This is a genomic window from Pseudochryseolinea flava, from assembly GCF_003286915.1.
In the GTDB taxonomy this organism is placed as follows: Bacteria; Bacteroidota; Bacteroidia; order Cytophagales; family Cyclobacteriaceae; genus Ohtaekwangia; species Ohtaekwangia flava.
On the sequence record NZ_QMFY01000001.1, the window covers coordinates 1,095,761 to 1,153,431 of the forward strand.

The 57,671-nt window shown below is 43.2% G+C and carries 49 protein-coding genes (2 of these 49 running past the window's edge); 22 read left to right on the forward strand and 27 right to left on the reverse strand.

The annotated features are described in order from the left end of the window. The 10 genes from DQQ10_RS04890 to DQQ10_RS04935 form a co-directional block, all read right to left on the reverse strand. Positions 1-1,203 carry the 5' portion of an ABC transporter permease gene (locus DQQ10_RS04890; protein WP_112745641.1) on the reverse strand. 99 nt of this gene lie to the left of the window's left edge, so the window shows 1,203 of its 1,302 coding nt (coding positions 1-1,203); it begins with the start codon at positions 1,201-1,203; its stop codon lies beyond the left edge, outside the window. After that, on the reverse strand, positions 1,196-2,107 hold the full coding sequence (locus DQQ10_RS04895) for an ABC transporter ATP-binding protein (RefSeq protein ID WP_112745642.1): 912 nt from the start codon (positions 2,105-2,107) through the stop codon (positions 1,196-1,198). The genes DQQ10_RS04890 and DQQ10_RS04895 overlap by 8 nt, the downstream gene beginning before the upstream one ends. A gap of 76 nt (positions 2,108-2,183) precedes the next feature. Further along, entirely contained in the window at positions 2,184-3,146 is a 963-nt protein-coding gene (locus DQQ10_RS04900) for a DUF4097 family beta strand repeat-containing protein (protein WP_165823795.1), read from the reverse strand. 71 nt (positions 3,147-3,217) lie between these two features. Next, entirely contained in the window at positions 3,218-4,339 is a 1,122-nt protein-coding gene (gene dnaJ, locus DQQ10_RS04905) for a molecular chaperone DnaJ (protein WP_112745644.1), read from the reverse strand. A 26-nt stretch (positions 4,340-4,365) separates the two neighbouring features. Further along, positions 4,366-4,929 carry a nucleotide exchange factor GrpE gene (locus DQQ10_RS04910; RefSeq protein WP_112745645.1) on the reverse strand — a complete coding sequence of 188 codons (564 nt, stop codon included), beginning with the start codon at positions 4,927-4,929 and terminating at the stop codon, positions 4,366-4,368. Positions 4,930-5,040: 111 nt separating this feature from the next. After that, positions 5,041-6,033 (reverse strand): GTPase ObgE, encoded by a 993-nt coding sequence (obgE, locus tag DQQ10_RS04915; RefSeq protein WP_112745646.1) that lies wholly within the window; start codon positions 6,031-6,033, stop codon positions 5,041-5,043. Between the two features lie 11 nt (positions 6,034-6,044). Beyond that, positions 6,045-6,629, reverse strand: a complete 585-nt coding sequence (locus tag DQQ10_RS04920; RefSeq protein ID WP_112745647.1) for an adenylate kinase — start codon at positions 6,627-6,629, stop codon at positions 6,045-6,047. 73 nt (positions 6,630-6,702) lie between these two features. Next, positions 6,703-7,230, reverse strand: coding sequence for a hypoxanthine phosphoribosyltransferase (hpt, locus tag DQQ10_RS04925; protein ID WP_112745648.1), 528 nt, complete (start codon positions 7,228-7,230; stop codon positions 6,703-6,705). Positions 7,231-7,320: 90 nt separating this feature from the next. Continuing rightward, the gene (locus tag DQQ10_RS04930; protein WP_112745649.1) at positions 7,321-7,902 is read right to left on the reverse strand and encodes a DUF1287 domain-containing protein; all 582 of its coding nucleotides are present in this window, start codon (positions 7,900-7,902) and stop codon (positions 7,321-7,323) included. Between the two features lie 46 nt (positions 7,903-7,948). Beyond that, positions 7,949-8,860 (reverse strand): M20/M25/M40 family metallo-hydrolase, encoded by a 912-nt coding sequence (locus DQQ10_RS04935; protein WP_112745779.1) that lies wholly within the window; start codon positions 8,858-8,860, stop codon positions 7,949-7,951. An 82-nt stretch (positions 8,861-8,942) separates the two neighbouring features. On the opposite strand from DQQ10_RS04935, the gene upp reads away from it, so the two are divergent. Together upp and DQQ10_RS04945 are read left to right on the forward strand one after the other, a co-directional pair. Next, the gene (upp, locus tag DQQ10_RS04940; protein WP_112745650.1) at positions 8,943-9,587 is read left to right on the forward strand and encodes a uracil phosphoribosyltransferase; all 645 of its coding nucleotides are present in this window, start codon (positions 8,943-8,945) and stop codon (positions 9,585-9,587) included. A 55-nt stretch (positions 9,588-9,642) separates the two neighbouring features. Continuing rightward, entirely contained in the window at positions 9,643-10,137 is a 495-nt protein-coding gene (locus DQQ10_RS04945; protein WP_112745651.1) for a hypothetical protein, read from the forward strand. Positions 10,138-10,150: 13 nt separating this feature from the next. Here DQQ10_RS04945 and DQQ10_RS04950 read toward each other — a convergent pair whose 3' ends face one another. Together DQQ10_RS04950 and DQQ10_RS04955 are read right to left on the reverse strand one after the other, a co-directional pair. Next, positions 10,151-11,206 (reverse strand): glycosyltransferase family 9 protein, encoded by a 1,056-nt coding sequence (locus DQQ10_RS04950; protein ID WP_133259532.1) that lies wholly within the window; start codon positions 11,204-11,206, stop codon positions 10,151-10,153. A 5-nt stretch (positions 11,207-11,211) separates the two neighbouring features. Continuing rightward, on the reverse strand, positions 11,212-11,820 hold the full coding sequence (locus DQQ10_RS04955; protein WP_112745653.1) for a DUF4254 domain-containing protein: 609 nt from the start codon (positions 11,818-11,820) through the stop codon (positions 11,212-11,214). A gap of 85 nt (positions 11,821-11,905) precedes the next feature. Here DQQ10_RS04955 and DQQ10_RS04960 point away from each other — a divergent pair, with 85 nt between their 5' ends. From DQQ10_RS04960 to DQQ10_RS04975, 4 genes are all read left to right on the forward strand, one after another. Next, positions 11,906-12,499, forward strand: coding sequence for a hypothetical protein (locus DQQ10_RS04960; RefSeq protein WP_112745654.1), 594 nt, complete (start codon positions 11,906-11,908; stop codon positions 12,497-12,499). Between the two features lie 95 nt (positions 12,500-12,594). Further along, positions 12,595-13,170: an RNA polymerase sigma-70 factor gene (locus DQQ10_RS04965; RefSeq protein ID WP_112745655.1), complete on the forward strand. Its 576-nt coding sequence runs from the start codon at positions 12,595-12,597 to the stop codon at positions 13,168-13,170. A 9-nt stretch (positions 13,171-13,179) separates the two neighbouring features. Then, the gene (locus tag DQQ10_RS04970; RefSeq protein ID WP_112745656.1) at positions 13,180-14,178 is read left to right on the forward strand and encodes a FecR family protein; all 999 of its coding nucleotides are present in this window, start codon (positions 13,180-13,182) and stop codon (positions 14,176-14,178) included. Then, positions 14,144-16,036 (forward strand): STN and carboxypeptidase regulatory-like domain-containing protein, encoded by a 1,893-nt coding sequence (locus DQQ10_RS04975; RefSeq protein ID WP_133259533.1) that lies wholly within the window; start codon positions 14,144-14,146, stop codon positions 16,034-16,036. Before DQQ10_RS04970 ends, DQQ10_RS04975 begins: the two co-directional genes overlap by 35 nt. On the opposite strand, the gene DQQ10_RS04980 is transcribed toward DQQ10_RS04975, so the two are convergent. The 8 genes from DQQ10_RS04980 to DQQ10_RS05015 form a co-directional block, all read right to left on the reverse strand. Further along, complete coding sequence (locus tag DQQ10_RS04980; protein WP_112745658.1) at positions 16,033-16,722, reverse strand: alpha/beta fold hydrolase; 690 nt, start codon at positions 16,720-16,722, stop codon at positions 16,033-16,035. The genes DQQ10_RS04975 and DQQ10_RS04980 overlap by 4 nt on opposite strands. A 22-nt stretch (positions 16,723-16,744) precedes the next feature. Continuing rightward, a complete protein-coding gene (locus DQQ10_RS04985; protein WP_112745659.1) occupies positions 16,745-17,854 on the reverse strand; it encodes a fatty acid desaturase family protein in 1,110 nt (369 codons plus the stop codon). Between the two features lie 139 nt (positions 17,855-17,993). Next, positions 17,994-18,653 carry a phosphatidylserine decarboxylase family protein gene (locus DQQ10_RS04990; protein WP_112745660.1) on the reverse strand — a complete coding sequence of 220 codons (660 nt, stop codon included), beginning with the start codon at positions 18,651-18,653 and terminating at the stop codon, positions 17,994-17,996. An 84-nt stretch (positions 18,654-18,737) separates the two neighbouring features. Continuing rightward, complete coding sequence (locus DQQ10_RS04995) at positions 18,738-20,012, reverse strand: Glu/Leu/Phe/Val family dehydrogenase (RefSeq protein ID WP_112745661.1); 1,275 nt, start codon at positions 20,010-20,012, stop codon at positions 18,738-18,740. 173 nt (positions 20,013-20,185) lie between these two features. Beyond that, positions 20,186-20,611, reverse strand: a complete 426-nt coding sequence (locus DQQ10_RS05000) for a DoxX family protein (protein WP_112745662.1) — start codon at positions 20,609-20,611, stop codon at positions 20,186-20,188. A 12-nt stretch (positions 20,612-20,623) separates the two neighbouring features. After that, positions 20,624-22,390, reverse strand: a complete 1,767-nt coding sequence (locus DQQ10_RS05005) for a GAF domain-containing protein (protein WP_112745663.1) — start codon at positions 22,388-22,390, stop codon at positions 20,624-20,626. Between the two features lie 132 nt (positions 22,391-22,522). After that, on the reverse strand, positions 22,523-23,308 hold the full coding sequence (locus DQQ10_RS05010) for a sulfite exporter TauE/SafE family protein (protein ID WP_112745664.1): 786 nt from the start codon (positions 23,306-23,308) through the stop codon (positions 22,523-22,525). Between the two features lie 97 nt (positions 23,309-23,405). Further along, positions 23,406-24,086 (reverse strand): septal ring lytic transglycosylase RlpA family protein, encoded by a 681-nt coding sequence (locus tag DQQ10_RS05015; RefSeq protein ID WP_112745780.1) that lies wholly within the window; start codon positions 24,084-24,086, stop codon positions 23,406-23,408. Between the two features lie 181 nt (positions 24,087-24,267). Here DQQ10_RS05015 and guaB point away from each other — a divergent pair, with 181 nt between their 5' ends. The 10 genes from guaB to DQQ10_RS05065 all read left to right on the forward strand — a co-directional run bounded on the left by guaB (position 24,268) and on the right by DQQ10_RS05065 (position 37,054). Then, the gene (gene guaB, locus DQQ10_RS05020; protein ID WP_112745665.1) at positions 24,268-25,740 is read left to right on the forward strand and encodes an IMP dehydrogenase; all 1,473 of its coding nucleotides are present in this window, start codon (positions 24,268-24,270) and stop codon (positions 25,738-25,740) included. A gap of 271 nt (positions 25,741-26,011) precedes the next feature. Then, positions 26,012-28,909, forward strand: a complete 2,898-nt coding sequence (locus DQQ10_RS05025; RefSeq protein ID WP_112745666.1) for a T9SS type A sorting domain-containing protein — start codon at positions 26,012-26,014, stop codon at positions 28,907-28,909. 72 nt (positions 28,910-28,981) lie between these two features. Continuing rightward, a complete protein-coding gene (locus DQQ10_RS28280; protein WP_112745667.1) occupies positions 28,982-30,745 on the forward strand; it encodes a SpoIIE family protein phosphatase in 1,764 nt (587 codons plus the stop codon). Between the two features lie 22 nt (positions 30,746-30,767). Beyond that, a complete protein-coding gene (locus tag DQQ10_RS28285; protein WP_262511760.1) occupies positions 30,768-31,043 on the forward strand; it encodes a PP2C family protein-serine/threonine phosphatase in 276 nt (91 codons plus the stop codon). A 55-nt stretch (positions 31,044-31,098) separates the two neighbouring features. Then, positions 31,099-31,437: an STAS domain-containing protein gene (locus DQQ10_RS05040; RefSeq protein WP_112745669.1), complete on the forward strand. Its 339-nt coding sequence runs from the start codon at positions 31,099-31,101 to the stop codon at positions 31,435-31,437. Then, on the forward strand, positions 31,434-31,853 hold the full coding sequence (locus DQQ10_RS05045) for an ATP-binding protein (RefSeq protein WP_112745670.1): 420 nt from the start codon (positions 31,434-31,436) through the stop codon (positions 31,851-31,853). The genes DQQ10_RS05040 and DQQ10_RS05045 overlap by 4 nt, the downstream gene beginning before the upstream one ends. 26 nt (positions 31,854-31,879) lie before the next feature. Then, complete coding sequence (locus DQQ10_RS05050; protein WP_112745671.1) at positions 31,880-33,844, forward strand: peptidylprolyl isomerase; 1,965 nt, start codon at positions 31,880-31,882, stop codon at positions 33,842-33,844. Next, positions 33,801-34,727, forward strand: a complete 927-nt coding sequence (locus DQQ10_RS05055) for a peptidyl-prolyl cis-trans isomerase (RefSeq protein ID WP_245970280.1) — start codon at positions 33,801-33,803, stop codon at positions 34,725-34,727. The genes DQQ10_RS05050 and DQQ10_RS05055 overlap by 44 nt, the downstream gene beginning before the upstream one ends. Positions 34,728-34,738: 11 nt before the next feature. Continuing rightward, the gene (locus DQQ10_RS05060) at positions 34,739-36,082 is read left to right on the forward strand and encodes a peptidylprolyl isomerase (protein ID WP_112745782.1); all 1,344 of its coding nucleotides are present in this window, start codon (positions 34,739-34,741) and stop codon (positions 36,080-36,082) included. A 3-nt stretch (positions 36,083-36,085) separates the two neighbouring features. Continuing rightward, complete coding sequence (locus tag DQQ10_RS05065; RefSeq protein WP_112745672.1) at positions 36,086-37,054, forward strand: AAA family ATPase; 969 nt, start codon at positions 36,086-36,088, stop codon at positions 37,052-37,054. Between the two features lie 2 nt (positions 37,055-37,056). Here DQQ10_RS05065 and DQQ10_RS05070 read toward each other — a convergent pair whose 3' ends face one another. Together DQQ10_RS05070 and DQQ10_RS05075 are read right to left on the reverse strand one after the other, a co-directional pair. Continuing rightward, on the reverse strand, positions 37,057-37,785 hold the full coding sequence (locus DQQ10_RS05070) for a response regulator transcription factor (protein WP_245970281.1): 729 nt from the start codon (positions 37,783-37,785) through the stop codon (positions 37,057-37,059). Positions 37,786-37,796: 11 nt separating this feature from the next. Beyond that, on the reverse strand, positions 37,797-39,062 hold the full coding sequence (locus DQQ10_RS05075) for a sensor histidine kinase (protein ID WP_112745673.1): 1,266 nt from the start codon (positions 39,060-39,062) through the stop codon (positions 37,797-37,799). Between the two features lie 154 nt (positions 39,063-39,216). Between DQQ10_RS05075 and DQQ10_RS05080 the strand changes: the two genes are divergently transcribed. Then, the gene (locus tag DQQ10_RS05080; RefSeq protein ID WP_112745674.1) at positions 39,217-39,633 is read left to right on the forward strand and encodes a DUF1573 domain-containing protein; all 417 of its coding nucleotides are present in this window, start codon (positions 39,217-39,219) and stop codon (positions 39,631-39,633) included. A gap of 172 nt (positions 39,634-39,805) precedes the next feature. Beyond that, the gene (locus tag DQQ10_RS05085; RefSeq protein ID WP_112745675.1) at positions 39,806-42,367 is read left to right on the forward strand and encodes a phosphoenolpyruvate carboxylase; all 2,562 of its coding nucleotides are present in this window, start codon (positions 39,806-39,808) and stop codon (positions 42,365-42,367) included. Positions 42,368-42,467: 100 nt separating this feature from the next. On the opposite strand, the gene DQQ10_RS05090 is transcribed toward DQQ10_RS05085, so the two are convergent. The 4 genes from DQQ10_RS05090 to DQQ10_RS05105 all read right to left on the reverse strand — a co-directional run bounded on the left by DQQ10_RS05090 (position 42,468) and on the right by DQQ10_RS05105 (position 47,604). Next, the gene (locus DQQ10_RS05090; protein WP_112745676.1) at positions 42,468-45,008 is read right to left on the reverse strand and encodes an ATP-dependent Clp protease ATP-binding subunit; all 2,541 of its coding nucleotides are present in this window, start codon (positions 45,006-45,008) and stop codon (positions 42,468-42,470) included. A 109-nt stretch (positions 45,009-45,117) separates the two neighbouring features. Further along, positions 45,118-45,744, reverse strand: a complete 627-nt coding sequence (locus tag DQQ10_RS05095) for a WbqC family protein (protein WP_112745677.1) — start codon at positions 45,742-45,744, stop codon at positions 45,118-45,120. Positions 45,745-45,761: 17 nt separating this feature from the next. After that, positions 45,762-46,592: a phosphatidate cytidylyltransferase gene (locus DQQ10_RS05100; RefSeq protein WP_112745678.1), complete on the reverse strand. Its 831-nt coding sequence runs from the start codon at positions 46,590-46,592 to the stop codon at positions 45,762-45,764. 58 nt (positions 46,593-46,650) lie between these two features. Beyond that, the gene (locus DQQ10_RS05105; protein ID WP_112745679.1) at positions 46,651-47,604 is read right to left on the reverse strand and encodes a CPBP family intramembrane glutamic endopeptidase; all 954 of its coding nucleotides are present in this window, start codon (positions 47,602-47,604) and stop codon (positions 46,651-46,653) included. Between the two features lie 67 nt (positions 47,605-47,671). Between DQQ10_RS05105 and dusB the strand changes: the two genes are divergently transcribed. Both dusB and DQQ10_RS05115 read left to right on the forward strand, forming a co-directional pair. After that, positions 47,672-48,658, forward strand: a complete 987-nt coding sequence (gene dusB / locus DQQ10_RS05110) for a tRNA dihydrouridine synthase DusB (RefSeq protein ID WP_112745680.1) — start codon at positions 47,672-47,674, stop codon at positions 48,656-48,658. A 92-nt stretch (positions 48,659-48,750) separates the two neighbouring features. After that, positions 48,751-49,629, forward strand: a complete 879-nt coding sequence (locus tag DQQ10_RS05115; RefSeq protein ID WP_112745681.1) for a DMT family transporter — start codon at positions 48,751-48,753, stop codon at positions 49,627-49,629. Positions 49,630-49,702: 73 nt separating this feature from the next. Here the strand turns inward: DQQ10_RS05115 and DQQ10_RS05120 are convergent, their stop codons facing one another. Beyond that, the gene (locus DQQ10_RS05120) at positions 49,703-52,381 is read right to left on the reverse strand and encodes a S9 family peptidase (RefSeq protein WP_112745682.1); all 2,679 of its coding nucleotides are present in this window, start codon (positions 52,379-52,381) and stop codon (positions 49,703-49,705) included. A 125-nt stretch (positions 52,382-52,506) separates the two neighbouring features. On the opposite strand from DQQ10_RS05120, the gene hemE reads away from it, so the two are divergent. After that, positions 52,507-53,529, forward strand: a complete 1,023-nt coding sequence (hemE, locus tag DQQ10_RS05125) for a uroporphyrinogen decarboxylase (protein ID WP_112745683.1) — start codon at positions 52,507-52,509, stop codon at positions 53,527-53,529. Positions 53,530-53,608: 79 nt separating this feature from the next. Next, on the forward strand, positions 53,609-57,671 hold the 5' portion of the coding sequence (locus DQQ10_RS05130; RefSeq protein ID WP_165823796.1) for a PKD domain-containing protein. 1,127 nt of this gene lie beyond the right edge of the window; only the first 4,063 of its 5,190 coding nucleotides appear in the window; the start codon lies at positions 53,609-53,611; the stop codon falls past the right edge of the window.

Genomic DNA, 57,671 nt, shown 5'->3' on the forward strand with positions numbered 1-57,671 from the left:
GGTGAGAATAAATCCGCCGATCAATAGAACCTGCGACAAGATCAATTGCCAGAGTGGCACACCGAAGCCTAGTCGCCCCATCATGGCGATCGGAGACGTGAATGGAATAATAGATAACCAAACACTGATTGGGCCTTGTGGATCATCGATAATGAAGGTAAACAATCCAAAGTAGGCAATCAGCATCGGGAGTGTAATGGGGAACATAAACTGTTGCGCTTCCGCAGGACTGTCGACAGCTGAACCCACGGCCGCGAACATGGCACCGTAAATGAGATATCCGCCGAGGAAAAAGAATAAGAAGTTACAAATGAGATACGTGAATGGGATTTTATCAATGTTTGCATGTAAGTCCATCACAAACTGATTCTGTGCGGCTTGCGCTTCTGGCGTCATTTGACTGACCATTTGCTGTTGGCTGGAGTCGATGCCAAAGTATGAAAACACAACGCCGGTAAGTGTGGTGATGAGTATAATCCAGATAATGAATTGCAATAATCCTACTGAGGCGAGTCCAAGAATTTTGCCCAGCATTAATTGGAAAGGGCGAACAGAAGATACAATAACTTCAACGACCTTGCTCGTTTTCTCTTCGATGATGCCCTGCATAATTTGAGCACCGTAAATGAAGATAAACATATACATCAATATGCCGGCGGCGACACCGACGCCTACGATCCATCCGGAATTTGATTCTTGTTCAACGTCGCCGCTGATGTCGGTAGTCTTAAGCGAAACCGACGTCTTCAAGCTATCCAGGATGGCTCTGTCGATCTTAAACCTTTCCATTTTGAGCTCCTTGATTCGCTCTTCGAGAACATAATTGATGTCGCCCTGTACGCCGAGACTAATTTTGCTCTTGGTGAAAAGTTGTATTCCCTGTGGTTTTGAAATATCAATTTCTGGAATGTAGAGCAACGCAAAAACTTGTTCATCTTTCTTAAGATTTTCCTTCGCTTCTGCTAGCGTTGATGTTTCTCTTACAAACTCAAATTTTTTGCTGTCGGGCTCAAAAATTTTGCCCTCGTCAATGTAATGAATGATCTTCTTTGCTGCGGTTTCATCTTGTTGTTTCTTCACATAAAATAGTACCGCCATAATAGACGGGAAGATCAATGGAATAAGAATAGTAGCGACAAGAAACGATTTCTTCTGCACGCGATTTAAAAACTCACGCTGAATGATGAGGAATACCTTATTCATGTGTGCCTCCTTTCACCAACGAGATAAAGATTTCACTCATGGTTGGAATTTTTTCTGTAAAACTATGGATCTCGGTATAGTCAGTAAGCGTTCGAATCAAATGATTGGCGCTGCCCGAAGAGATTTGAATTTCTGACTGGTAAACGTTGTCTTCTAATTTTTTTTGATCGAGTAGTGTAAAGCCATTTTGATTTAAGGCGAATGTTCCGGTGTGTTCTACACGATAGGTATTCGATCGATATTTTTCCTTCACCTGTTTTTTCGATCCTTCGAGAATCTTTTCAGATCGGTTGATTAATGCAATATGATCGCAAAGATCTTCTACGGTCTCCATGCGGTGGGTAGAGAAGATAACCGTGCACCCCTTTTCTTTCAGCTCTAAAATTTCTTTTGTGATAATTTGTGCATTGACAGGGTCGAAACCTGAAAATGGTTCATCGAGGATGATCAACTTGGGTTCATGCATCACCGTACTGATGAACTGTACTTTCTGGGCCATGCCTTTGCTGAGGTCTTCAACCTTTTTGGTCCACCAGTCGGTGACCTCAAACTTTTTAATCCACGCTTTGCTACGTTCTGTTGCTTCTTTTTTGCTAAGGCCTTTGAGTTGCGCGAGGTAAACGAGTTGCTCTCCAACTTTCAATTTCTTATAAAGGCCGCGCTCTTCAGGGAGATAACCAATTACACCAATGTGTTTGGCTTGAAGAGGTTCACCGAATATCGAGATCTGCCCTTTGTCGGCGTTAATGATCTGATTGATAATTCGAATAAGGGTTGTTTTTCCGGCACCATTAGGCCCAAGTAATCCATAAATGGAATGCGAAGGGATGTTGATGCTGACGTCGTTAAGCGCTACATGATTGGCGTAGTGCTTGGTCACGTTAGTGGCTATCAGTGCTTCCAAAGGTTTAAGTTTTGATACGGCGTATTAGTATCAAAACATACCCTGAAATTACTCTTGAAACAAACTAATTTGAAGCTTACGGATTGGATTCTTTAAACACGATGCTTCCCATGGAAACATCTAAATCGAATGTGAGTGCATTCTTGGCATCCTTTGCATTGGCCTTGTAGGCCTTATTTGCAAACGTGCTTTCTGAAATTTTTTCAAGTGATGCAGGCATTTTTACGCTGCAAAGCCATGAGTCGTGAATTTTAACCAGAACTGGCGTCTCTTGGTTCGGCAGAATAATGATAAGGTTACCCGCGCCTACGCTTCCTTTTACGCGATTGCTTAAGAGTGGCTTATTGCTGAAATCTAAAGACATATTACCGAAACCCACGTCGGCTTTCACAAAACGCGTGCGTGAAAGGTTGATGTTTTTTACGTTAATAGAACCCAAATCAACCTTCACAACGAATGTATCCATGTCGATCTGGTTCTCTAAAGATGAAGTATATCCGACATTTACGTCTGCACTTCCTGTATTGATTTTGAGTTTTTTGATGGCCAGTCCCGAAAGATCTACGTTGGCATTACCGACACCGTATTCTAATTCGAGGAAATATGGTTTCGCATTGGTAAGATACATTTTCCAAATCTTGTCGACAGTTTCGTTGTCAGAAGATCCGAAAAAACGTGTGGAAATAGACTCACTTAGCCCTTCAGAATGGTTTTCTTCAAGATTAAGCCGGATCTCAAATGTTTTCCCTTTTAGCTCTTGGCGAAATTTATGATCGTAGGAATTTTCAGATTGGTTGCTGAAAACATTTAAAACTTCAGGATTTTGGCTTGGCTTGATGTAGCAATTGCCGCTGTTTGCTTTGACGCAAAGCAGTACATTTTGACAGGATTGGTTGTCCTCAACAGTAAATTGCTTCTTAATTTGCCCGAATACGGTGCCCGCAAGCACAATTCCGCAACATGTTAACCAATACTTACTCTGCATGAAGAATAGATACGCACTGTTACACTGTAGGTTACAGTGTGTAAGGTTAAACATGAAATTAAATTAATTGAGGTGTATCAGAGGACGTTACTGCTCCTCGTTTAAACCTTAAAAGCCGCCCGGATCTAGTTAAAATACTCTTTCATTCGCTCAAAAAAGCCCTTTTCGTTCGCATCAGGATGTGGCTGAAAGTTAGGTGAATCTTTTAGTGATTCCAGCTTAGCCTTTTCTTCTGAACTAAGCTTTTTTGGCGTCCACACGTTCACATAAATCAATTGATCGCCGGTCTCGTAGCCGCTCACATCTTTCAATCCTTTACCGCGTAGTCTTAATACTTTTCCGCTCTGTGTGCCGGCTTCGATTTTAATTTTAACCTTTCCACCAACGGATGGCACTTCTGCTGTCGTACCCAATGCAGCGTCTACAAAATTGATATACAGATCATAGATCAGGTTATTGCCGTCGCGTTTTAAAACCTTGTCCTCCGTTTCTTCAATGAGGATTAAAAGATCGCCAGCAATGCCTCCACCTGGGGCTTCGTTTCCTTTTCCTCCCATAGACAGTTGCATACCATCGGCAACGCCGGCAGGAATTTTTACCGCGATGATTTCTTCTTTGGAAACCAATCCGGAATTGTCGACACCAGCTGGTTTTTTATCAATGATTTGTCCAGAGCCGTCGCATGATGAACAGGTCGTAGCGGAAACCATTTGACCGAGCATCGTATTGACAACTTTTCTAAGTTGTCCGGCGCCGTTACAGGTTGTACATGTTTTGAAGGTTACGCCTTCTGCACGAATGAGTCTATTGACTTTTATTTTCTTCTCAACGCCATTGGCAATTTCCTCCAATGAGAGTTTGAGTTTTATTCTCAGGTTAGAACCTTTCCGCTGACGGCGACCACCCTGGCCTCCTCCGCCACCACCGAAGAAACTGTCGAACGGACTACCGCCACCGAAAATATCTCCAAACTGGCTGAAGATATCATCCATGTTCATATGGTGTCCGCCAAATCCGCTACCACCTTGGCTATGGCCAAATCGATCGTAACGTGCGCGTTTGTCAGCATCGCTTAATACTTCGTAGGCCTCTGCAGCTTCCTTGAATTTTTCTTCCGCTTCCTTATTGCCAGGATTTTTATCAGGGTGGAATTGGATAGCAACCTTACGGTAAGCTTTCTTAATTTCTTCGGGCGTTGCAGTTTTGCTTACACCTAATATTTCGTAGTAATCTCTTTTCTTCGACATGGTAATGCGGATTTAGCGACGTGCGATTAGCTTCCTACAACAACTTTTGCAAAGCGAATAACTTTGTCATTGAGTAAATAACCTTTCTCAACAACATCCACCACTTTGCCTTTAAGTTCTTCGCTTGGCGCTGGAATTTGTGTGATTGCTTCGTGGAGGTCGGCGTTGAATTCTGCGCCTTGTCCAACGTCCATCACTTTCACTTGATGCTGGTCGAGTACTTTCTTGAATTTGTTATGAATCAGGAAGAATCCCTCGAGATCTTTATCGGTTTTGTTTGCGAAAGACTTTTCTGCGCGCTCAAAGTCGTCTGCTACTGGGAGTAGTGCCACGAGAAGTTGTTCGTTGGCAGATTGAATGAGTTCCAATTTTTCTTTCCCTGTTCTGCGACGGAAGTTTTCGAATTCGGAATACAAACGGATGTATTTATCCTTTTGCTCAGCAACTTCACCCTTTAGCTTCGTCAATTCAGCATCCACTGCTTGCCCTGCTGCTGTTGTATCCGCCGCATTGTCTGCGTTTTCTGTTTCCGCTGTGTTTACAGCTGCAGTGTTCTCGTCTTGAGGAAGTTGTTCTTCTGAATTTGCCATAGTTATCCTTGAAAATTGAATAGAGCCCCAAATGTCAACAATTTTGCCAAAGGCATTTTAATGCCAAACTGACACTTTTGAAGGCGTGTCTCTTCGTGCCAATGTCAGTATTTAGTCGTGGAGGTTTTTCCAGATCAAATCCTTCAGTTGTTGGATGCCTTGTGTCGTAATGGAAGAAATGAATACGGAAGGCAGCTCAGTCGGCACTTCGCGTTGCATCTCTGTCCTCAATTCGTCGTCGAGCATGTCCGATTTAGAAATTGCGAGAATCCGTTTTTTGTCGAGTAATTCCGGATTATACTTTCGTAGTTCGTTCAGCAATATCTCGTACTCTTTCTGTATATCCTTGGCATCAGCTGGAATCAAAAATAGCAGCAGAGAATTTCTTTCAATGTGTCGAAGGAACCGAATACCAAGTCCTCTACCTTCTGCAGCACCCTCAATAATGCCCGGTATGTCGGCCATAACAAATGATCGATCATCGCGATACTGTACCACACCTAGATTCGGCGTTAACGTTGTGAATGGATAGTCACCAATTTTTGGTTTGGCGGCAGAAACAACAGAGAGTAATGTTGATTTTCCTGCGTTCGGAAATCCTACAAGACCTACATCCGCGAGTAATTTTAGCTCGAGAATGATCCACTCTTCAACACCAGGTTCACCAGGCTGCGCAAATTGTGGCGCTTGACGTGTCGAAGTTGCAAAGTATGCGTTCCCTTTACCTCCGCGACCTCCAGGTGTGATGATTACTTCTTGTCCATCTTCGTTGATTTCGCAAATGACTTCACCTGTTTCAGCTTGACGCGCTACGGTACCAAGGGGTACTTCGAGAATTTCATCTTTGCCATCGGCTCCCGTGCGATCTTGTTCTTCACCCGGATTACCATTGGTAGCGATGACGTGTTTTCGATATTTTAAGTGAAGGAGTGTCCACAGTTGAGCATTTCCGCGTAGGATGATGTGTCCACCACGGCCGCCGTCACCACCATCGGGCCCGCCTTTCTGAATAAATTTTTCACGGTGGAAATGGAGGCATCCTGCGCCACCATGTCCGGAGCGTGAACAGAATTTAACGTAGTCGATGAAGTTCGGTGATGACACTGTGATGAATGTTATTTCGTCAAAAGACTTTTGTCAATTTCGCGACAGATGTTGTCGAATATATCTTGTTCGCTGCCGACACCAATCACAGAAGCATATTTGTTGTGTGTCTTATAGTAGTCGGCAACAACAGCTGTTTCTGCTTTGTAAACGGAAATGCGGTTTTCGATTACTTCAGGTTTGGCATCGTCAGGGCGATTTTCTTTTGCTGCACGTTTTGCAAGCCTTACGCGAAGTTCATCTTCAGGAACAACAAGTTCCACAAGAATTTTGATGGGCGTATTCTTAGAATTCAGCAATTTGTCGAGTGCTTCTGCCTGAGGTGTTGTACGGGGAAAACCGTCGAAAATAATTCCCTTAACATCACCGCTTGATTTGATCTTATCATCCACCATATCAATGACCACTTGATCAGGAACCAAGTTGCCCTTCGACATGTAGTCTTGTGCTAGTTTCCCAAGCGGTGTTCCTTCTTTCAAATGCTTTCTGAAAAGATCACCAGTAGAAATGTGCGTCAGCGAATATTTCTCGATAAGTTTCGCGCTCTGCGTTCCCTTACCCGCACCGGGAGGACCAAACAAGATGATGTTAACCATGTCGATTTTGTAAGTTTTCGTGATTTGACAGTTTTTGGCTTTTAAATAAGCTGACGAAGATAAGGAATGAATTTTAATTTTTTAACTGATAGATCTCTTTCAAATTTCGACCAAGACCATCATAATCAAGACCATAGCCAACGACAAACTCATTCTCGATCTCAAAGCCTACATATTTTATAGCGACGCCTTTTTCGCGTGCGTGTTGCTTGCGCAGTAAAGCGACGATTTCAACCGAGCGTGTTCCAAGGCTTTTTAAATCTTCTACAATTTTTTGCAACGTGACACCGGTGTCAATGATGTCTTCAATAATGATTATATCCTGGTTGAATAAACTTTCTTCAATTCCAATCATTGACTTGAGCTGACCGGTGGAAGCGGTGCCAGCATAAGACGAGAGTTTAACGAATGACACACGACACGAAAGATCAATTTGTTTGATCAAATCACTCGCAAACATAAACGAGCCATTCAAAATCGGAAGAAAGATGGGCGATCTACCTGCATAGTCTGCATTAATTTGCGCGCCCAAACTCCTGACCTTTCCTTGAATATCCGACTTATTAATGTATTGCTTGAACGTTAAATCTTTGATCTTCATGCATCAACCCAAAAAGGAGCGCAAAGATATAAGAATTCACCATATCCGATGTGACTAAAAAACATGCAATCGATCGTATCGCCTGAATTCCTACTTTTGATAACGATAATGACCTGTTATGGTGTACTGGAAAAGGCAGTCGGCAAGTACTTGACCTCCGCCAATGTTGTGCACGATAAGCCATCGCTGTAGGTCACTTGATTTTTTATTTACGACAATGCCGATGTGCGTTATACCACCGCCAAGGTCCCAAGTGACAATATCTCCGGGACTATAATCTCCATTCTGTTTTGAGATTTTTAAAACTTTACCGTGGCGACTAAAAAATGTCATCAAGTTGGGCACTCGTCGATGGTCAATGTTTTTGTCTGTTGCCTTTAATCCCCATTTCTTCGGATACACATTGAAGTGCGCCTTCATGTCTTGATGAACTTCCTTTTGCAAATCAATACCCAGCTTTCGATAGGCGCGTACCACAACATCAGTGCATACGCCTTTGTTCGCAGGAACATCGCCGTTCGGATACGGGATGGAGAAATACGATGGATCGTAAACGACGTCGTCGTCGATTAACGCCAAAGCTTCCGAAGATAACTTTTCAGTAAATGTTTGCGCATGAACTGAAGTTGAACAGACGATGAAAAAAAATAGCCAGGTAAAACGAAGAGACATATTTAATTTTTTTCCTGCTTTCTACTTTCCGCTTTCCGCTCTCTGCTTACAAGTCTTTCATTAGCCATTGGTAAAGCTCGATCATTGCATCGATATCATCTTTATGGACTTTTTCGTGTGGTGTGTGCGCATATTGTTCAGGTGCCCCCACGAAACACCAATCGAAAGGATAAGGAGAAGTTTGTAATTCACGTCCATCGCTAGACCCCATACCTTCTACTTCCAATTGAAAACGTACTTTTCTCTTTTTTGCAATGGCGATGATCTTATTAACGAAACTGCGGCGTGGTATATTTCGATCTCGCATGGAGATTGCAACACCTTTGCCATGTTCGACACCATCGGAGACCCAGGTTATGTCGGAAATAAGTGCTTGACGAACTTTCCAGTTTTCGTAAATAAATTTTGCCAGGTAAGGTACGGCGCCTCCGCCATGTTCTTCCCAGCAACTAAAAACGATAACACCGTCCTTCAACGTCTCGGCTACCCGAAGCGCATTGTAGATGCCAAGACGATCGTCTAGATATGCAGATTCAATAAATTGCTTGCCGTTTCGGAAGTTAACTTTATAGGTGAGTTCCGTTCCGCGGTCAATCGTCCTGCCAAACTTGTAGAACGCATGGTTGTCGCGATCAAAGTCTAATGTGCACTCGATAAGACCTTTGCTATCATGACCGACGAGTATTGTACCTACTTCCGGGTCGGGGCTGCCGATGGGAAGTAATTGATTTTGATATCGGACCGTAAACCCGATGCTATCCATGTGTGCGAAAATGGCGGTACGCGGCTTGCCGAATTTTAGAATGATACAATCTTGGAACTCATCGCCGTGAAAAATTTCTGGGGCATTTTTCCATTTCTTTTTTTCTTTTTGGATATAACGCAATAAGAAATCTTTCATTGGTCCTTCATTACCTGAGGGTGCGTGGACTTCACAAAGTTGCTTTAACAGTTTCATGCTCATGGGCCATGTTATTTTTGTAAATGATTGCGTTCTAACCGCAACTTTATTTTAAATTTTCAAGAGAAAAAAATAAGCTATGGTTTTTAATCTGAGTGAGCAGAATTCGATTGCTAATCAATTCCTGATGGAACTTCGTGACAAGGCGTTACAACAGGACAGGCTAAGATTTCGCAAGAACCTTGAACGTCTTGGCGAGATTATGTCGTTTGAAATTTCAAAACGGCTTACCTACACAACTAAAGTCATCGATACGCCGCTGGATAAATGTCGTGTGAACGTGATGAAGGAACAGCCTGTTCTCATTACGATCCTTCGGGCCGGGCTACCGTTCTTTCAGGGATTCATCAATTTTTTCGACCGTGCCGATGCCGGTTTTATTGGCGCCTATCGAAGAGAAACTTTGGACACGGTGCAGATTAAATTCGACTACATTACGTCTCCCATCACATCAGGGCGGGAAGTAATCCTGATCGATCCTATGTTAGCAACCGGTAAATCATTGCTTGACTCCGTGAATCAAATTATGAAGCGCGGGAAGCCAGCAAATATTCACATTGCTTCACTCGTGGCAGCACCTGAGGGAATAAAATTTTTAGCAGAGCAAATGCCAATGTCTTACTCATTATGGACATACGCTATCGATGAGAAGCTTAATGCACAATCCTATATTGTTCCCGGGCTTGGCGATGCCGGTGACCTAAGTTTTGGTGCCAAACTATAATCTCGAATCAGCGTTATGATCATTAAATCGTTTCTGAACGAATAACTTTTGTTGCATGTGGGATGAACTCTTAAAAGCGATTCCAATATTTTTCTTCACAATGATCAAATTCATTTTTGGTCCATTGGGCGGTTACATTGCTGGATTGAATTTATTGACTACGGTTTTGACTTCTGTGGCTGGCATGATGGGTGCGGTAGTGTTGTTCACGTATTTCGGTGAATTCTTAAGGAATAAAATCCTTGCTCGTGTGGTTACGAAGACCAAGAACTTTTCGGAACGTCGTAGAAATTTCGTGAAATTTTGGAGGCGTTATGGATTAGTAGGCGTCGCTGCGTTAACGCCAATTTTACTAACGCCAATTGGAGGAACTATACTGGCTGTAAGTTTTGGTGCTCCCAAAAACAGGATCATCTTTTTTATGTTTGTGAGCGCAGCGCTGTGGTCGCTGGTTTTTAGTGCGGCGATATACCTGGCCGGAGATCAACTCATTGCAATTTTAACACAATACTTTACACTCCCAGAAGGACTCGACAGGCGTGGGCTATAAAAACGCTAATCTGTTATCCGGCAATTAACGATAACACTTTTTGTGAAACGATTTGTGGCGTGATGCGATTGAGGCATGGAAAATCTCCGATGTAGCACGTTTCTTTTCCATAAACAGAACATGGTCTACAGGGTAGTTCTTCTCTGGGAATTTGCAGCACGTTTTGTTGTGAACTTCCAAACGGACCGAATCCAACATCGGGATGTGTGCCGCCCCAGATTGAAAGCAAAGGCACATTACTCAACGCCGCCATATGCATATTGGACGAGTCAACGCAGATCATCAGATCCAAATGCTGCATGAGCGCAATCTCTTGGCGCAGTTTGAGCTGGCCCGCGATTACTTCGCAATGTTCAGGAAATTGTTGTCGCAGCGATTCAAAGAATTTTATTTCTTTGTCGCCACCACCAAATAAAAAGAATTTAACAGGTCCACCTTTGATCACTTCAGTGATAAGTTGTGGATAATTTTCTAACGGCCAGATTTTTGTTTTATGTGCGGCGAATGGAGCAACGCCAATCCATTTTCTGTTCTCTGCAGATTTTTTATAGCCGAACCATCCTGACGCATTTTGAATGGACTCGCTCAATGCGAGGTACGGCGGTGAAGTAATGTCAAAGTTATATCCTGCCTTTTCAAAGGCTTGGCGATAACGTTCGACAGTATGCGTTAGTGGTGCTGTGATCTTGTTCTCTTTCCTGGTAAAAGCTTTCTTTTCACTTCTCCCTTTTTCGAAAGTAACGACGCGCGACCCGAAGATTTTGAATAAACTTCGAAGCATGATTGTACGCACATGATCGTGCATGTCTAACACCACATCATAGGGTCCTTTTCGAAGTAATTTACCGAAGAGGTCACGCAAACCCAGTATGCCTGTGTAAGTATAATCTACGTCGGCGGGAAAAACATTGACACGCTCAAGGTCAAAAAAAAGCGGTCCGAATTTAGGACGGGTTACAACGGTGACTTCCACATTCGGGTATGCAGCGGTAAGCGATTTTACTACGGGCACCAACAGCGCCACATCGCCCATCGCGGAGAACCGAAGGATAAGTATTTTCTTCTTCAAAACGGTCACTTCTTTTGATTATACAACATCGGGTTTAGAGAAGCATCGTTATACATCTTCATCTGACGATAAACTTTGAATCTTCTCTCGCCGTTACGAATGTCTTCCATCAACTCATCAAAAGCAAACTTCATGTCCTCACGTTGCTCAAGCAACACCGCTAGCTTTAATTGACACTTTTCCAAGTGATCGTCGCTGGCATCTTTTCGTTGGGTTTGCTCCTTCATGTGATAAATTTTCAACATGAGGATGCTCATTCGATCCATCAACCAAGCTGGTGTTTCCGAGTTTATTCGCGTGCCCGGTTTAGGGACAACGTTTTTAAATTGCTCTAGAAAATAATCGTCGAGTTGTTCCACTTTATCGGTGCGATCTTGATTGGATTTGTCAATTCGACGTTTGATCAAAATTCCTTCTGCTGGATCTATGTTTGGTAATCGGATAATATCCTCTAAATGCCATTGCACGGTGTCGATCCAATTTTTTAGATAGAGCAGCGCTTCAAAACTTCCGGCAGGATATGGATTGTTGATTGGTGTGTCGACGTTATCGGTGAGGTGATAGTCGTCAATACTTTTTTGAAAGACTGAATAACAGGCGTTGGCTGAAAGCATACTGTATATTTAAGACGCAATTTAGTTATTTTGACAGCACTTGATCACCTTGTCTGGTGGTTCGGTCATAAAATTATTCACGCAAATGTCATCACACCATTTTGTCAAAGAAGGACAAGAACCCGCGCTGTTTATTGTAAACGCACTGTCGTATCATGCCGCCGAGCCATTGCTGGAATGGGCACCGTTGGTTGTTGTGTCGGAGGGGGCTTTAGAAGATGTATTGATATGGGGGATAAAAATCGATGCGGTGATCACGAACCATGATCACGACACTTTAGCAGATAAAATCGCGCATCAACATCCGATCGCGATCATTCCGTATGGGATGCAGGAAGATTTTATCAAAGTAGGCATTGATTTTCTTCGCACGCGCGAGAGTACAGCTGTGAATGTTATGGCCGACGTATCGATCGCAGATTTCTCAACAGCTCATCAAGATTTAAACTTCCAATGTTCGTTGTTAAACAAGGAGGCTAAGTGGTCGCTGATTCGCAATCGGCATTTTGAAAAATGGATGGAAGGAGACGCGACGCTGATGCTCCATTGCGGGGGTCCCGGGGCGATAACGGTTGAAGGTGCTTTGCGAGTGTCTAATGCTCAGGTCATTGTAAAACCTCATGAAGGGTTAGTAAAAGTTAGGAGCGACCAAGATTTCTGGGTGGGAGAAGCTTATTAATTATTTTTTTCAGGAATAGGGGTAAAGATTTTTTCAATTGTCATAACCTCAACGCCCTAAAACCGTAAATTTCGCTGTTAAATCAACCCAAAGCAGTGGAATTAACGGACCAGCAATACCTCTCAGCGCTAAAAACGGGCGATATAACTGCTTTTGAAATGCTGTTCCGGAATTACTATCAGCCGCTCTGCAACTATGCATATACCTTCGTGCAAGATCGCGACGAAGCAGAAGAGATCGTTCAAGCCACGTTCATGTCGGTTTGGGAGAAGCGTGATGCACTAGAAATACGAACTGCAGTACGTCCCTATTTGTATGCGATGGTTCGCAACGCATGCTTAAATGTGATCAAGCATGAAAAGATTAAACAGGTGCATGCAGCAGGTGAAATAGCATTTGCGGAACGAAGTGTTGAATCGGTTACACGAACGGTGATGGCCGCTGAACTCGAGGACAAAATTCAAGAGGCGCTGTTGAAACTTCCCGAGCAATGTAGACTGGTATTTAAGCTTAGTCGATTTGAGGAGTTGAAATACGCTGAGATTGCAGAACAACTGAATATATCGATTAAAACAGTCGAAAATCAAATGGGCAAGGCGTTGAAAATCATGCGTGATCAGCTCAGCGAGTATCTACCAATGTTGATTATCCTGATGAATGGATTTATTTAAAAAAAGAAATTGAACAACCTACCGACACATATTGATGAACTGATTAGCAAGTATCTTGCCGGTGAAGCTTCGCCTGAAGAAGCCACACAGGTTAATACTTGGGCCGCTGCAGATGATAGCAACAAGAAATATCTACAGCAACTTGAATTCATTTTCAAGAAAACGCCAGCGATTCAAAAGTGGCAAGACTTTGACACCGATGCGGCATGGTCTAAAATGCGCAGCAAGTTGAAGGAGGGTTCGACGAAGACTGTCGAACTTCATCCTAGAAGATCGTTCCATTATTTACAGATTGCAGCAAGCATCGTGATTGTATTAGGCATTGGATTCGGTATCTATCAGATGATGGACATAAATAAACCGGCCAATGTTGTAGCAGTGTCGTCCACCAAAGAAACGAAGAGCGATACACTCCCGGATGGAAGCAATGTGTTCCTCAATAAATTGACCGAGCTCGATTATGCATTTGATAAGAAAGATAAAACGCACCGTATAAAGCTTCGCGGCGAAGCGTATTTTCATGTAAAGCACGAGGACGATAAGAAATTTTTAGTGGAGGCTGAGGGAATCTTTATCAAAGATATTGGTACTTCGTTCAATGTAAAGGCTTATCCAAATACCAATACCATTGAAGTGGTTGTTGAAGAAGGAGAAGTTCAATTTTATTCGAAAGATAACCCAGGTGTCTATCTGCAAGCCGGTGGGCGCGGTGTCTACAACAAGAAAGATAAAACGTTTACGGTGGAACCACCACAAGCAAACGTACTCGCTTATAAAACGAAATTTTTCAGCTTTAGCGATGCAAGGTTAGGCGATGTTGTTGAAGCGCTTAACAATGTGTACGAAAAGAAACTTTCAATAGGGTCTCAGCTAGAGAATTGCTTGCTCACCGTTTCGTTTAACAACGAGGATCTAAACGAAATCGCTAATATTATTGGTGAGACGCTTAATCTTAAGGTGACCGTTACCCGCGATGGATTCTTACTCGATGGAGATGGTTGTGAGTAAAATCAGATTTGTCGGTGCATTAGTTTTTGCGCTGATAACATGGTGCACATACGGTCAGCGTGCGACTCCGCCACCACTGGAAAGAACCATTACAATCAGTTTTGATAATGAGACCGTTGATGGCGCGCTAAAAAAGATTGGTCAACAAGCCGGCCTTACATTCTCGTATAGCCCTTCCGTTGTAAAGATCGATCGTCCAATTAACGCGAATTTTATCAATAAGACCGTTCGTCAAATTCTTGACGAGATGTTTAAGGGACAAATTCATTATAAGTCGCGTGGGGATTATGTTATTCTAACAAAAGCGGAGGGTGCATCTAATCAACAAAAAGTAAGCGGTTATGTGATTGATGAAGCGACAGGCGACAAGTTGAAAAACGTAAGTATTTATGATCCTGTGTCGTTGGCATCTGCGATTACCGATGATTATGGTTATTTCCAAATTGAGGTACCGAATGCGAAAGAGGTGAAGCTTGCCGTTCGAAAGCATAACTACACCGATACCTTAGTGTATGTTCCTTCTGAAAACGGATTAATCGATATCCGACTAGCATCGAAAAAACTTGGAATTTTTGCAGATAGTGTCGGTCACAAAATGAAACGCTTTTGGCTTACCACTAAAGCCCTGACGCAGCGCGCTATCATGTTCGAGAACATTGAAGATTCCATTCATCGTAAGTTTCAATTTTCATTTGTGCCTTTTGTGGGAACGAATCATAACATGAGTGGTCACGTTATCAACGATTTTTCTGTCAACATGATTGGCGGATATTCTCTCGGCGTTAATATGATAGAGTTCGGTGGAATGTTTAACACGGTGCGCGGAAATGTTAGAGGAGCTCAATTCGCCGGATTGTTCAACGCCGTTGGTGGCGAAGTGGAGGGCTATCAAGCCGCCGGATTGTTCAACGCGGTTCGAGGGAAAACCCATGCAGTACAGACGGCGGGGTTGATCAATTTCAGTTGGGCGGAAACGGAGACCGTCGGGATAGCAGGTCTGATAAATTTCGGTTACAAGGATTCGCATGATGTGCGAGTCGCCGGGCTAAGCAATATTAATTTTGGAAATCAAGGAGGTCCGCACGTAGCAGGACTTTTTAATTTTACGACCAAATCATCAGGCCCGGCACAACTAGCGGGCTTATTTAATTTTGCAGCGGCCAATGTAAAGGGAGCACAAGTAGCTGGCATGTTAAATTTTACGGCGGGTGATCACGAAGGCGCGCAAGTTTCTGGCCTCGTGAATTTCGCCGGAAAAAGAATGAAAGGTGCGCAAGTTGGTGTGCTGAATTTCGCAACAAAGTTCAAAGGAACGCAAATTGGTTTATTTAATATTTCAGATAGTACTGACGGCGTGCCTATCGGCTTGCTCTCAATTGTAGGCAGAGGTTATCATGCGATCGAGATATCTGCCGACGAGGTTTTTTATACCAATGTGTCATTCAGAACCGGCGTGAGAAAATTCTATAATATTCTTACGGCAGGTATTCAGCCGCACACACTTTCGGAAGATGTGAATGTTTGGACCTTTGGATATGGCGTCGGAACGTCTCCAAGGCTTTCGAATAAATTCTACTTAAACATTGATGTTACGGCGAATCAAATCGTTGCAGACGGAAACATTGATGCCTTGAATCTTTTAAACAAATTGTATGTGGGCGGGGAGTGGCGCGTGAGTAAAAATTTTGGTCTAGCAGCAGGCTGCACAGTGAACGCACTCGTACAGGAAACATCTTACGAGGGATACCCAGATATTTTCCCTAACCTCAAGCCAGACATCATTGAGGAACATACTTATGACAATGACCGCATTATGAAAATGTGGTTCGGTGCTAAAGTTGGGCTGCGTTTTTTTTAAACAAAGAAGTTGCGTAGTAAGGGCATGAGTGCTTCTAAATTTACGCGCTCAATTGGGTGAGGCGTGTTGGGCAATTGCTGAAACGATCCGAAAGGAATTTGTTGAGCAACTTGCTCGGCTACGTTAGCGGGTGCCATGTTATCTTTATCGCCGGCAAGAACAAGGACCTCTTGTTGAATTGCCCCAAGCGTGTTCTCATCAAGTGTAGGGCGACTGCCAAGCTTCGACATCATGTTAGCGGTTGCTTCTAGCAAAAGTTTCCAATGACTGTCGCCGTGCAGTTGCTTAAGAAGGTCTGCAAACTGAGGAATTTTCGTGAGGATTTTTTCAGGATCTAGCTTCTGAACTTCGGCTTGTGCAACCACCGGAGACCAATCAAACTTTGTTCCAAGGGTAACTATTTTACGAAAGCGTGCTGGCCATTGCGCGGCAGCGGTGAGTGCCACATAACCGCCCATGCTATAGCCAAATACATCGACAAAAGATAAGTCATGATGATTAAGAAAGCTCATGATTTCTTCTGCGAATACATCAACGTGAAATCCATGTTGTGAAAATGGCTGTTGCCCATGGCCAGAAAAATTCAAGGACATCGTTGTGTATCCTGATTGCTGTAAAGCGCTCTCGATTGGCACGAGTTGCTCACGCGTTCCTAAGGCGCCATGTAAAAGAAGGATTGGATTCATCCTTCAAAATAAAAAAGAAAAGCTATTGTGCGACTTGCAGAACGGGTTTCTTGCCGAGTTCCTTTAACAGTTTGCCATGAAGCCAAAGCGCGTTTAAAAATGTAGGCGCCGACTTATACGGAAGGCCAAACTCTTTCGCAGTTTTTTCAACGATAGGTGAAATGTTTCGGTAGTGAACGTGGCAAATGTTTGGGAACAAGTGATGTTCTACTTGGAAGTTCAAACCGCCACAGTACCAGGAAAGAATGGTGTTTTTGTTAGCAAAATTAGTTGTTGTGTGCAGTTGATGGATAGCCCAGCTATTTTCCATTTTGCCATCTTCGTCAGGCAATGGATATTCTGTTCCATCGATCACGTGTGCAGGCTGGAATATCACAGCAAGAATGAATCCTGCCACATAATGCATGATCAGAAAACCAACGAGCCATTGCCCCCATGTAATCGAGAGCACCATCATTGGGATAACCAAAATGTATACAAAATAAAGAATCTTGCTGCTCACCATCACCAACCACTCTTTCACGAATGTTGTCTTCTGCTTTTTCACCAATCCATCTTTTTCGTATTTGCCGAGACGAATGAAGTCTTTGGCGACGACCCACACCAATGTCATTAGTCCATAAAAGAACCATGCGTAGAAATGTTGGAAGCGGTGAAAAAATTTCCAAGGACCATACGGTGTCATGCGAAGAATACCACGTGGACTAATATCCTCATCGACATCGTGAATATTCGTGTAGGTGTGGTGAAGCACGTTGTGTTGAACTTTCCAGTTGAAAGCATTACCGCCGACAACGTTCAAAGAATAACCAAGGAGATCGTTTACCCAAGGCTTGTTAGAATAAGAGCCATGGTTTGCATCGTGCATGATCGAAAGCCCGATACCAGCAACGCCGAATCCCATCATCACACAAAGACCGATAAGCGGCCACGTGCCCGTTACAGTCTCAGTAAGAATTAAGAAATATGGCGTGAAGTAGATGATGAACATTGCCGCTGTCTTGATGAACATTTCACCGTTAGCTTGTCTAGCAATTCCATTCGATTTGAAATATTCATTCACACGCTGATTGAGCGTGGTAAAAAAATCCATTTGCGTAGAGGCAAACTTAATAGGGTTCGCGGCTTTCATCGTATTGCGTTTTAGGGATCAGTTTGTCCAGACAGATAGTTTATGCCTAGACTAACAGATTCTAAAGCTAGGCAATAATGAATCGATAACGAGTGTTAGCGACACTTATTTTGCCCTGCATGTACTATTACTAGATGGATTACTTTAATTCAGCGATGACTGTACGTCCGCCTTTGGTGATGTCACCAATTTTAACAGTGACTTTGGCATCAAGCGGCAGGTAAATATCAACACGCGATCCAAATTTAATAAAGCCGAACTCTTGGCCTTGCTCGAGCGATTGTCCTTCTTGCACGTAGCATTTAATTCGACGTGCAAGCGCTCCAGCGATCTGGCGGAAAAGGATCTCAACGCCATTTTTCATCTTTACAACCACTGTCGTTCTTTCATTTTCAGTGCTTGACTTGGGATGCCACGCTACTAAATATTTTCCTGGATGATATTTGTAAAAACTAATGTTCCCACCTACAGGCATACGATTCACGTGAACATTCACGGGCGACATGAAAATGGAAACCTGCTTACGTTTGCCTTTTAAATATTCTGTCTCCTCCGTTTCTTCAATCACAACAACTTTGCCGTCAGCAGGCGCGAGCACTTGGTTGTCGTGCTTGGTGATGTCGAAGATCGGATTTCTAAAAAATTGAAGAATGATCAGGTAGAAAAGCACACTGGCGAAGATCACACCATTCTGAGTGTAAGGGCTTGTCGGAAACAAATAGAATACACCCCAGTTGAGGGCAAAAAGAATAATTAACAAAACGAAAAGAAGTGTGCGTCCTTCGCGGTGAATGGTCATGACTAAAATTTTTGATTCGTTTTAAAAAAGCAAACAGCAAGCCTCAACGACTTGCTGTGCAAAGGTATAGTATAATTGGAAGAATTAATATCCTCCCCTGAATTTATAGGTCTTCGATACTTTGTCGATGGCCACCATGTACGCAGCAATTCTCATGGGCACCTTATATTCCTGTGACACGCGGTAGACATTGTTAAAGGCGTCCTTCATGATCCGGTCACTTCGTCTATTCACGCGATCTGCAGTCCACTTGTAACCCAAGCGATTTTGTACCCACTCAAAATATGATACGGTAACACCGCCAGCATTGGCGAGGATGTCAGGTACTACCATGATGCCTTTTTCATTGATGACATTGTCGGCCTTTGAGGACGTAGGACCATTCGCACCTTCTACTATCAATTTAGCCTTGATGTTCGGGGCATTGGTAGAATTAATAACATCTTCAGTCGCAGCTGGAACGAGTAAATCTACAGGGAGTGTAAGCAGATCTTCGTTGGAGATTTTTTCTGCGCCAGCAAATCCTTCAAGGGAGCCTTTATTGTTGTCGCGATACTGTACCGCTTTATCGATCTCGATTCCTTTTTCATTGTAGTAAGCGCCAGAAAGATCACTCACAGCTTGAACGATCAGTCCGCGCTCATGAAGAAGTCGCGCAGCCCAAGAGCCCACGTTTCCAAATCCTTGCACCGCGCAAGTTGCCTTATAAGGATTGATCTTTAATTTTTCCATCGCGGCCATCGCTGTCACCATTACACCGCGGCCTGTGGCTTCTGTTCTACCGAGAGATCCGCCCATTACAAGCGGCTTACCCGTAACCACAGCATGGGTGGTCATCCCTTGAATACGTGAGTACTGGTCCATCAGCCACGCCATCTCGCGCGGACCTGTTCCCATGTCGGGGGCAGGAATATCTTGATCTGGTCCGAACACATCGGCCATCGCTTGCGTGTAAGCCCGCATGAGACGTTCAATCTCACCGGCCGACATCTCCCGTGGATTACATGCTACGCCACCTTTGGCACCACCGTATGGAATGTCAACGACTGCGCATTTCCAGGTCATCCACGCCGCGAGTGCCTTCACTTCATCTAAGTTTACGGCCATATCGAAACGTATACCTCCTTTTGACGGGCCTAGAATCGTGGAGTGAATTACGCGGTATCCTTCGAATACTTTGATCGTCCCGTCATCCATTGTAACGGGAAGCGATACAATCACTTGGCGCGCAGGGTTTTTAAGTACGTTATAGATCTCTTCTTCAAGACCTAAAATTTGAGATGCTACTTTAAAGCGCGACATCATCGCTTCAAATGGATTCTCTTTATCTTTTAATGGAGCAGGTTCAATGTATGCCATAGACATTTGAGTTATTCGAAAAGATACAAATTTTTATTCCGGAGCAAATGGTTAAAAAATGGTTAAAAATGTCTCCGAAAACGGTTGCAAGATAAATAATTACGATCAGACCATACGACAAACGAGCGAGATCTATACTCATCATGATAAAGTTTGTAAGGCATCTGTTTTACCTAAATTTTATTCTGCCGAAGGCGCCATTCGTCAACTGAAATTCTGCCTGCACCGCTGAGCAAAAAGAAAATGGAGCCAAACAGCATCGTCAAAGCTTGAAAAGACTCCTGAAAACTTGTGCCGATATGTGCAATCAGCAGCGCAGCAATAAAGTTTATAATCATTACAACGGCAGCCCAGCGAATATAGGCGCCCAATAGATACATGATCCCAAGGATGAACTGCGCGTAGACGGAAACAACCGCTGCAAGCAATGGTGCTGCTACGTCATGCGCGGCGAGAAAATCTCGGAACTCCAACATGCGGGCCCAGCTGAATACATTGTCCTGAGTGCCATCAATTAGTCGCCAGCCTATCAGAAGGCGAAGCAATAAATTTCCCCAGCCACTATACTCGTAAAAGATGGTGTCGATGTTTTTGCGCATGCTAAGTGACAATTACGAATTTGATTTCTTTCTCAGCTGTTCTAATTCTGTTACATCGGCCTGAAATCCTAACAGTCCTGTTTCGTTTAGTGGATCAATGAAGAATGGCATTTTTACGGTCTGTAAAATTCGTCCATTGTCTTCGTGAATATATTCTGTTCGACCACTGGCAATAATTTGGTGCTCCGCTTCTAGCCAGGCTTTGGCGTCATCATGTGCGTAGAAGTCGAAATCCGATTTCCCGATCAGGCCCTCGGGAGAGTCAAACCCATGAAACCTCGACACCGCATCGTTTACCACGAAGAACTTTCCGTTGTACTGCTTCAAGAAAACCTTAAGCGGAATTTCATTCAAAATTCTGATTAACATTTTGCGGAATGCTTCCATGTTTTGATTAAGGGCATCCAATGCGAGTTCTTTTGATTTAATTTCTGAAATGTCGGTGAGAAAGCAAATCACACGTTGTGTTCCGCTCAAGCTTTGTAGTGGATAAAAACCGATTCTGATCCACTTAATATTTTTTTGTGGGTCTAGCACTTGAAATACTTTTTCCGCGGGTCTTCCATGAACAATGTCTTGCCATAACGAAGGAAAGTTCTTCGTGTTCTCATCGGTCGCGACGAAGAAATTTTTCAAGAGCTTTCCGTACAAGTCCTGCGCTGTAAAGCTTAATGTCTGAAGCAATCTCTCGTTGACCTTTGTAATTTCTCCTGCTTGATTTAATTCCATTGTTGCTGTTAGCGTGTCGATGGCTTTAAAGAGGTCTTCCATCTCTAAATTCATTTTGCGCATGTCTTCCTGAGTTACATACAGCTCTTCCATACTTTGCCGCATGCGTTCCTCCTGACTTTTCATTTCGCCCTCGCGTTGAAGAGCGTTATCCAATAAACCCTTTGTTTCTTCACTCACACGAATACTCGAAATGCTTTGTGCCAGTGCCTCAGCAACTCTGTCTACGAACTCGAGTCTATAGGCTGGAAATGGATTGAAGCTTGCAATTTCTAGCACACCCACAATTTCATCTTTTAATTTGAGTGGTACGATGAGAATGCTTTTCGGGTTAGAGGATCCTAATCCAGACGTGATGTTTATATAATTATCTGGAATTTTAGTTATGTAGATGCGTTGACGCTCAAGAAAACATTGTCCTAATAGACCTTCGCCAGGCAAGATAATTTTGTTTAGATATTTCTTACGTTCATAGGCATAACACGCAACCATCTCCAGTTCTTGTGTTTGATTTTCAACAAAAATTCCGCCTTGGTTTGCGCCGAGGTACCGGATGAGTTTGCCAATCAGTTCTTCGCACATGGGTTTGATAGAAGTGTGCGCACCCATAATCTCACGGAACTGAGCAAGCCCTTCATTGGACCAATTTCGATTTCTTTCAGTATCTGCATCAGCGCGGAATTTGTCGTAGATATTCCTTAACGATGCATCGATCACATCACTTCCGGTTTGGTCATGTTCTCGACTATACTGTCCTGACTTAATCTTGTCGATGGTTTGAGCAATATCGGTGATCAGCTGTTCATGTTTCTGCTCCGATTCATGACGTTGCGCGCCTCTTGGTGTGATGAAGTACACGTACAAAATGAAGCACAGTGGCAAAAGTTCTATCAAGATCACCAATGGCAGCTCCTGGTGTAGTGACAGCCAGCCATACCGTTGTGAAAGTTGCGCGATGAAAACGATGGCGAAGAGTGCTGAAAGCGTTGTAAGAATGATCATCCTTACCCTTAAGAAAGGCGTCTGCCTAATGAAAAGGACGGGTTTCATAGGTTAATGCGTTATCACCACATATTACACAAAAAACCATGCGCTACTCCATGTGGTGATCATTTCTTTTGCAGGAAACGGTTGCCTTTTACAGCGGCGGTATAAAATCATTTTAAAGTCGCCTTGACGTTGCTAGAGGAGAAGTTCTTTGATTAAAATCCAACACCCCACGAGGCAGACAAAATAGCCGAATGCCGTGCGCAGTTTTGTTTGTGATATTTTTTTCGACAGTCGATTGCCAATCAAAATGCCAATGATGGCTAGTGTGGTAATGGTGAGTAGAAATTGCCAATCGATATCGTAGTTCAGCATGTCCGCTGAGAATCCAGTTAACGAGTTGATTGCAATGATGAGCAAGGATGTGCCCACGGCAGTTTTGAATGGTAATCCCGTGAGAATGACTAATGCTGGAATGATGAGGAAGCCACCACCAGCACCTACCAACCCGCTAAGAAAGCCGATGAGAATTCCTTCTAACGCGACGAGGAATACCCTTGGATCTTGATCTTCATTTGCCTCACGCTTTCGACCACGAATCATGGAGATGGATGCGATGATCATCAAGACGGCAAATAACCCGAGCAGTAGAATTCGTTTTGTGATGATGAACTCACCAATTTGAAAAACGATTTCCGGGATTGCAGGCACAACCCATTTGCGTGTAATGAATATGCTGATGATCGATGGTATGCTGAAATAAAATCCTGTTTGCACTTTCACCAGATGCTCTTTGTATTTTGGAATGGCACCGACAAAACTTGTTACGCCCACAATGAATAGAGAGTATGCGGACGCGATCACAACATCCATCTGAAAAAGATAAACGAGGATAGGAATCGAGAGAATTGAACCTCCGCTGCCGAGCAAACCGAGTACAAGTCCAATCAACATCGCCGCGCAATACCCAATTAATTCCATAGACAAAAGCGGCCTCCTGATGGAAGAAGTCGCTTTTGCAAAGGAAGATTTTTTCTTCTAAAAAGAAATTTTAAAAAGGAATGTTATCGATGAATTTTTAGAGGCGATTGAATTCTACGATAAATGCATCAGGGAATTTTTTCTTCAGCTCTTCGCGAAATTGTTCAGCCTTCGGACGCGATGGAAATTTGCCGAGAATCAACCCATAGTACTTTATACCATTTATAACCTTGACTTGAACAGTTACATCTTTTTTGTAGGAACTCTTGAGGTTATCGGCGAGGCGCATCAGGTTTACAAGTTCTTGATACGTTCCGATTTGAATACCATAACCTTTCGGCTTCAGGCGTGAAATTTCAAATTCGTAGAATTCATTTTCATCTACGGCAACATGTTCGATCGGTCTTCCAGGATCGCTGGCCTTGCCGTCGCCTGGATCCACAACTTCCAACTTAACATCGGCTAATCCCTGATTGATAAAGCCAAGTTTTTCAGCAGCTGATTTTGAAACGTCAATAATCCTCCCATCCACGTACGGCCCGCGGTCATTGATGATCACTTCAACACTTTCGTTGTTGGCAAGGTTCGTCACTTTAACTTTTGTGCCGAAAGGGAGAGACTTGTGTGCGCCGGTTAACTTATTATGACGATACTTTTCGCCACTAGCGGTAGGGTGTCCATCAAATTTGTCGGCGTAAAAGGAAGCCTTTCCTGTTTGCACTTGCGCTGATGCAATCGTAACCAGAAAAAGGAATGGGATAAAAAATAAATTCTTCATGTAGTTCGGTTTGGGTTTCAAAAATAGACGGACAGCGGGAATTTCAGAATAAAATCTATCGGATGGAAAATCACGCGAAAGAAAAACAATACGCATGTTAAATGATATTCGGGATACCTTGGCAAATCAGGATTTTAGGTTACCTTTGCCCGGCAAATAATGAATCCTAATATTATTTGCCATGCCACTCGATAATTCTAAGTTCCTTTTTGAAGCGCTCACATACGATGACGTGCTTCTCGTTCCAGCGTACTCTGACATCCTTCCACGCGAAACAAGTACAGCGAGCAAGCTTACTGAAAATATTCAATTGAACATTCCGATCGTTTCCGCTGCGATGGACACGGTAACTGAGGCCGAACTTGCCATTGGTATGGCGTTAGAGGGAGGCTTGGGATTTATTCACAAGAACATGAAGATCGCTCAGCAAGCGGAGCAAGTTCGTAAGGTGAAGCGCTCACAAAGCGGGTTGATACTCGATCCGGTAACGCTCAACATTCACTCTACCGTACAAGATGCCGAAAACATTATGCGCGAATTTAGAATTGGTGGAATTCCAATTGTAGATGAAAATGGTAAGCTCGTCGGCATCATCACCAATAGAGATCTTCGCTTTCAGAAAGATATGAATGCCCCTGTGGAGCGGATCATGACGCGTGAGAACCTCATCACGGCGCCAGAAGGAATTACGCTCGATCAGGCTGAAGGAACATTGAAGAAATATAAGATTGAAAAGTTGCCGATCGTCAATAAGAAAGGTAAGCTAACAGGCCTCATCACGTTTAAGGATATTCAGAAGAAGAAGAACAAGCCTAATGCTTGCCAGGATAAATTTGGTCGTTTACGTGTCGGTGCCGCTGTCGGTGTAACGCCAGATATTTTAGAACGCATCGAAGCGTTGAAAATCGCAGGTGTTGATGTGATTAGCATAGATACAGCCCATGGACATTCGAAAGGTGTTATGGAAGCTGCAAAACGTGTGAAGAAAAAATATCCTGAATTGGATCTGGTAATCGGAAACATTGCGACGGGTGAGGCTGCAAAAGCATTGGCGAAAATTGGTGCCGATGCCGTTAAAGTCGGTGTAGGTCCTGGTAGTATTTGTACAACACGCGTTGTGGCGGGTGTAGGACTTCCACAATTATCGGCAGTATATGAGGCCGCAAAGGCGCTCAAAGGTTCGAAGACAAAAGTGATTGCCGACGGTGGTATTCGGTTTTCTGGAGACATTGTGAAGGCCATCGCCGCAGGTGCTGACAGCATCATGATTGGTTCGCTGTTGGCGGGCACTGAGGAGGCTCCAGGAGAAGTGATCATTTACGAGGGAAGAAAATTCAAATCGTATCGCGGCATGGGATCGCTTGAGGCGATGGAAGTAGGTTCAAAAGACCGCTACTTCCAGGATGTAGAAGACGACGTAAAGAAGCTGGTGCCAGAAGGTATCTCGGGTCGCGTTCCCTATAAAGGATTGGTTTCAGAAGTAATCTATCAATTAGTCGGTGGCTTAAAAGCTGGCATGGGTTATTGCGGTTCCAAAAATATTGAAAAGCTTAAACAAGCGAAGTTTGTTAAAATAACTTCCGCAGGTGTTACCGAAAGCCATCCTCACGATGTAAGTATTACGCGAGAAGCACCAAACTATAGTCGGAAATAAGAATGGTTGCGGTTCGCCTTGTGAGAATCGCACTTTTTACGCAATAAGCTCAGGTGTTTTACGCTACGCCTGAGCTTATTTTTTTGCAATTTTTTATACTTGCCCGTTTACTGTTGGTTTTTGCTGCGCATATACCATGAAATGCGTAACTTCACGTAGGTCCCAATGGTGGACGCGCGTTAATTTTCACTTGCGTAGGGTTTGGCGGTAAATGATATCTCATAGCCAAGTGAACAATCGGTTCTTTGTATAGCTAAAACTGTTAACTGATATGATAAGATATTTCCTATTTGCTTTTGTTTTTATAACAGCACATGCTGCTGCCGGCCAAACGGTGGTTTATTTCGAGGATTTTTCGGCAGAAGCTAATGGTGCGACGAATGGAACTGCAAGTGGAACGCCTGGAGGAACATGGTCGGTGACCACAACACCTAGTGGCGGATCCGGAAGTTTTTCAAAGCAAAGTATTCTTGGCAATGAGCGGTTCTCCATAAATGGTTCGGGTACGGAGGGTGTGTGGCAGTCAAACAGTATCAATATCAATGGACTTGGGCTTGTTGGCCTTGATATAACGTTAGTTACATACTATGCAAGTGCAAGCGATTATGTCCGTGCGTATTATGTTCTAGATGGTGGCCCGGAAATTCTATTTGGAGAAGTTTATGGTGGCTCCTATTCTGTAGATGCGAAAGCCAGCGTGGTAGTTTCTGGAACGAGTTTGCGCATTGTGGTGCGAGCGATGGAGAACACACCCGGGCAATTTTTTTTCGTGAACAGGCAGATGCGATTTGACGATGTGACTGTAACCCGAATTGGAACTTTGTACTCACGCGCCACGGGAAGTTGGCTTACGGGTACGACGTGGTCTACCGGCGGGCATAGTTCCGGATCGTGTGGTTGTACGCCCGACAACACAACTAGCATTATTGTTGGAAATGGGCATACCGTGGATGTGAACGGATTAGGTGATGTTGTAAATGTCACCGTGTCTAGCGGTGGTGTTTTGCACTTTTCTGGAAGCAATGAGTTAAATATTGTGAGAGGAGGATCTTTGACGGTGGCCACGGGAGGTTCTGTGACAGCAAGCGGTGCGGCCAATCAGATCAACTTTGATTACCAAGCTACGAATAGTATCGTGATCAATGGATCCCTTACGGTGGGCGACATTGAAGTAACGGCTCCCGCTACTTTGAATATTAGCGGATCAGGATCACTCACGGTCACCGATGATATCCTACTCAGTGGCATTTCGACTATCAACAATAGTATGACCGGTGCGGGGGCTACCATCCAAGATATTATCAATTTCGGCAATGGATCGCCGGGTTCAATTGTCAATAATACAGGGCTAATGTCAATTAATAACGGCGTCACATTTAATGATCAAAACAATCGTATCACAAATTCAGGAACACTCACCATCGGAAATGAAGTTACGATTGCAGTAAATACTTATAATGGAAATCAGCTTGTCAACAACGGAACCTTCAATCTTGCTGGTGTTAATGCAAACGACGGAGATCTAACGATTACAAACAATGCAACAATTAATCAAAGTGGTAACGTCAGGCGTATCGACGCAGGGAGTGTTTTCACGAATTCAGCGACAGGTACTTGGAATTGGAATTATGTTCCCGGCAACGTGTATGACGCCGACATGTCAAGTATCTTAAACTGTAGCGCCACGGGAAATACATTTAGATATAATGGCTCGGCAGGTACGCAATATATTGTTCAAGTCCCATACTATCATTTGGCGATAGCAAACGCGGGAACAAAACGTCTCTCAGGCGATACTGATGTCAATGGAAATATCACTGTTGATGTAGGGACTTTCAATTCGGTTGGATTTAACCTGAATGTTGCGGGCAACTTTACGATTACCAATAATGGGCAATTTACAGAAGGTGTGGGTACTGTAATTTTTGATGGTTCGAGCAATCAAACATTTACGAATGCAAACGGCGAAACCTTTTATGGATTGACTGTGGCTAAAAGTGGTTATCTCATATTTGATGCAGGGACAGCAACGAAAGCCAACGTGTCAGGAATACTAACACTGACAAACGGTAAGATACAGACAACTTCAACCACTTATCTCACGATCACGGCAACGGGTACAAGTACGACTGGAAATGCAAACAGTTTTGTTGATGGCCCTATGCGAAAAGTAGGAAACAACGTCGATCCATTTGTGTTCCCTGTTGGCGATGGCAATGTATGGGCAAGGATAGGTGTTGACTATGTTACTGTAAGTGGTACGCCAATTTTTGAAGCACAGTATAGCGATGCCCCTTACGGATCTTACGATACAGATGGGTCTATGGAGAATGTAAGCGGCAAAGAATATTGGAATTTGACCCGTGTCTCGACAACAACTACTGCCAAAGTTCAGCTGTTCTGGGAAAGTGCTTCCCGCAGTGAAATAGATGATATCACGACGGGCGATCTCGTTGTCGCACATCATAATGGAACTGATTGGGTGAGCGAAGGGCAATCCGCTATCTCTGGACTGCCAATCACAACGGGTAGCGTTACTTCAAGCACAACACTCTCTTCGTTTAGCCCTTTCACATTCGGTTCTTTGAGTTATCCCAACAACCCACTACCAATTACTTTAGACTACTTCACAGCCAGTCTCGCATCTGATCATGTTCGTTTACAATGGAAAACGTTAGCAGAACTAAATAACAAGCAGTTCGTCGTAGAGCGCGCTGTGAATGCTGAAGAGTTTGCACCGATCGGCACACGTGATGGACAAGGCACAACAAACAATCCGTATACTTATGAACTAACTGACCGCGAGCCGATCGTTGGTAATTCCTACTATCGCCTCAAACAAATTGACTTCGATGGAACGGTAACCTATTCCGAGGTCAGGTTAATAACTTTTAATCCTGAAATTCCAACGGAGCTTTCATTAACGATATATCCTAATCCTGTTAAAAACAATGTGCTGTCCTTCGAACTAATAGAACCGAAACCAACCATGGGTTTCCCGGTTACTGTACTCAGTGCGCACGGTGCGCCTATTTACCAAGGCACCCTTATCTCAACCCCAGGACAGATAAAATATGAAGTAGAGCTCCCCAGTGGATTGCCCGCGGGACTATATTTCTTGCGTATCGGCAAAGAATCTGGGCTTCTTAGGAAATTTGTGATTGAATAATTTTAGCTGATTATTCCTATAATTGTAGGCCAATCGTGGGATTGGCCTTTTTTTTTGTGAAAAACGAGCATTTTGAGAGCTAAAGCCATTACCCGTTTACTATTTACGGTCGGTGTTATCACCTGGCTGGCTTTAGTTATTACGGATATTTCTATTCTCTTCAGCTCCACCAACCATTTAACGCCGGATATTCCATCCTGGCTTCCGGGTGTAATTCTTAACCTGTTCATTGTCGCCCTCTTTTACTTTTACAAATTCAAAGTAGAACGCGACGACGTCCTCAATTTTGTGGACCTGCTTTGGCGTGTCTTCGCGACCGGCCTGGTAGCGACGGTAATCTCTTTGGCGCTGCGTCTATTAGAACATGTCATCGGAAAGCCCAACACAAGCTTTTTAGTGGTTTTCAAAGGTTTGCAGTACATGATCAACCTGGGGTTGATGATTGGCTTTTTGTTAATGGCCTTCACCGCATGGAAACGCCTGATCCTGTATCAAAAATCAAAATGGTTGCTGCGCCTTTGGAGCTTCTTTGAGATAGGCCTTTTACTCTCACTTATACTGAACAGCTTTAAAATCCATGTTTTGGATCAGCTGTATGTACCCTTGCTCGGAATGTTTGTGTTAGTCGGGCTGGTCCTTTCAGGAAATATGAAATGGGTAGCGTACCTGAACTTCCGTCAGAAATGGACGAGTTTGTTGTTGCTCTTACTCACAATTTTTTACCTACTCTACATCTTTTATACAAACAACTCGCTAACAGAAGACATTGGTAACATGTCTAAGTCTTTTACGCACTATAGCTCGCACATATTCATTGTTTCGCTTATGGTGTTTGTTACCGTGTACAGCATCTTTTCATTCTTGGTAATCTTATTCAACCTTCCAACTACATCAGTATTTGAGCAGAAACTAGAAGAGGTAGTCAACTTTCAGCGCATCAGCCAATCTATCCAGACAGAGCAGAGTGAGGAGAGTGTTTATAAAATTCTCTTGGAGACATCAGTCAGTACCGTGTTCGCGGACGCGGCATGGCTCGAGATCAATGCATCGCAGTTGGAGTATAAACTTCACACGTACAAGATCACGGACAAAGAATCTTACGACATTATCAATCACCTGAAAACACATAATATTCGGGGAATCTTAGATCAAGGCAGTGATAAGACAAAGAATTTATCCAAACACTTAGCATCATTAAAAGGCTCCCGTTTTCGGTCGATCTTGGCGTTTCCGATTTACGTGAAGAATGAGAACATCGGTACGCTGGCCTTGCTGAAAGAACTCCCGGAAGGTTTTAACAAGGAGATGACAAAGATCGTGTCAACCTTCGCGAATCAGGCTGGTATTTCGATCGAGAACTTCCGACTGATGGAGGAGGCGCTTCAGAATGAACGTTACAAAGAGGAACTGAAGATCGCCAAGATGGTTCAGAAAAGTCTTTTGCCTGATGTCCTGGAGAAGGACGACGACTTTGATATTGCTGCTTTCTCGGAATCTGCGGATGAAGTTGGTGGCGACTATTACGATACGATTCGCATCAATGATCACACGGTATCACTGATCATTGCCGACGTATCAGGTAAGGGAACAACGGCAGCGTTCCATATGTCGCAGATGAAAGGGATTTTCCACAGTCTTGCGCAAAGCGACATCGACCCGCATGAGTTCATGGTACGTGCGAATCAGGCGCTGGTATATTGCTTAGAGCGCGGCTCTTTTATTTCTGCCACATTTTTCATCATAGATACCAATACAAAAAAAGTTCGATATGCGCGTGCAGGCCATTGCCCAGTGTTGTATCACTGCAGCGCGAAGAACACCACAGAATATTTTTAAAGATAAAGGTATTGCCTTGGGCATGGTGCGAAATAAAACCTACGCGAACTTTATTCAGACAAATGAGTTTGAATATCGTTCGGGTGACATTATGGTGTTGTATACGGATGGCATTACTGAAGCGAAGGACACCAGGAATGAAGAATTTGGCTACGAAAAATTAGCGTCTATCGTTGCGCAATCGAAGAATTTGGGACCAAGGGAACTTCAAGATCACTTGATCAATGAATTGTATGAGTTTTCGGGAACTAAAAATATTAATGATGACTACACGACTATGATTGTCAAGTTCAAGTAGGAAATCATGAAAATAAAAGGGATAAACATAAAGTAGTAATCAACGTTAAAAACCTATGATCCATATCAAGAGAATACAGGAGGACGGTGCGGATGTCATCATTCTAATTGGTGAAATAGACGCGAGCTCTTCTATCGAGCTGGATCTGGCAATTGCCAAGAGTGTGGGGGAAGGATATTCGAAAATCCTCATTGACTGCAGCGCGCTCGACTATATTTCATCCGCAGGATTAGGCGTATTTATGTCGTACATCGAAGAGTTTAAAGATCGCAATGTGAAAATGGTGCTCTTTGGTATGAACGATAAGGTTGCCAACACCTTCAGTATACTTGGGTTGAATGAGCTGTTGAAAATAGGAAAAGATAAAGTAGAAGCTAAGGAGATGGCGTCATGAATTACGTTTATAAAATAGGATGTAGCATAGAAAACCTGAAGGGCGTTCGGGATTTCATTCGCGTATCGCTCAAGAATCACGGCGTTTCAGATCTTGAGGTGAGCGAAATCGTATTGGCGTTAGATGAAATGTGTTCCAATCTTATGATTCACGCGCACAATTGTAACCCCGACGAACTCTTCGAGCTACACATTCAAGTCGAGAAAAATAATCCAGTTGTTTTTGAAATAATTGACGACGGTAGCGTTTTTGATATTAACCAGTTTGCCGAACCTGCACTCGGAAATATCATCCACGAAAAACGTAAAGGAGGACTGGGAATAAGACTTGTCAAATCAATCATGGATAAAATTGAATATCAGAATCGAGGCGGTAAGAATATCTGCCGCTTGACGAAAGCCGTCCACTTCAGTTAGAACCAATCCCCGAACCACTTAAACCTATGATTAGAACCGTCGTTCTCGCACTATTTTGTTGTGCGGTTATTAATTCTGGAGTCGCCCAATCGACGAAAAAAAAATCAACGGAAAAACCACTCAATGTTTTTTCCGTCAATAATAAACCGGTAACCACTGCCGAATTTATTTATCTCTACAGCAAAAATCCCCAGAGTAATGCAGAAGCTTTCTCCGAGAAAAAAATTCTTGAATACCTCGATCTACTCGTCAATTTTAAACTTAAAGTAGAAGAAGCTAAACGTCGTGGACTCGATACCACGCAAGCCTTCAAGAGGGAATTTAATCAGTACAAAGAAGAACTTCGAAAACCTTATCTGCCCGATGCATCGCTCACGGATAGCTTGGTTAAAATGACTTACGAGCGCTTGAAGCAAGAAGTTAAAGCTTCTCACATATTGATCAAAGTAAAACCGGATGCCGCACCAGCGGATACACTAAAAGCATTCAATCAAATCAGTGACATCAGAAAGAAGGTATTGGCGGGAGAGGATTTTGAAATACTCGCGCTAAATTTTTCTGAAGATCAATCTGCGAAAGTTAACAAGGGAAGTCTCGGCTACTTCACGGCGCTTCAAATGGTCTACCCTTTCGAAAATGCAGCCTACACAACGAAAGTGGGAGATGTTAGTCCGATTGTAAAGACACAATTTGGATATCACATTCTAAAAGTATTTGACAAGAGGCCAGCGCAGGGCGAAGTAGAAGTATCGCACATTATGATTCGCACCGGCGCTGATCAAGACAACGAGAAGGCAAAGAATACGATATTCGATATTTATGATAAGCTACGCGCGGGAGAGCCATGGGATGAGCTTTGTAAAGAGTTTTCACAAGATCCTGGTTCGAAAGATACAGGTGGTAAGCTTCGTCCGTTTGGCATCGGTGTTATGCGCAATGTTCCAGAATTTGAGAATGTAGCATTTTCTCTTGAAGAGCCCGGCGATTTATCAGACCCATTTCAGACGCAATATGGTTGGCATATCATGAAGCTCGAGCGCAAAATTCCACTGGCGTCGCTTGAAGATCTTAAGGCAAGTTTAAAGAACCAGGTTGCGCGCGACGAACGAACACAGGTTTCTAAGCAAGCATTACAAGCAAAACTCCGCAAAGACCTACAATTAAAAGAAGATCACGGGGTGAAGGCGAAGGTGCTTGCTTTAGCGGATTCGAGCCTGGCTAAAGGAAAGTGGAAAGCACCGGCTTTTCCGAAAGCGTCAAAAACGGTGCTGTTCTCAATAGAGAAAAAGAAATATAGCGTGCAAGATTTCTTGTCTTATGCGCAATCTACCCAGCGACCTTCTAACCAAGAGCCACAAAAATATTTAGCGCAACTGTACAACAATTATGTTGATGCAAGCATCCTTGACAAGCAAGAAGAAAAGACCTTGGCAAATAACCCTGATTATGGCTATTTGTTGAAGGAATACTACGAGGGAATATTGCTCTTTGAAATTATGGAAGATGAAGTCTGGAATAAGGCGTCCGAAGATTCGGTGGGGCAAGTGAAGTATTTTGAGGCTCACCGCCAGGACTACCAGGCTGGTGAGCGGGTGAAGGCAACGATTTACAGCGCCAACGCTCCCGTAAAGTGGGATGCCATTAAGCCGGTGCTGGCCCAAGGATCTGAAACTGACATTCAGAAGGCCATCACAGACAATCAAATCAAATACGAAGCGGGGTTCTATAAGAAAGATGACAAGGCCATCTTATCGAAGATTCCATGGTCTTCGGGAATGCATTCAGCAGAAAACAACGGAATCTATTACCTTGCGTGGCTAAAGTCGGTGCTACCTGCCGGGAATATGTCATTTGAAGAGGCTAGACCTTCGGTAATCTCTGATTATCAGAACTTTCTAGAAAAAGCGTGGGTAGAACAGCTCAAGAAGAAGTATGCCGTAAAAATCGATGAGAAAGGAAAGCAACACATTCTGCAGAAGCTTAAAAAATAACGTCCCAAAGAACGGAATTGTTTTTAGTAGCATCTTCGTCATCACTTTGACGCTCCTTACGGGCTGCGATTTGTTGAAAGGCAAAGGCGGCGAGCAAGAGGAGTTCAGGACGCCTGTGGCACGCGTAAATTCAGCTTACTTATATCGGGATGAACTGGTGGGTATTGTATCGACCGGAATAACGCCAGAGGATAGCACGATACGTGTGGAATCATATGTGAACGCCTGGATCAGGAAACAGTTGCTCATACAAGAAGCTGCCAAAAAAATCGATATCAACGAAGCGGAGGTAGAACGAAAGATCTTAGATTACCGCTATAGCATCATTGCGTACGAGTATCAGAATTTTTACATCAAGCAGAATCTAGATACGGTAATCGCGGATACCGAAATACAAAACTATTACAAGGATCACGTCGATAATTTTATCCTCAAACAGAATATCGTACAGGCCACCTTTGTGAAGGTTCCGAAGAATGCACCAAAAATTGATAAGGTGAAGGACCTTGTGTTGAGTTCACGCGAGAATAGTAAGCAAGAGTTAAAATCATATTGCCTTAGTTTTTCGTCGGCTTATCATATCGCTGATTCAACATGGATGATATTTGATGATTTAGTTCAGGGATCGCCACTTGCTGAAATACCCAACAAAATTCAATTTTTGAAAACGAGTCCCTACTACGAAACTTCAGATGAAAACTTCCTATACTTTTTTAAAGTCGAGCAGTATCGTATTTCTGATAACGTTTCGCCTTTGGAATTTGTAAGAGACGAAATAAGAAATATTATCCTCAATAAACGTAAGGTAGAACTTGCCAAAAAACTTGAAGATGACGTCTATAATCAGGGCGTTGAGCAAGAGGCAGTGGAGATTATAAAATGAAAGTAATTTTTATGAAGTATATAAAGGCAATTCGTTTGGCGGCACTGATTACACTTGTGACCGTTTTTAAAAACGTAAGTGCGCAGGAGAATCAAGGATTCGTGGTCGATGAAATTATTGCGAAAGTCGATAACTACATCGTATTGAAATCGGACCAGGAACGCGCCTATCAAGATTATTTGACTAACGGAGGTACCGCTTCTCAAAATGCGAAGTGTCAGTATCTGGTGATGTTGATCAGAAATAAATTGATGTTAGCAAAAGCGGAAATTGATTCGGTTGTAGTTGCCGACGCCGAGGTAGATGATGATGCCGCTAATAGAATGAACATGATCATTTCTCAATCAGGTCGGTCTGTAGATGAGCTTGAGCAGCTCTATGGAAAAACAATGGAGCAGATTCGAATGGAGATTCGCGAGCAAGTTCGTGAACAGATGATCGTTCGAAAAATGGAAGGCGAAATAACCAAAGATGTAAAAGTAACGCCCGCGGAAGTGAAGCGATTCTTTAGCAAGATTGATAGCTTGCCGTATTTTTCTGCCGCAGTGGAAGTTGCGCAAATTGTGAAGGTGGCATCGGTAAGCCCTCAGCAAGAGAATGCAACGAAAGCTGAGCTTATCGACATTCGGAATAAAATTCTTGCTGGAGAAGATTTCGCAACACTGGCGAGAAAGTATTCTGATGACCCATCAGTAGTGCAAAACGGCGGTAACATGGGCTGGGCAGGGCGCGGTAGAATGGTGCCTGAGTACGAAGCGATGGCCTTCAAGATGAAGCCGAACGAAATCTCGATGCCGTTCAAAACATCGTTTGGAATTCACATCATGCAATTGATCGAGCGCCGTGGTAACGAGTATAACTCACGACACATCTTAATTTCACCAACACCATCTGAAGATGATCTAAATAAGGCAACACGTTATTTGGATAGTCTTAGAAATCTCATTGTACTCGACAGTATTAAATTCCAAAATGCCGCAAAGGAGTATTCGGATGATGTGCCTACCAAGGGCAACGGTGGGTTCTTTACAGATGGAAACGGTGGAACGAAGTTGATGGTTGATGAACTTGATCCAGTGGTTTTCTTTAGAATTGACTCCATGAAGATTGGTAATATTTCGGAGCCGGTTGTTTATAGAACAGAAGACGGTAAAGACGCCGTTCGTATATTATACTACAAGTCGCGTACAGCGCCGCATGAAGCATCTCTAAAAGATGACTGGTCGCGTATCCAAGATGCTGCCCTTCGACAGAAAAAAGACGCCATCATTCAACGATGGTTTCAAAATGCCAGGAAAGATGTGTTTATTAGCATAGATCCTTCTTTTAATTATTGTGGCATTTTAGACGAGTGATAAATGACAAAGTTCTCCACGGATGTTGAAGCTGCCAACGCACTAGCGGCCGCCTACAAAGATTTAAAAACTGAAATTTCTAAAGTTGTCTTCGGGCAAGAGGAAGTTGTACGGCAAGTGCTGATCGGAATTTTTTGCCAAGGTCATTCGCTCTTGGTTGGTGTTCCAGGTTTAGCAAAAACCCTTTTGGTGCAGACTATCGCAACTTCCCTGGATTTGCAATTCAAACGCATTCAATTCACGCCCGACCTCATGCCGTCAGATATCGTCGGTGCTGAAACAATGGATCGCGAACGCAACTTTAAATTTGTAAAAGGCCCAGTGTTCGCCAATATTGTCTTAGCTGACGAGATCAACAGAACACCACCGAAAACGCAAGCAGCGCTTCTCGAATCAATGCAAGAATACGCTGTCACCATTGCAGGGCAACGCTACGATCTTCCACGTCCGTTTTTTGTTTTAGCAACCCAAAACCCGATCGAACAGGAAGGAACATACCCACTACCGGAAGCTCAGTTGGACCGGTTTATGTTTAATATTTTGCTGACTTATCCTTCATTCAAAGATGAAGTGATGGTGGTGAAGAACACAACCTCCGACGAAAATCGAACGGTAAATAAAGTATTGACTGGTGAACAGATCACGTACTTCCAACACTTGGTTAGGAAGGTTCCTGTTGCTGATAATGTCATCGAATATGCTGTGACATTAGCCAATAAGACACGCCCAAGAATAAACGGCACTAGTCAAATTGCCGATGAATATCTAGAATGGGGAGCAGGTCCACGTGCTTCTCAGTTTTTAGTGCTTGGTGCAAAGTGTAATGCCTTGCTCAGTGGAAAGTACTCTCCAGATATTGAAGATGTGCAAGCTATCGCAAAGCCCGTGTTACGTCATAGGTTGGTGAGAAACTTTAAAGCAGAGGCCGAAGGAATCAGTGTAGACGATATCGTCGAGAAGCTGATGAAGTAATCCTACGGGCACTCGAGGCGAAACCCAACACCGTGGTAGTTCACAATTTGAACACTGGTGTCGTCGCGTAGGTATTTCCGAAGTTTTGAAATGAACACGTCCATGCTTCTTCCCATAAAGTAGTCGTCGTCGCCCCACACACTTTTTAGAATTTCTTCTCGCTTTAACACACGATCACGATTGTCATAAAGAAGTTTGAGTACATCAGCTTCTTTTTGCGTGAGCGTTTTTTCTGTCGCGTTCTGTCGTAGCCGTAAATTGGTGTAGTCAAAAATGTAGTTACCGAGAGGTAATTGCGTTAAATCGTCCTTTACCTGCTCGTGGCTTCTTCTTAAAAAGACTTCAATGCGACAGAACAATTCGTCTAGGCTGAAGGGCTTTGTGATGTAGTCGTCGGCACCGGTTTGAAATCCTTCAAGCTTATCCTCCATCATTGCTTTCGCCGTAAGAAATAAGATTGGTATTTTCTGATCTCGACTTCTCACATTACGCGCAAGGGTAAATCCGTCCATTTTTGGAAGCATGACATCAAAGATGCAGAGGTTAAAAGAATTTTTTAGAAAGCTACTTTCACCGGCTTCTCCATCTGTACAAAGGGTGACATCATAACCTTTGATGCGTAAGTTATCAGCAATGACAAACGCCAAGCTGGGATCATCTTCAACCAAAAGAATTTTTTTTGACATCACCGAAACGGATTTATTGATAGAATCGATTGTGAGTGAATTCATATCTACAGATGCTAATCTAGTGGAATAAAAATGCTGAAGCTACTGCCTTTCCCAATTTCACTTTTAACAGAGATGTCTCCGCCGTGAGCCATCACAATTGTTTTTGCATAACTCAATCCAAGCCCAAATCCTTTTACGTCGTGCACATTTCCGGTAGGCACACGGAAGAATTTTTGAAATATTCTTTTTTGATTTTCTTGACTGATACCGATGCCATTGTCAATAAATTCAATGAGGATGCCTTTTCGCGTGTTCTCTGTATTGATCTTGATGAACGGATTCTCGCGACAATATTTGATGGCATTGTCGAGAAGGTTGTTAAACACATTCGTCAAGTGTAATTTGTCTGCCTGTATTTCAGACCGTGAAGCATCGAGCGCAACTTCAATTTTGCCTTGCTTCTCAGTAATTGCCATCCACGTGTTACGTACAGCATCTTGTATCAATTGATGGATGTCGCTGGACTCACGTTTCATTCCAAGATCTTCTTTATCAAGTCGCGCCATTTGTAAAACGCGCTCGACTTGTTGCTTCAGCCGTGTATTCTCTTTTTCGATGATCGATGTATAATTCATCAACCGCTCGGGTTGATGAACGATGTCCGGATTTTTTAACACTTCAGTAGACACGGCGATGGTAGCGATAGGCGTCTTGAACTCATGCGTCATGTTGTTGATAAAATCTTTCTGAATTTCAGATAGACGTTTTTGCTTGAGGATAACGAATAGCGTATACGCAAAGAATGCAATAACCAGCAAGAGGACTATAGAAGAGAACGACCAAATACCCATTTGGTTAATGAGATGACCTGCACGGTTGGGAAACTGTACACCGAAGTAATACCCTTGGTTGCCCCATTCTGGAAGCGTTCGGTTTGTGAGTTTGCTTTTCGAAGTTTGAAGAGGCACATAATTTCCATACAACATACATTTGCTTGAGCAATCGTAAACACCGTACTCAAAGTCCATCACAATATTTCGCTTTTCAAACTCTGTGCGTAATAGAAATTCAAGAAGGCTAAAGTCTAATTGATGGTTGACCTCAACGACGTAGTAGTTTGTGGAAAGTTGTTTCACCGGATTGTTAGCAGGCGCTGGGGTCTTGTTGATGTCGTAAACTTCTTGGGCGACGTTGTAGAGAGCAGCAGTTACTGTACGCTGAAACTCATCTTCTTTCATGTTGAAAGCTTTGCGAATCCAATACACCTGGATAATGGTAATGCCCACGATCGAAAGGGTAGCAAGAATGACAATAAGGCGTATCGTTGAGTTTTTCACACGATAAAATTACGGTAAGAAATTGCGTTAACTATTACATTAACAAGTCTTTAACAAATTTTAGAATTTTATTAACAGTCCCATTTCCGATCTTTACGGAACTTTGTTGCAGATCGATCGATTTTGTACATTGTTTAACTTTTAAATTTCAACCATGAAAAAAATTATTCTAGCACTTTTTGTGGCTGCCATCGCGCTTCCGGCCGTTGCACAGCAAGTAGCTTCAGCCAAATCTTCTGCTGTTCCCTCTTTCGCTGCCGATAACGCAGTTTTTGCATGGGTAGCAACTACATATGATTTTGGGAAAATAAAACACAATGCACCTGTGTCCCATGAATTCAAATTTAAGAACACTGGAAGTATTCCGTTGGTAATTTCATCTGTGAGAGCATCTTGCGGTTGCACAGTGGCAGATTATACCAAGGAACCAATTGCGCCAGGGGCTGAAGGCTTCGTTAAGGCTACTTACAATGCCGCAAATGTTGGTTCTTTCACGAAGACTGTAACCGTAACGGCTAACACTGCAGAAGGCAACGTGATCCTCACCTTCAAAGGCGAAGTGATCCAATAAATTCTGCTTTCAGATAGATATTGAGCACATATCATATTAGGTCCGCCTGTGTGGTATGTGCTTCTTCTTTTCTAATCCCGTAAACGTTTTCGGAAAGAAAATCTTCAAATCCCAGTCAGCCGGCAAAGGTCATGACAGTATTTGATAACTTTGGTAGTTTTCAATTATACGCATGGCAAGCAACTTCAATGAGACTGTATCTACGCGATACCACATGTACAACAGTCTCTTTCTTAACCTTCCCTACACCGGTATTTACCGGACAGGGACGTTTCTCCCTCTTTTACAACAATCTTGTGAAACTGGCTTTGAAAAGGGTAAGGACCCTAAAACTATAATCAAGAAGTTTTTTGCTGATTTCACCCCTCAGGCAACACGCGAGGAGCAAATCAACTTGCTTTTCGGATTTATTCAATACGTAGAACGTCAGGTAGTTTTGTTTGATTCGATCGAGGATTCAGCCTTCGAAGACATCAACGATATGAATGGGCGCGGCACGGTGTCTGCTTTGATGTTGCGTGCAACCGAAGAAGGCGTGCTTGAAGAACTTAAAAAGAAGCTCGACGAATTTAGCGTTCGAATCGTTCTCACCGCTCACCCAACGCAATTCTATCCTGGAAATGTTTTGGTGATCATCAACGACCTTGAACAGGAAATTAGAGGTGGAAACGTTGAAAGTATAAACCTCTTACTTCGACAACTCGGAAAGACGGCTTTCATCAATAAACAAAAACCATCTCCCTTTGACGAAGCCGTAAGTTTGTCCTGGTTCTTAGAACATGTTTTTTATCAGGTTATTCCAGATATCATTAAAAAACTAATGACTGGTTTGAACGTGAAGCTGGAAGAGTGGCAAAATTTTGACTTGATAAAAATTGGTTTTTGGCCAGGGGGCGACCGCGACGGAAATCCTTTTGTTACACACGAGATCACAATCAAAGTTGCACAACGCCTTCAAGAAACATTGTTGCGCTGTTATCATCGAGATCTAAGATTCCTGAAACGTCGTTTAACATTCAAGGGTGTCGAAGAAATTATAGCGCGTGCAGAACGCAAAGTGTATCCGAGTGCTTACGGTGGATTCGGAGAGATCTATAAACATCCAGATGAATTGTTGAACGATCTATTCGAAGCACGTGATGTACTGGTGAGCAGACACAACAATTTATTCCTTCATTTGCTCGATGATTTTATTCTGAAAGTAAAAATCTTTGGATTCTATTTCGCCAGCATGGACATTCGCCAGGATAGTCGTAAACATGCCTATGTCTGGGAAGCGTGTATCGATAAACTTAAATCGAAAAATAAAAAGTTAAAAAATTTCGATACGCTATCTGAAAGCGAAAAAATCGACACGTTGTTGTCATTAAATTTCAAACCGGCATCGCTTAAGTTCGATGATCCTTTTATTCCAGAGCTTATCGAAAGTATTGACGTTATCGGGCAGATTCAGGCGCAAAATGGTGTTGAAGGTTGTCATCGTTACGTCATCAGTAACTGTCAGTCAGCGCTCGACGTGATCCGCGTGTTTAAGCTAGCGAAACTTGTACTTGGTAAAGATGAAGATCTCAACCTGGACATTGTTCCGTTGTTTGAGACGATCGAAGATCTTGCCAATGCACCAACCGTAATGACATCGTTGTACGGCATTCCGGAATATCGTGCGCACCTAGAGCATCGCGGCAAGAAACAGACGATTATGTTAGGTTTCTCGGATGGCACGAAAGATGGGGGTTATCTGCGTGCGAATTGGTCGATCTACACTGCAAAAGAGAATCTCACACGCATCGCAAGAGAGCAAGGGTTTACTGCCGTGTTCTTCGATGGTAGGGGAGGTCCGCCGGCACGTGGAGGTGGAAATACGCACGACTTCTACGCGTCATTAGGCGATACGATCGAGGATAAAGAAGTACAAATTACAGTTCAAGGTCAAACCATCAGCTCTAATTTCGGCAAGCCAGTTTCTTGTGGATATAACCTTGAACAATTGTTGTCAGCCGGTATCGAGAACGATGTGTTCAAGACAACGAATACACTCTCTGAGAAAGAAAAAGCGTTGCTAGATTCATTGGCAGAGGAAGGTCACAAGGCTTACTTAGATCTGAAGAAAGATCCAAAGTTTGTACCATACCTCGAGAAGATTACACCGCTGGCTTTCTTTGGTGATTCCAATATTGGATCACGTCCAGTGAAAAGAAGTTCTGGTAGTTTGAAGTTTGAAGACTTGCGTGCTATTCCTTTCGTAGGATCATGGGCGCAGATGAAACAAAATATCCCCGGATTTTATGGTGTAGGATCTGCCATTCGTGAGTTGAAGCGGCAAGGCAAGATGCGTGAGCTTAAGACGTTGTTCAAAGAGTCATTATTCTTCCGAACACTATTGAGCAATAGTATGATGTCGCTTACGAAGTGCTACTACCCGGCGACAGCATATTTGCAGAAAGACAAAGAGTTTGGTGAGTTCTGGAAGAAGATGCACAGCGAATACAAATTATCTACTTCCATGATTCTTGAAGTGTCTGGCTTGAATGAACTCATGGAGAATACGCCAGTAAATAGGGATTCTGTGAAACTTAGAGAGCGTATAGTGCTACCGTTGATCACGATCCAACAATTTGCATTACAACAACTGCGCGAGATGACGGCAGCTGACAAAGCTCAGGAGCAGCAGTACCGTACATTGGTTGTACGTTGCATGTTCGGAATTATTAACGCTGCTCGTAACAGTGCTTAACTTAATCAATACTAGGTCATTTCAATAGCCTGCGCTATTTGACCTAAAATAAAAAGGCTCATCAATATCGATGAGCCTTTTGTTTTTGCATGGAATGCAATTACTCTTTTTTCTCTTTGGAAGATGTCTTCGCTTTCTTACTCTTAATCGTAAGAAGATCTGCTTTTGCATCGTGGTCTGCCATGATGGTTCCGCCCTCTTCTACTTCACCTTTCAGAATTTCTTCTGCCACCGGATCTTCAAGATACTTCTGGATGGCTCTGTTCAAAGGACGTGCACCAAATTGTTGGTCGTATCCTTTATCGGCGAGGAAATCCTTCGCTTTATCAGTGAGCTCAACGGTGTATCCAAGTTGTGTGATTCGATCGAAAAGTTTCTTAAGCGTGATGTCGATGATTTTGTGAATGTGTTCGCGCTGCAATGAGTTGAATACAATCACGTCATCTAGACGGTTTAAGAATTCAGGACTGAATGCACGCTTCAATGCATTTTGAATCGTGAGCTTCATATGCTCTTCTTCCGATTCACGTTTCGCGGCCGTTGCAAAACCAATTCCAGTTCCGAAATCTTTCAAGTCACGCACACCAATGTTAGAAGTCATGATGATGATTGTATTTCTAAAATCAACACGGCGACCTAGTCCATCAGTGAGAATACCATCGTCAAGTACTTGCAGAAGAATATTGAAAACATCAGGATGAGCTTTCTCAATCTCATCAAGCAGTACAACAGAGTAAGGCTTACGTCTTACTTTTTCGGTGAGCTGACCACCCTCTTCATAACCGACGTATCCTGGAGGCGCTCCCACCAGACGTGATACAGAGAATTTCTCCATGTATTCACTCATGTCGATACGCACTAACGAGTCTTCTTTATCGAAGAGGTAAGTAGCGAGAACTTTCGCTAATTCTGTTTTACCAACACCAGTAGGACCGAGGAAGATGAACGAGCCGATTGGTTTTTTAGGATCTTTCAAGCCAACGCGTGTGCGTTGAATAGCTTTCACCAACTTTTTAATCGCTTCTTCTTGTCCGATTACTTTTCCACTCAACTCTTCGCCCATGTTAAGAAGCTTGTTGCTTTCTTTTTGTGCGATACGTTTCGTTGGAATGCCCGTCATCATGGCGATTACGTCAGCAACGTTATCCTCATTAACGGTATATTTCTCGGTACGAGTCTTCTCTTCCCATTTCGTTTTCGCAAGCTCAAGTTGTTCGATGAGTTTTTTCTCACGATCTCTCAACTGTGCTGCTTCTTCGTATTTCTGGCTCTTAACGACACGGTTCTTTTCTTTCTTCACGTCTTCGATCGCTTCTTCGAACTTCACGATTTCTTCGGGTACGTGAATGTTGTTGATGTGAACGCGTGCGCCAGCCTCATCTAAAACATCGATAGCTTTGTCTGGTAAATACCTGTCGCTGATGTAGCGGTCAGAAAGTTTAACGCAAGCTTCGATGGCTTCTTTCGTGTAGATCACATGGTGGTGATCTTCATATTTTTCTTTGATGTTCTCAAGGATCTGAACAGTTTCTTCAGGCGTGGTTGAATCAACCATTACCATTTGGAAACGTCTTGCCAAGGCACCATCTTTTTCGATGTACTGACGATATTCGTCGAGTGTCGTTGCGCCAATGCATTGGATTTCGCCGCGGGCGAGGGCCGGTTTAAACATGTTAGAAGCATCGAGGGATCCGGATGCACCACCTGCGCCGACGATCGTATGCAATTCGTCGATGAAGAGGATAACATCAGGAGATTTTTCCAACTCGTTCATCACGGCTTTCATTCGTTCTTCAAATTGACCACGGTATTTCGTACCGGCAACAAGAGAAGCAAGATCAAGCGTAACAACACGTTTTCCGAAAAGTACACGCGATACTTTTTTCTGAATGATTCTTAAAGCAAGGCCTTCTGCGATAGCTGTTTTACCAACGCCAGGTTCGCCGATAAGAATTGGATTGTTCTTCTTTCGTCTTGAAAGAATCTGCGCAACGCGTTCAATTTCTTTTTCGCGTCCTACGATAGGGTCGAGCTTATTGTCTTCCGCTAAGCGGGTAAGATCGCGTCCGAAATTATCGAGAACCGGTGTTCTAGATTTTTCAGTTCCTTTTTTCTCTTTGCCAGCGCCGCCTTGTGCGCCACCACCGAAGATCTTCGATGAATCATCATCCGGATCGTCAGTGTCTTGAGAAGCCATTGGTCCTTCGTTTTGGTATTCGAGCATTTCTTTTACAGTCTCGTAGTTAACGTCAAACTTGTTTAAAATTTGGGTGCCAAGATTGTCATGATCGCGAAGGATGGAGAGCAACAAGTGCTCTGTACCGATCAGCTGAGCTTTGAAGATTTTAGCTTCGAGATACGTGATCTTCAAAACTTTTTCAGAGGCCTTTGTTAATGGAATGTTAGCCAGATTTTTTATCTGATGTGTAGCAGTTCCCTTGGATATCTTTTCGATTTCGTTTCGGAGTTCATCCAGTGGTACACCCAACTTCTTCAGCACGCCAACGGCAACGCCTTCACCTTCCCGGATCATACCAAGAATGAGATGCTCTGTGCCAATGTAATCATGCCCCAAACGCAATGCTTCTTCCCGGCTCAGTGATATAACTTCTTTTACCCGGTTGGAGAATTTAGCTTCCATAAAAAATAGGTGAAATGATTAATGTAAATGTAAAATTTTTTGTGAGTTCTATACTATCGAACCCAGAAACATTTAATTGGAATAGAAACGCAGCTTTCTATGCATTTGTTCATTTTTCCAAAGTGGAATCGAGCACAACCCCTGCGGCTGATGGACCCACACAAAATATTAGGTCGACAATGCTCAGGTTCTCTTCAAAGGTAGCGCCAAAAACTTGCGTGTAGGGGACTGGTGTAAAGAATTCGGCCAAAAGGCCAGTTTTCTTAGGATTTACAACTGAGCGAAGGTCTTTTAGATCGATCGGATCCTTTTCATACGACAAACTTTCTACAACTGGGATTTTCCATTTGAGCCACTTGAGACACAATGACAGCAATTCAACGTTTAGATCGTAAAGGCGGGCGGGCTTTTTAAAAAGCACTTTTTCAAGATCGTCTGCGTAATATTCGAAGAATGGCGCATTTGCGTAAGCTGATCGTATGGTTCTCCAATGATTATTCAACCACTTCTGCTGATAATCGATCAAGACTTCATCGATCATTGGTTTACCATGTTTCGAAGTCAATGGAATAATCAAATGCTGACGCCCGAAAGTTGTCTTGATGTAACATCGGTTGCGATAGCTCTGCTTAATGTAATGTTCATGACGTTCAACAACGATTTTCTCAGCTTGGCTGATGGCTGAGAAGTATGCGATCGAAGGAAGATAGTGCGCTTCTATTAAAACTGCGTGCATGAACGAACTTATTGTCGTTAGAAAATTTCTAGGTATGCTACGATGAAGGGAGCAGAAATCAGCAGCCCATCGAAGCGATCAAGAAAACCTCCATGACCTGGCAAGCTCGAGCCAGAATCTTTGATCTCGATACTGCGTTTCAATAACGATTCTACTAAATCGCCGAAAGTTCCGCCAACAATAATGATGACACCGATAATGAGCCATTGCGCCAATGACAGCGTGTGAAAGAATTGCGCGAGGCCATACGCAAAAGCAAGAGCCAGTAGCGCTCCGCCGATAAATCCTTCCCAAGATTTTTTTGGAGAGATGCGCTCAAACAATTTTCGTTTCCCCAAGTATGTACCTGCAAAGTATGCGCCTGTGTCGCTAGCCCATAAGATGAACAGGCATCCCCAAATGATTTCATAGTTATAGTTACCGTTGTCAAATGCCGCGATATTCATCAACGCAAAAGGAACGGCAACGTAGAAAACTCCCAAGAATGTAAACGCTATGTTAGTAAATGGTTTACGCTCAAATTTTTTGTACAGCTTGATCATGTAAACACACGACATCAGCGGGAATATGAGAATGTAATACTTGTTCAATAGGATTCCCTTTTCAATCAGGAACGAACCTACATACACCAGCACGCCGATCAATACGCCGAGGGATTTTTGCGGAACCAATCCATCAAGCCCTGCGAGTTTGTAAAATTCTAGCAGTCCAAAGAAGACGATGATGAGGAACACGGCGAAGTAAGTCCAATCGCTAAAGTAAACACCGGCGATGATCCCTGCAGAACCCAGAAGGCCCGTAATAATGCGTTGCGTAAGGTTGTTATATTTTGAGATCTGGCCCGTCACTTGTTCTGTACGTTAGAATTGCGCGCTAATATGTTCTAATTTTCTTGAACTCTAAAATTCAATCGATCGAGGGCGATGGATTCGTGTCTGAATTTTCATTGATGAGCGGTTGCGCATCCGTGAGCTTCTTAAAGTAAACGAGTAATAACACGAAAATTATTGCAGCACCTGCAACGGCAGCCCATGGCGCCGCGGTTTCTGCATTGGGATCTACAGCGAGATTTCCGTGTTGATATACATAGATCGCGATCACGATCACACCGTTATTTACAAAGTGGGCAACGATCGGCGTCCAAATAGATCCCGACCAATGATAGAGATATCCAAAGAGGGCGCCGAGCAGAAGACGTGGTACAAATCCAAAAAATTGAAAATGGATAGCACTAAACAAGAATGCCGAAAGCCATATTGCAACGTGAATGTTTTTTGTACCACGATAGAATTCATTTTGAAGGAATCCACGGAAAAGAACTTCTTCTCCAATGCCTGGAATGAGGGCTACTACAATCAATCCGATCAGCAGTGCGCTAACGTCATCGAATTGCGTAAGGAACATTGATGTTTTAGCCTGGCTATCCTCTAATTCTTTAGCCCACGATTCAAATCCATCCATCCACGAAGGAAAATCAATGTTCTTGTTCCATACGGCGATAACGGAATCGACCACCATAAAACTCAAAACAATCAACACTACAAGGGCAAGCGTTGTCGGTAAAATTTTCTTCCTGAACCAAAGTGAATTGATCGAGAAGCGCGTTCTCATTAGGACTATAGGGAGAATAATAAATCCGAATATTGCCGCGCATCCTTGCACAATCATCAGCGGCAGCCACATGCGTTTCTCCGTGTTTCCAGAAAATGCCAGCTTCTGAAGCTCATCCATGGAGCCGTCAAAGAATGGGGCAGCAAGATAAAGTCCGAGAAAAAATCCAATCAGTTGCCCGGCAAAAGCGAAGGCAAAAAGCAGTAAAATATTGAGGACAGGATGAAAAGGACGCCGCGTAGTTTCCACAGATGTAAGTTATGTTTTCGTTCAGTGATCCAGGTTTATGAATTACTGGTTAAATTTGCGGGCTAATATGGTGAAAATCGGTCAAATAGCGCTCGGAGACTTTCCTTTGTTGCTTGCACCCATGGAGGATGTGAGCGATCCGCCTTTTCGTGCAGTTTGCAAGGATGGTGGTGCCGATTTGATGTACACAGAATTTATTTCATCGGAGGGCCTAATTCGCGATGCTGCGAAAAGCCGTCAGAAGTTGGATATTTTCGAATATGAGCGCCCCATAGGCATCCAGTTGTTTGGTGGTGATATCGGGAACATGGTCGAATCCGCAAAAATTGCTTCGGAAGTCAATCCTGATTTGATCGACATCAATTATGGTTGCCCAGTAAAAGCTGTGGCCTGTCGCGGTGCTGGTGCCGCGCTTCTTCAAGATATTCCAAAGATGGTGAAGATGACGGAAGAGATCGTGAAGTGCACGTCGCTGCCGGTTACAGTAAAAACTCGACTCGGCTGGGACGACAAAACAAAAAATATCGTAGAGGTTGCAGAGCGATTACAAGATATCGGTATCCAAGCATTGACAGTTCATGGGAGAACGCGTGTGCAGATGTATAAAGGAGAGGCGGATTGGTCGTTGATTGCACAGATCAAAGAAAATCCCAGGATGCGCATTCCAATTTTTGGCAATGGCGATATCGATTCGCCGGAAAAAGCATTGGAATATAAAAATCGCTATGGCGTTGATGGAATGATGATTGGCCGCGCAGCGATAGGCTATCCATGGATTTTTAACGAGATCAAACATTTTTTCAAGCACGGTGAAAAACTCGCGCCTCCAGAAATGGCCGATAGAGTGAAAGCTACGCGTAAGCATTTGGAATTTTCAATACGCTGGAAGGGACCGAAGCTTGGCATTTTTGAAATGCGCCGGCACTACGCGAACTATTTCAAAGGGATTGCCGATTTTAAACCGTTCCGCATGCAGCTGGTAGAAGCGCCTACAGAAGCGGACGTACTCGCGGTGATGGATCAGATCATTGAACACTACTCAGTTCCGGTCTAGAACTTTTTTAGCAACAATCAGGTTCGTTTTTTCTAAGCGATGAAGAACCTTTGTTTCTTTGTCGCGTTCATTCAATTTTCATTAACCTATCTATGTCTGAAAACACTCGCGGATCAGCAATCACGCTGTTCATTACACTGACCTTTATTTGGGGAACGTCTTTTATTCTCATTATGCTGGGGCTGCGCAGCTTTCCACCAGACCAAGTCGGCGCATTACGCGTTGTGTCTGCTGCTGTGTTCTTACTCCCAATTGCGATTGGAAAACTAAAGGAAATTCAATCTCATCATTATTGGAAGTTGTTTGTGACCGGTATGATTGGAATTTTTATTCCAGCATTTCTTTTTGCTATCGCTGAAACCCAATTATCGAGTTCAGTAACAGGAATCATGAATACCCTGACGCCGATCTTCACGGTATTGATCAGTGCAATTTTATTCAAACAGCGATTTAAGTCCATTGCTATCGTTGGCATCGTGCTGGGTTTTGCTGGAACAGTGCTATTGAGTTTATCGCAAGCGAATGGTGAAGTTACAGGCTTCAACTCCTTCGCTCTCTTAATTGTGGCAGCAACGTTTTGTTATGCTTCGAACGTGAACTTTGTGAAGTTTAATATTCCGGATCTTAATGCTGTAACCATTACAAGTGTATCTGTTATGTTGATCGGCGTTCCTGCTGCGATTTATCTTTTTGGATTTACCGACTTCGTGCCAAGATTAACAACACAAGATGGTGCGTGGGCGTCATTTGGATTTGTCGTCATCTTGGGATGTATGAGTACGGCGGTAGCAACAGTACTCTTTAATAAACTGGTGAAAATGAGTACGCCGCTTTTTGCAAGTTCTGTTACTTATACTTTACCAATTGTTGCCGTGATGTGGGGATTGATATACGGTGAGACGTTAGAGGTCGGACACTATATTGGAATGGTTGCCATTATCGGTGGTGTATACTTAGCGAATAGAAAGTAATATCCAGACCGTCGATAAAGGAAAGGGACACCAATATCGGCGTCCCTTTCTTAATGCAAAACATTTGTGTCTGCTACTTCAGCTCGACCGTGATCGATGCGTTTGGCATTTCCGGAACAAGGCCTTCGCTTTTAATCATATTGAGATCTTTTGTTCCCATCCAACTTGTGAATTTTTCAGGGCCGTCTACTTGTGCTACTTCGATCTTATAAGCTTCAAATGTCCCTGCCGGTACAGTTACCGACTCTTTGGCAACGACCTTTACATTGAGTCTTTTTATTTTGTCTTTAGAACCATCATAAACTTCAATCACGGTTGCAAAATTTTCTTTGATAGGCATTCTTGCAATCAGAAGATCAAGTCCTGCGCCGTCTGATAAAACATGCTTCTCAAAAGATGCGTTGATGTTTTTCTTTACACCATTCATGTCTGTTGTTCCTGTCGCACCGCTTTCGGTATAATCGACCTCAATGTTGATCGGGCCTTGCTTGATGCTGCGATGTGTTGCTTTCAAAGTTTTAGGCTCAAATACATTTTGATCAGATACAGAGAATTGTGGGGAAGTTACAGCATCTGTTACAATCCACTTCCCGTTTTCAAGTTTCACGTCGCGTGTCATGTTCATCGCCATTTTTTGACCGCCTCCACTAAACGTAAAAACGTAGTTGGATTTTTCTGCGCGAAGGTCTGATGTAAATTTCGGTGTTTCTACTTTTGCGCTACCAGCATCTGCCAGCTTAACGGTTTTAACATCGACAAGCATTTGCTCAAGTTTCTTCGATACGTCGGCTTTCATCGACTCTTGATAACGACCGCCGAGATGTTTCGCGAAGAACTTTTCGGCATAGGCTAACATGGCCATTGTGTTATCGGCATTTCTGAAACCGTGCCCTTCATCTTGTGCACAGAGGTATTCAACATCTCTGCCAAGATCACGGAGTGCCACAACAATTTGATCGGATTCATGTTTCTTAACACGTGGATCGTTCGCACCTTGAACCACCAGCAATGGTGCTTTGATTTTACTAGCGGAAAATAATGGCGATTGCTTTTCGAGAAGCGCTTTGCCTTCTGGTGTCGACGGATCGCCCATTCTTAAATAAAATGTTTTACGAATTGCTTCCCAGTAAGGAGGAATCGATCCAAGTAGCGTGATGAGATTCGAAGGACCAACAACACTCACACCAGCAGCGTAAACGTCGGGCGTGAAAGCGAGCCCTGCGAGCGTTGCATAACCACCATATGATCCGCCCATAATACCTACATTTTTAGGATCTGCGATTCCCTTGGCAATGAGATGTTTTACACCCCACGTAATGTCGTCTTGCATTTTTTGTCCCCACTCTTTATTGCCGGCATTCAAGAATTTTTTTCCAAAGCCAGTTGATGCACGGAAGTTGGGAAGCAGTACAGCATACCCACGATTAGCGAAGAATTGAGCAAATGAATTGAAGCCCCATGTGTCACGTCCCCACGGACCGCCATGTGGAACGACAATCGTAGGAAGATTCTTCGGTGCTTTGCCCAGAGGCAATACAAGGTAACCTGGTATTTCTAATCCATCGGAAGACTTGTATGTGATAGGTTCCATCTTCGCAAGTGGCAGAGATTGAAGCTTGGGGCGTGGCGTATACTGTTTAATAACTTTCTTCGATGTTTTATCATAGAAGTATACGGATCCAGGATCGTCATCACTATAGGCTACAATCAGCGCTTTCTTTTCATCCTTTGTAAAGGAAGCAAATCCAATCTCTTTACCCGGGAATTTTGATTGCAAGAATTTGTAATGAGATTCAGCATCTTTGTTTTTGAAGTACCATCTTGTTTTTGCATCGGTATATGTTGTGTACTGAATTTCGCGTGTGATCGCTGAGACACTAACACCACCGAAGTCAACTTTCTTTAGTGGATCGCCTTCTACAAGTTTAATCGCTTTGCTACTAGGATCCATCAAGTAGAGCTTGGTAAGATCTTCTTGATCTCCTTTGTTTGATTGGAGGTAAAAGCTTTTGTTTTCTTTATCGAAGAACCCGGAAGGAAAACAGCTTTCTAAAGCTGTGCATTCAAATATTTTGTTGAAACCAGATTCTGTTGCTGCGAGTATTTCCGTAGATCCATCATCCGCAGAGCGTGTGGCAAGACGAAGATTTTCATCCCAGTCAAAAAAGTAGCCTGTTAAACGATCTTTGTTTTCTTTCAACAGTGTGAGCTTGCCTGTCGAGATTTCAAGCTTGTAGAGATCGTGCCATGCCTTATCCCGATTGTTCAAGCCGACCCAAAGCAAGTCTGGATTTTTTCGTGATACATTATAGATAATGGTCCGTACGCCTTCTATCGGCGTGAGATTGCGAGACGGTGGTGCGCCACTTCCGCTTTCAATGGGTGCCTTCGGATCCACAGCATAGACATTGAAGTTTTCATTTCCACCTTTGTCTTGCGCATACAAAACAAATTTGCTGTCGTCAGTCCAAAAATATCCGCCGATAGGTCTGAGTGTGTCTGCTGTAATGGGTTTGGCGCTTTCAAAAGGTTCGTCAAATTTTTTTACCCAGATGTTGAGTTTCCCTTTGTGAACTTTAAGGAAAGTGATCATTGTGCCGTCGGGTGAAAGTTGCCCGCCAGATATTTCAGGGTTATCGAAAAACAGCTCGCGATCGATAAGCTGCGGTTCTTTCGTGGCATTTTTTTTCTGCGCCTGCGAAAGCTGGATGACCAAGGCAACCAGGAGTGCAATGATTAAAATCTTTTTCATTGGGTTATTTTTTGTTATACAACTAGTAGCAAACAATCCAATAAGATTACAAATAAAAGATAGATTGTAGCAATGCTCGAAAAATCAAAAAAAGGCGGCTACTTTTGGGGCTTCAATGTTAGCACATGCAATTAAAGAATGATCTTTTCCTTCGTGCGGCCCTTGGCCAAGATACCGCACGCACACCGGTATGGCTTATGCGTCAAGCGGGTCGTGTACTTCCTGAATACAGAAAGGTGCGAGCGTCAATCAAGGATTTTAAAGCGTTGGTTAAGAACCCAGCGTTGGCCACTGAAGTTACCATTCAACCGGTTGATATCTTAGGCGTTGACGCGGCGATTATCTTTTCAGATATTCTTGTCATCCCTGAAGCAATGGGATTGAACTATGAAATGGAGGAAAGCAAAGGTCCTGTGTTTCCAAACAAAATCTCGGGTCCTCAAGATCTCAAGTCTATCCATGTATCGCAGCCAGAAGAACTTCAATACGTGCTTGATGCGATTAAGCTCACAAAGCAAGAATTGAATGGTCGCGTTCCACTAATAGGCTTTGCCGGTGCACCGTGGACGATTTTCTCGTACATGATCGAGGGGCGTGGCAGTAAAACATTCAGTGCAGCAAAGAAGACGTTATATTCTCAACCCGAATTTGCGCATACCTTGCTTGATATGATCACGCAGAGTACAATTCTTTATTTGAAAGCTCAAGTTAAAGCGGGTGCCGACCTCGTACAAATTTTTGATTCGTGGGCTGGTATTCTGAGTCCTGATCAATATGAAGAATTTTCGCTCAAGTATATCTCGAAAATCTGCGATGCTATCACAGAAGTTCCAGTAACCGTATTTGCAAAGGGTGCGTTCTTCGCGCGAACACAAATGAATCAATTGAAATGCAACGTGGTTGGGTTAGATTGGAATATGGGCATCGAGGAATCGCGCGCACTGATGCCTAATAAAGTTTTACAGGGGAACTTAGATCCATGCGCGTTGTATGGTTCGCTCGCAGATGTAAAACGCGAGACAACAAAAATGCTGGATGCTTTTGGCCCCACAAAACACATCGCCAATCTTGGTCATGGTTTGTATCCCGATACTGAAGTAGATAAAGTGAAATGTTTTATTGATACGGTGAAGGCGTACACACAATAGAGTTCTTGGAACTAAATAGAGGAAAAGACATCTAAAAAGGATGTCTTTTTGTATTTTTCGGTCCCAATTTAAAATGTGTATGCGGAATTCCCTGTTACTGATCGTGCTGCTCTCAGTGGCCAACGTTTTACATGGTCAGTTTATTGAAAAGCCTGCTCCAGGTAAGTCTTTAAGAAGTATTTATTTTTTTGATCAATCACTTGGCTTTATGTCGGGTGAGAGGATTTATAAAACAACGGATGGCGGTCTGAATTGGCGAACGCCAAAGTTTAGTACACCTGTTGATTCAATGTATCAGGTTACTTTATATGATCATCATTTTTACTTTTTTAATGCTTTGAAAGGTGTTGCTACGGCGACCTCGATTTTCGAGAATACGGGCGTAGTGATGACTACCGAAAATGGCGGTGAAACTTGGAAGGTAGTTTTCAAAGATACTCCGCTTAACACCTTCCCATTTTTTGCATTTCAGGATTTACATTTCACAGACGCATTGCACGGCTTTGCTATAGGCGATCAAGGAAGAAAAATTGTCACTTCCGATGGAGGTAAGACTTGGACACGAAGTGATATGCCTCAGAAGAAAGATCTGAAGGATATTTTCTTTGCTTCAGCGGATATCGGGTTTATTGGAGGCACGAACATAATCTATAAGACTACGGACGGCGGGGCAACTTGGAATGCATTGGATCTGGGTGATCACACTGCAGCATTCTCCTCAATATATTTTACGAGCGTACAGGTAGGATATGCGACGGGTGATAATTATATCTATAAAACTGTCGATGGTGGCAGGACTTGGAGTCGCTCTTATTTCCAATTTGGATATTTAGATAAGGTATATTTTGTGGACACACAAAACGGTTACGCCGTCGGAAATGGGAATACAATGCGCACAAAAGATGGTGGTGAAAATTGGGAAGCTCTTGAACAAACATTTCCGGTTTCATTATATGACGTGTATTTCCGCAATGTCAATACAGGTTATGTCGTCGGATTTCAAAATGAAAAGTCTTACTATGGCGTTACGACGACAGGAACAGGAAGTACCATTCCTCGCGCTGGCTTTGACATTGTTAGACCCGCAGATAAATGTGTTTCGTCGGTTCATAAATTTATTAACCATGGAAATGCAACCTACGCGCATACTTGGTTCGTGGATGACATTCAAAAAGCAAGCACCTACGATTTTGAAACTTCGCTATCAGAAGGCCATCACACGATCACATTGATCACAAAAAACCTCCAAGGTATTGAAGCAATTGAGGAAAAACAGGTGTACGTAGATGTTCCAAATAAGAATCGCTACAGATTAGAGCTTTCCTATGTAGAGGCTTCATGCGTAAGTGCAACTTCGTTCGATATTGAAATTAAAAACATGGCCCTTTATGAGGGAACAGATTTTCAATTGTGGGCCAATGGAAAAAAATTGACTACTACTGTTTCCGGTAAAAAGATTTCAGTAGTAGGGGGGCCTCTACCGGAGATGACCGCGATTACGATCAAACCGTTTAATCCTGCTGTTTGCTACATGCCCGAGCACGATACGACAATACAAGTAAAAATATTTCCGGCGAACTTAAGCCTCAACTATGATATTGACAACCTGGTAGTTTGTAGGGGCGACAAATTCAATGTTACATTTCACAACACCGATCCTAATATTTACTACAACTGGTATAACGAATCTCCAGGATGGCAAGGCAATGGTGCAAAAGGAAATGGAGGCGATTTGATTATTGAAGGCTTACAACATGAACACCTACACGATAATAAATTTTATGTACGCGCCTATATGTGGGCTCCTTTATGTGATGTAAAAACGGCGCCTGTATTGATTCACGGCTCAAATGTGAAGGCAGATTTCGCATTGTCGGCGGACTACATTTACAGAGAAGAGTCAATAGCGATTACCAATGAATCTGTTGAAGCAACTAACTACGTCTGGTCATTCGATGCAGGTTCAATTCCGAAGACGTCAACGAGCGCTTCTCCAGGGGCAATTTCATACACAACGCTTGGGCTTAAACAATTCAGTTTGGAGGTTAACGACGGTCATGGGTGTGTGAGCAAGAAAGATACTATCGTTTTTGTATCGGATAAAATGAAGTCCTTTTCGCCGACAATATGTGAAGTAAATTCGTCATCCTTTGGTAAAGAGTTTCTGTTGGTAGACAGCGACGCTGATGAGGATGGAAATGTTTATCGAACAGGATTTTATCGCACCCCGGAATTTAATTCAAAAAAAACCGACCTGTTCTTTACGAAACATGACGCTGCAGGAAATTTACAATGGGAAATTAAGGATCTGATACCCTCACTGTTTCAATGGCCCTATGATTTTCAAGGCGTGCTTCCGCGAGGCGTCGAGACTGACAATATGGGCAATATTTATCTAGCGATAGACTTTCACGTACCATACATTGTTGTCGCTGGTCAGAAAATTGGAATAGATCCTCAAGCTCGTTCAGAGTTCTATGATACTCAAGCGGCGATACTTAAATTTTCCCCGAAAGGTGATTTAATGACGTACACCTTGTTTGCGTATCCAGGGAATGACAATTATAACCAAGTGCGTCATGTTTACATTTCAGATGTGGTTGTCGATGATCGGGGTCGTTTGTTTTCAAATCTTTACCTAAGCGGCGGAAGAAAATTACTTCAAGTACGTCAGGGTAACGGCAAGTGGGCGTCAATGAAGGATGTTCCTGGTAACTACGAGCATTCGGGTTCTCTAGTTGAATTTGATTTAAATTTGAAGATGAAGCGATTCGTCGATCATGGCGAAATAGGTTCAGGGTATGTAATCCCCAACGACGTTTTTATAAGAAATACATATTCATTGCAAGAACTTTGGTTTGCAGGTCCGAAGCTTCACGTACGTGGAGATGGAAAGGTAATTCTTGCAGGCTGTTTCAATGCCGGAAATGGTTACGATTTTGGAAATATTATTGTTCAGGCGCAGCAAATCGAGGATGATGCACTCGATGGTCTTGGGAAAACCACGTTTCAAGTAATGGCAGCATTGCTAGGAGAGAATGGGTGGGAATCTGCGATTAGTTTCGGTGCAGTTACCAATCACTTTAAGCTCCCCAACATCGATGCAGTAACAGCGGAAGAAGGGACCAACTCGTTCTACCTAGCAGGGGCATGGGACTTTGATAATTATTATTATACAGCACGCATGCCAAAGAGAACAGCTGCAATCATAAATGGTAAGCGCGGTGGTTTTCATGAGATAACCGGCTTTATTGCGAAAGCAACTTTTGGATCCAGTGTTGAATGGTCATCCTTTAATAGGAATGTTAAGATAAAGTCTATTGTACCTGATGTTAGTACCGGTAAGCTGGTTGTCGTTGGTGATGTTACAAAATTTGGAATTTTTAACGTAGGGAACGACGCAGTAGGTATGCGCGCAGCGGAGTCCTCACAAACTTTTGTCGGGGAATACACTCAAACAGGTAGCATCAATCAAGTTTCGTTACAAGGCGATCTGGATTTTCGCGCAAATGCTTTGGTGCGAAATTCATGTGGACAGCTTGCGTATGCGGCAGCAAGTCATAACCTTTATGAATTCCGAAAAATTTCCTTTACCGGAAATTGTGAGATGGTTCCACCAACAATTGACCCCGGAAATGCGGGGCCGGATGATCCGTTTGGCGTTTGCAAGGGAGACTCTATCCAAATGGGAATAATGGGCGCGTCATATTTCAAATGGATTCCAGAAACGGGCGTAGCAAATCCATCAAGCGGATGGACCAAAGTATCCCCATCAGTCACGACAACTTACACCGTTTACGGTTATATCGATGATAATTGCTTTTCGAAAAAGCCGATTAAAATTATCGTGGAAGGCGCTGATCCAATAGTCTCTTACGAGACAGATCAGTCAACCGTAATACTTCAAGTTGAAGAACAAGTAAATACATTTTATGAGTGGGATTTTGGAAACGGTGAAATTCAGTATGGCGCTGAAGCCCGTTATACATACCCGCGATCAGGTATCTACGATGTTTGCGTGAAAGCATCCGGCGCATGTGGAGAAGTACAAAAATGTGTCACGGTAGATGTCGTGTGCGATAAACCATCGATCGGCACATATGGTTACAACGTTGGACTTAATCTGAAAGCTGAATTTTCAG

What these genes read in the sequence shown, in the direction of transcription:
- DQQ10_RS04900 (WP_165823795.1), bottom strand. Translation starts at nt 3,146, where the DNA reads ATGTTTAACCTTACACACTGTAACCTACAGTGTAACAGTGCGTATCTA.
- dnaJ (WP_112745644.1), bottom strand. Translation starts at nt 4,339, where the DNA reads ATGTCGAAGAAAAGAGATTACTACGAAATATTAGGTGTAAGCAAAACT.
- DQQ10_RS04910 (WP_112745645.1), bottom strand. Translation starts at nt 4,929, where the DNA reads ATGGCAAATTCAGAAGAACAACTTCCTCAAGACGAGAACACTGCAGCT.
- DQQ10_RS04920 (WP_112745647.1), bottom strand. Translation starts at nt 6,629, where the DNA reads ATGGTTAACATCATCTTGTTTGGTCCTCCCGGTGCGGGTAAGGGAACG.
- hpt (WP_112745648.1), bottom strand. Translation starts at nt 7,230, where the DNA reads ATGAAGATCAAAGATTTAACGTTCAAGCAATACATTAATAAGTCGGAT.
- DQQ10_RS04930 (WP_112745649.1), bottom strand. Translation starts at nt 7,902, where the DNA reads ATGTCTCTTCGTTTTACCTGGCTATTTTTTTTCATCGTCTGTTCAACT.
- DQQ10_RS04935 (WP_112745779.1), bottom strand. Translation starts at nt 8,860, where the DNA reads ATGAAACTGTTAAAGCAACTTTGTGAAGTCCACGCACCCTCAGGTAAT.
- upp (WP_112745650.1), top strand. Translation starts at nt 8,943, where the DNA reads ATGGTTTTTAATCTGAGTGAGCAGAATTCGATTGCTAATCAATTCCTG.
- DQQ10_RS04945 (WP_112745651.1), top strand. Translation starts at nt 9,643, where the DNA reads ATGTGGGATGAACTCTTAAAAGCGATTCCAATATTTTTCTTCACAATG.
- DQQ10_RS04955 (WP_112745653.1), bottom strand. Translation starts at nt 11,820, where the DNA reads ATGCTTTCAGCCAACGCCTGTTATTCAGTCTTTCAAAAAAGTATTGAC.
- DQQ10_RS04960 (WP_112745654.1), top strand. Translation starts at nt 11,906, where the DNA reads ATGTCATCACACCATTTTGTCAAAGAAGGACAAGAACCCGCGCTGTTT.
- DQQ10_RS04975 (WP_133259533.1), top strand. Translation starts at nt 14,144, where the DNA reads ATGGATTCTTACTCGATGGAGATGGTTGTGAGTAAAATCAGATTTGTC.
- DQQ10_RS04980 (WP_112745658.1), bottom strand. Translation starts at nt 16,722, where the DNA reads ATGAATCCAATCCTTCTTTTACATGGCGCCTTAGGAACGCGTGAGCAA.
- DQQ10_RS04985 (WP_112745659.1), bottom strand. Translation starts at nt 17,854, where the DNA reads ATGAAAGCCGCGAACCCTATTAAGTTTGCCTCTACGCAAATGGATTTT.
- DQQ10_RS04990 (WP_112745660.1), bottom strand. Translation starts at nt 18,653, where the DNA reads ATGACCATTCACCGCGAAGGACGCACACTTCTTTTCGTTTTGTTAATT.
- DQQ10_RS04995 (WP_112745661.1), bottom strand. Translation starts at nt 20,012, where the DNA reads ATGGCATACATTGAACCTGCTCCATTAAAAGATAAAGAGAATCCATTT.
- DQQ10_RS05000 (WP_112745662.1), bottom strand. Translation starts at nt 20,611, where the DNA reads ATGCGCAAAAACATCGACACCATCTTTTACGAGTATAGTGGCTGGGGA.
- DQQ10_RS05005 (WP_112745663.1), bottom strand. Translation starts at nt 22,390, where the DNA reads ATGAAACCCGTCCTTTTCATTAGGCAGACGCCTTTCTTAAGGGTAAGG.
- DQQ10_RS05010 (WP_112745664.1), bottom strand. Translation starts at nt 23,308, where the DNA reads ATGGAATTAATTGGGTATTGCGCGGCGATGTTGATTGGACTTGTACTC.
- DQQ10_RS05015 (WP_112745780.1), bottom strand. Translation starts at nt 24,086, where the DNA reads ATGAAGAATTTATTTTTTATCCCATTCCTTTTTCTGGTTACGATTGCA.
- guaB (WP_112745665.1), top strand. Translation starts at nt 24,268, where the DNA reads ATGCCACTCGATAATTCTAAGTTCCTTTTTGAAGCGCTCACATACGAT.
- DQQ10_RS05025 (WP_112745666.1), top strand. Translation starts at nt 26,012, where the DNA reads ATGATAAGATATTTCCTATTTGCTTTTGTTTTTATAACAGCACATGCT.
- DQQ10_RS28285 (WP_262511760.1), top strand. Translation starts at nt 30,768, where the DNA reads ATGGTGCGAAATAAAACCTACGCGAACTTTATTCAGACAAATGAGTTT.
- DQQ10_RS05040 (WP_112745669.1), top strand. Translation starts at nt 31,099, where the DNA reads ATGATCCATATCAAGAGAATACAGGAGGACGGTGCGGATGTCATCATT.
- DQQ10_RS05045 (WP_112745670.1), top strand. Translation starts at nt 31,434, where the DNA reads ATGAATTACGTTTATAAAATAGGATGTAGCATAGAAAACCTGAAGGGC.
- DQQ10_RS05050 (WP_112745671.1), top strand. Translation starts at nt 31,880, where the DNA reads ATGATTAGAACCGTCGTTCTCGCACTATTTTGTTGTGCGGTTATTAAT.
- DQQ10_RS05055 (WP_245970280.1), top strand. Translation starts at nt 33,801, where the DNA reads ATGAGAAAGGAAAGCAACACATTCTGCAGAAGCTTAAAAAATAACGTC.
- DQQ10_RS05060 (WP_112745782.1), top strand. Translation starts at nt 34,739, where the DNA reads ATGAAGTATATAAAGGCAATTCGTTTGGCGGCACTGATTACACTTGTG.
- DQQ10_RS05065 (WP_112745672.1), top strand. Translation starts at nt 36,086, where the DNA reads ATGACAAAGTTCTCCACGGATGTTGAAGCTGCCAACGCACTAGCGGCC.
- DQQ10_RS05070 (WP_245970281.1), bottom strand. Translation starts at nt 37,785, where the DNA reads ATGAATTCACTCACAATCGATTCTATCAATAAATCCGTTTCGGTGATG.
- DQQ10_RS05080 (WP_112745674.1), top strand. Translation starts at nt 39,217, where the DNA reads ATGAAAAAAATTATTCTAGCACTTTTTGTGGCTGCCATCGCGCTTCCG.
- DQQ10_RS05085 (WP_112745675.1), top strand. Translation starts at nt 39,806, where the DNA reads ATGGCAAGCAACTTCAATGAGACTGTATCTACGCGATACCACATGTAC.
- DQQ10_RS05090 (WP_112745676.1), bottom strand. Translation starts at nt 45,008, where the DNA reads ATGGAAGCTAAATTCTCCAACCGGGTAAAAGAAGTTATATCACTGAGC.
- DQQ10_RS05095 (WP_112745677.1), bottom strand. Translation starts at nt 45,744, where the DNA reads ATGCACGCAGTTTTAATAGAAGCGCACTATCTTCCTTCGATCGCATAC.
- dusB (WP_112745680.1), top strand. Translation starts at nt 47,672, where the DNA reads ATGGTGAAAATCGGTCAAATAGCGCTCGGAGACTTTCCTTTGTTGCTT.
- DQQ10_RS05115 (WP_112745681.1), top strand. Translation starts at nt 48,751, where the DNA reads ATGTCTGAAAACACTCGCGGATCAGCAATCACGCTGTTCATTACACTG.
- DQQ10_RS05120 (WP_112745682.1), bottom strand. Translation starts at nt 52,381, where the DNA reads ATGAAAAAGATTTTAATCATTGCACTCCTGGTTGCCTTGGTCATCCAG.
- hemE (WP_112745683.1), top strand. Translation starts at nt 52,507, where the DNA reads ATGCAATTAAAGAATGATCTTTTCCTTCGTGCGGCCCTTGGCCAAGAT.